Origin of the sequence: Paenibacillus harenae DSM 16969 (assembly GCF_000422465.1) — a bacterium.
Classification (GTDB): Bacteria; Bacillota; Bacilli; order Paenibacillales; family Paenibacillaceae; genus Pristimantibacillus; species Pristimantibacillus harenae.
This window is the reverse complement of sequence record NZ_KE383843.1, coordinates 887,970-945,640: the sequence shown is the minus strand read 5'-3', so window position 1 is coordinate 945,640 and position 57,671 is coordinate 887,970. Positions and strand designations below refer to the sequence as shown.

Sequence of the window (57,671 nt, the reverse complement as noted above, 5' to 3'; positions counted from 1 at the left end):
GCTGACGCTGGCCGATTCGCGCGAAATGCTCGAGGCGGCGGAGAAAGCAGGCGTCAAGCATATGGTCGGGTTCAACTACCGCTTCGCGCCGGCGGTACAGCTGGCGAAGAAGCTTGTAGAGGACGGACGTATCGGCAAGATTTTCCATTTCCGCACCGTGTTCCTGCAGGACTGGATCATCGATCCGAGCTTCCCGCTCGTATGGCGCTTGCAGAAGGAAATTGCGGGCTCCGGCTCTCATGGCGACCTGGGCGCGCATTTGATCGATATGGCCCGCTACCTTGTCGGCGAGTTCGACGAGGTTATCGGGATGAGCGAGACGTTCATTAAGGAGCGTCCGATCGCATCGGCGATGACGGGACTTAGCGCGAAAGGCAGCGACGATGCGCCGCGCGGCGAGGTTACCGTTGATGACGCGACGCTGTTTATGACGCGGTTTGCGAACGGCGCGCTGGGCAGCTTCGAGGCGACTCGCTTCGCAGCCGGACATCGCTGCACGAACAGCTTTGAAATTAACGGCAGCAAGGGCAGCATCAAGTTTGATTTTGAGCGGATGAATGAGCTTCAAGTTTATTTCACCGACGATGCAGAGGATGTTCAGGGCTTCCGCCGCGTGCTTGCGACGGATCCGCCGCATGCCTATATGGATGCTTGGTGGCCGGCGGGACATACGATCGGGTACGAGCATACGTTCACGCATGAGGTGCATGAGCTGATGCAGGCGTTCGCTGAGGATCGCCAGCCGGTTCCGAATTTCGTGGACGGCGTCAAGTGTCAGGAGGTGCTGGAGGCGGTGGAGCGTTCGATCGAAGAGCGGCGCTGGGTCGCTATCAGCGAATTAGCGTAACAGGTTTAAAATCGGGCAGTAGAGAGGACGGTAGCGGCAATGAAAAAAGCATTAATCGTGTGGGGCGGTTGGGACGGCCATGAGCCGAAGGAGGTCGCTGACATTTTCCGTCAGGTGCTGACCGGCGAGGGCTTCGAAGTTGAAGTATCCGATACGCTCGAAGCGTTCGCGGACGCGGAGAAGCTGAAGGGACTCGATTTGATCGTGCCGGTATGGACGATGGCTCGAATCGATCAGAAGCTGGTCGATAACGTATCGGCCGCGGTACAAAGCGGAGTAGGGCTCGCGGGCTGCCATGGCGGCATGTGCGACGCGTTCCGTGAGAATGTGGATTGGCAGTTTATGACCGGCGGCCAGTGGGTGGCGCATCCGGGCAACGACGGCGTTGAATACACCGTGAACATCGGCTATTCCTCGAGTCCGCTTACGGAAGGGATCGATGATTTCACCGTACGTTCCGAGCAGTATTACCTGCACGTCGATCCGGCGGTCGAAGTGCTTGCGACGACTCGATTTCCGGTGACACCGGGGCCGCATTCCCTTAACAAAGCGGTGGATATGCCGGTTGTATGGACGAAACGGTGGGGAGTAGGGCGGGTCTATTATAATTCGCTTGGCCATCATGCGGACATCATCGATATCCCGACCGTGAAGGAGCTTATGCGGCGCGGCTTCTTATGGTGTGCGGAAGGCAAATCACTTGCCGCGGCAGCCGGAGCCGGCGAAGCGGCATATAGCGGAATGGCGGATAATCAGCTGTAGCAAGCGGAATGAAGCGATCATCATATTAGGAAATGGGACGAGGGAAACGCGAACATGGAAAAAATAAAAGCAGGCATTATCGGCACGGGTAATATTAGCGGCATTTATTTCGAGAACGGCAATCGGTTTGACGCGCTTCAGGTTGTAGCTTGCGCGGACTTGGACGTAGACCGCGCAAAAGCAAGAGGCGAGGAATTCGGCGTACGGGGCTGCTCGGTGGACGAGTTGCTTGCCGATCCGGAAGTTCAGTTGATTATCAATTTGACGATCCCGCAGGCTCACGCCTCCGTTTGCCTAAGAGCGCTGGAAGCGGGTAAGCATGTATACGTGGAGAAGCCGTTCGCGGTCACCCGCGAGGAAGCGCAGGAGGTGCTTTCGCTGGCGGAGAAGAAAGGTCTTCTAGTCGGAAGTGCGCCCGATACGTTTCTGGGCGGCGGCATCCAGACCAGCATCAAGCTGCTTGAGGACGGCTGGATCGGCACGCCAATCGGCGCCACCGCTTTTATGGTCGGGGGCGGCCACGAATCCTGGCATCCGGCGCCGGAGTTTTATTACCAGAAGGGCGGCGGCCCGATGTTCGATATGGGGCCTTATTATTTGACGGCGCTTGTCGCCATGCTCGGGCCCATTACGCGCGTAACCGGTTCCGCCCGCATTTCTTATCCGGAGCGCACCATTACGAGTAAGCCGAAATATGGGCAAAAAGTTCAGGTGGAGGTGCCGACGCATATCGCAGGCGTCATGGATTTTGCCTCCGGCCCAATCGGCACGCTGTTAACCAGCTTCGACGTGAAGGGCGGTTCGACGCTGCCGCGCATCGAAGTATACGGCAGCGCAGGCACGCTGCTTGTGCCGGATCCGAACGGCTTCGGCGGCGCGATTCGAATTTGCCGGGCTGGGTCGAAGGAGTGGTCCGACATTCCGCTTGCATACGGATATACGGAGAACGCGCGGGGAGTCGGCGCCGCCGACATGGCCAAAGCGATTCAAACCGGACGCAAGCACCGCGCGAACGGCGAGCTCGCTTATCACGTGCTGGAAGCGATGCACGGCTTCCATGACGCCTCGGAGCAGGGCGTTCATTACGTCATGAAGAGCACCTGTGAACGTCCGGCGCCGCTGCCGCTTGGCCTGCAGCCTTACTGCTTGGATTAGATAGGATATGAGAACAGCCTGCCAAGGAGACGTTTGACGTTTCCCGGCAGGCTGTTTTTGTTTTAGCTAACTGGATTTTGTGCATCTAAACATCATGATAACAACTATCAGCTACGATGGTGATACCCTATGTTAATGACAGTCCTTTATATTGTTCGAAATGAAGATATTTTGATTAATTCATACACATAAAAGGCCCATAGAATGGGCCCATTAGGAGAGGTGTTAGTAGGAAATAATTCTAATTATCGGGAATCGTCGATAGAAGATTTCACTTTAATATTTGCCGAAACCCATACAACTACAAGCTATAATCACTAATAAAATAAAAAGCACCAGGATTGTACCCGTATTAGTAAAGGCGCCACCAACATAACCTGACATTCTCAAAGCACCTCCCTACGTTTATAGGATACATTTCAAGTTATGCATGACTGTTTCTTTATGACTGGGTGTTTGTTACAAAGATATTTTAACAATGACTTTAGCCCTAACAGTAACATTTAAAAGATAAAGTGATGAAAGCCTCAGCTTTGTTATCAAATTGGGCTTTTGCCGTTTCCTGACAAACATGGTTCTTCATAGACTAATATCGTACTCAATCTATTTAGAAAGGGAGCAAATAATGAAAATTCCTGTTTCCGGGTTTGTAATGGGATCTTCCGAAGATGACGATATCCATCATTCTCATAAGCTGTATATAACGTCTTGGAATGGCAACCCAGTACATATTCATGCCTTTTCCGGTCAAACATCCATTGATGACGGTCATTCTCATCAATATGCGAGTTGGACCGCTCCTGCTCCAACCGGGGTTCCTCATGTACATGGATATCAAACCGTTACCTCACTTAATCACGGCCATACCCACCTTATTCAAGGTACGACCGGTCCAGCCATCGCTCTTCCTAGTGGAGGACACTATCATTTATTTGAAGGATATACCACTATTAATGGAACTCAACCCCATTCACATGCCTATAGTGGGCGAACAGGCAATGAAGTTAGTAGTATGTAAAAAATTCACTAAATATAAAGGACATTCTACAATAATGAGTAGAATGTCCTTTTTTTCCATATAAGGAATCTTTGTTATTTCTTGGTCAAGCTCCTTTCAAACATATCGATAATAAAAAGGAACCTTTCAGCTTCGCGAAATACGTGATCTGCTAATAATGGATGAATGATACTTTTTATACGGCATGCCTCAATCAAATCCCTTGCTATCTGTTTGAAATCCCGAAGTGATTTTACCGATACTCGATTTTGGTCTAGGAATTGGTCAAGAAGAGGAGCGGTTTGAGATTGAGGACGCATAGATTCTAAATCCTTTGCTTGAAATAGCAATTGATCGAAGTCATGACTAAAATTACGTGCTTGTTCGACTAATTGCCTTTCAGACGGATCAAGCAAATGTCCAATGAACTTGGCATGGTCAGCCATAATTCTTAAGAAAAATACATTTTCATCAATGATAGCATCAGGCAGGGGTTCTAATTTACCAGTATTAAGTTCTTCTAGACGGTTTCTGAAATAAAACGCCTCTCTACTTACGTGATCAACCAACAAAGGGAAATTATTCGCTCCCGGCATCTGACAACTTAATATCAGACCTAATACTTTTCTTTTGAACGCCCATATATGGGAAACCGCGTTGTGAACTTCAGAATTAAATCTTTTGATTTGCTCTGGATCTGCTGAGATTGTGAAAGCATGAGACCTTCTTTCTATTCCTTCAAAAACGGCAAAAAACTGATTTGCTTCCGTAATTAATTGAGTATCCTCACAACGAAAACCTAATTTAAGAAAGAGTGAATGCTCTTTCATAATACGCGACCAAAAGCGGATTTCATCTAGTGATCGCACAACAAACTCATTTGACAACTTTGTCCCCCCCCCTTCTCGAATTCGAATTATTCAATAAAGCATATTAGGGTTAGCAATAACATATGTTAAAATTTTCACTTCGCAATGTCCCTTTAGAGGACCCGCCGAAAAAGAAAGAGAAAGCAAAGGGGAACGTGTCGTGACTTCGTAGCCGTAGATTTAATCATTGCAGATATTTTTCTCTCCGGAGAAATGAAAAAAAGCCCGCTAACCTTTCGGGAGGCCACTGAAAAGTATGACGGCAAACAATTGCAGGCACTCATAGAGAAAAGCAAAACGGCTGGCGTGCAAGTGAACACCGTCATCGGTGATACAGCTTACTCTGAAAAAGATAATATTTTATATACGCAAAACAACGAAATTGAGCTTGTCGCTAAACTAAATCCGCAAACAACCCAAGGCGGACGAAAGAAAGAGGACGAATTTCTGTTTAACAAAGATGCCGGCATGTATGTATGCCCTGCTGGACAGTATGGTGTTCAGCAAGGCGCATCAGGGCAGAAAAGAACGAGGCAAAAACCAGAGGGATACTTATTATTTTAATGTAGAAGTATGCAAGAGTTGTCCGCTCAAAGAAGGCTGTTATGATGGATCCGCAAGTAAGACCTACCCGGTGACGATTACATCAAATGAACACTCGGGACAAATGGCGTTCCAAGATTCGGAGTATTTCAAAGCTAAGTCGAGAGAGCGCTACAAAATCGAAGCCAAGAATAGCGAACTCAAACATAGACACGGGTATGATGTCGCCACATCCTCGGGTCTACTTGGCATGGAAATGCAAGGAGCAATGACCATATTTGCTGTGAATCTCAAGCGATATTGAAGCTAACAGTCTGACAATTCCAGAAAAAGAAGTCACTAAAGCAGAAGAAAAAGGCATCCATCTCCCTGATGCATGGGATTGGATGCCTTTTTTCATTTTGACTGACTTACCAGAGAAGAAAAACGCAAGTTCTTCAGCGGCCTCCTTCCAAAACGAGCAGCTTTTTAGGGAGGGGATGAATCGATTTTCCTTGAAAGTGCCCCGCATGCGGAACGCACCATGACCGCGATCAAAATGCAGCCAAAAACATTTTGAAAGAAGGATTACGCCTCCTAGCCTTGATGTGAGCGTCAAGGTTTCAACCGCGGAGCTAGCCTGGTCAAACTACCTGCCATTGGGAGGGGCTTACCCAGGAATCCGTCACCTCAAAACGCGTTAGTGTTTAGGTGGGGGTAGATCAATTTAACCAAGCATCCACTTTATCCGCGTTTTGCTCGACCCATTCTTTTGCCGCGTCTTCAGGCGTTTTGCCTTCCTGAATTTGAATCATAACGGTCGCCATATCGTCCGGCGTCCAGTTGAACTTGTCGAGAAAAGCGTAAGCTTCCGGCTGGTCGTCGTTCAGTCCTTTGCGGGCAATCGTATGAATTTGCTCGTCGCCGCCGTAGACGTTTTTTGGATCCTCGAGATATTTCAGCTCCATCTTGGCGAATTTCCAGTGCGGTGTCCAGCCGGTCACAATGACAGGCTCCTCATTCTCGTACGCCTTCTCCAGCTCTTGAGTCATTGCGGCGGAGGAGCTTTCGAGCAGCGTCCACTTATCACGCAGGGCGTATTCGTCCAAAACCTTCTCCGTGGACATCATGAGGCCGGCGCCAGGCTCGATGCCGATAATCGTATAATCTACCGATTCGCCTAACGCATCGTTTAAATCTTCAATACTGTTAATGTCCATATATTGCGGAACAACGAGGCCGATTTTGGTTCCTTCCAGGTTAGGTCCCAGATCGTCGTACTTCCCGTCGTATTTCTCTACGTAGGAAGCATGAGTCGTCGGCAGCCAAGCGGCTACCATAGCGTCGGCGCTGCCGTCGGATACGCCGGCCCACATCGGTCCGGCGTCAACCTGCATCAATTCCACTTCATAATTGAGCTTCTGTTCCAATACTTCCTTCACCACGTGCGTGCTGGCAATTTCGGAATCCCAAGCGACATAGGCCAAGGTTACTTTTTTGCTTTCCGCTCCGTTAGAGGAAGAACATCCCGCCAACAAGGCGACCACCATAATAGCTGCTGCAATCAGTTTCATTTTGTAAGATTTCAAAATATCACTCCTTCAATTTTTTGCGAAGCAAAAAATAGCTTCGGAAGCATACGCTTAAATTTTTTTACGAAGCAAAAAATAGCTTCGGAAGCTTACGCTTCTACTTATAATGCATGCCTTTAGGCTGCTTTGTTATTGCGAATGACCTGTTGGGTCAACCGGTCGAGAATAATAGCCAATATGACAATGGCTAGTCCTGCTTCAAAGCCGACGCCCGTATTGCCCTGCGTAACGGCGCGATATACGTAAGCGCCCACGCCTTGCGCCCCGATCATGGAAGCGATAACGACCATCGACAGCGACAGCATGATCGTCTGGTTGATGCCCGCCATAATGGTGGGCATTGCGATCGGAAGCTGCAGCTTGAATAGCTTCTGTGTCGGCGTTGAACCGAACGCGTCTGCCGCTTCGACCAGCTCGGCGGGAACCTGGCGGATACCGAGATTCGTTAAACGAATCGTTGGCGGTATCGCAAAAATAATGGAGGAGATGACGCCCGGAACAACACCGAGGGAGAAGAAGGTGACGGCCGGAAGCAGGTAGACGAATGCCGGCATCGTCTGCATGAAATCGAGCACCGGCGTTACGATTTTTTGCACGCCGCTGCTGCGGGCGCACAGGATGCCGACGGGTACGCCAATGAGTACGGATATGAATGCTGCGGTCAGCACAAGCGCCAATGTCTGCATCGTCTGGCTCCATAAACCAAGATTTTCAATGATGAGCAGACCGACGAAGGTGAACAGCGCCATCTTCCATTTGCCGATAAACCATGCGATTGCGGTAAACAATAAAACAAGAATAAGCGGCGGAAACCAATTCAAAAAAACATCAAGTCCATTAACCGTTTCGCCAACAACCAATCGGATGATTTGAAAGAAAGGATCAAAGTGGGCTTTCAGCCATGTTTCCAGCCAATCGATCCAGTCCGCGAGCGGAATTTTAGGCAGATTCATGCTGTTCACCTGTCCCTATCCCCGTACTTCCGGCTAATGCCGCGAGGACGGCGCCTTTGATCACGACGCCCTTCAGACGTCCGTTCGGATCGATGACGCTGATCGGCAGCCTGGAATTGCTCATTAATTCAAACAATTCGTGAAGCAGCGTATCCGGTTGAACGGAAGGAGCGTCCTTGATTATCGCTTCATCAAGTCTGACGCCATTCTTGATGGCGTTCGATGCATCCTCCGCGGTTACGATGCCAATCAGCCTCATGCCTTTGTCGACCACATAAAGACTGGAAATGCCGCGGTCCCTCATAAACTGCAAGGCTACGCGCGGACCCTTCTCCATCGTTATCGTCTCGGCCTTTACCATGACATGCGCTGCGGTAAGCACCTTGGACAAGTCCACGTCTTCGACGAAACGTTCGACGTATTTGTTGGCCGGCTGCATTAATATTTCCTCAGGCGTGCCAATCTGAACGATCGCGCCGTCCTTCATTAAGGCGATTTGATCGCCGATTCGCAGCGCCTCATTCAAATCATGCGTAATGAAGACGATTGTTTTTTTCATTTTGGATTGCAGCTCCAGCAGTTCGTCCTGCATATCCTTGCGGATCAGCGGGTCAAGCGCGCTGAACGCTTCATCCATAAGCAGAACATCCGGATCGTTGGCGAGCCCCCTCGCAAGTCCTACGCGCTGCTGCATGCCTCCGCTTAATTGATCGGGGTAGCTGTTCTCCCAACCCGTTAGCCCGACCAGCTCCAAGGAGCTCATCGCCATTTCCCTGCGTTTCTTCTTGTCGATCCCTTGCACCTCGAGTCCGTACTCAATGTTCTGAAGGACGGTGCGGTGCGGAAACAGCGCGAATTTCTGAAATACCATGCCTACGTTCTTCCTTCTGAACTTTCTAAGCTGCTCGGGCGACATGCGGAGCACGTCCGTCCCATTGAACAAGACTTGTCCTAATGTAGGCTCAATCAGGCGGTTAAGCAGACGCACGAGCGTCGACTTGCCGCTGCCGGACAAGCCCATAATGACAAAGATTTGTCCTTCTTCTATCGCGAAGTCAGCTTGGTTGACCCCAACCGTCAGCTTCGTGTCCGCGAAAATCTTTTCTTTTGACCATCCTTTATCCAGCAGCGGGATCGCCTTTTTCGGATCGGATCCGAAAATTTTGGTCAGCCTCTTGGCTTCTATAATCGCCATGTTATGCCCCCTTGTGGAATATTTCGACTTTATAAGTGTAGTTGGTTATCTTTGTAAACGTCAAAAGCCGTGAGCCTTTATATACTTTGTACAGTTGTAACTTTACGAACTTTACGTACCGTATACTCCTGATAACTCCCTTTTTCATACCAAAACCTGTCTTTACATATGGAGAAATATTTGTTTACAATACTTGTTGTAGGATTTAGGGGGAAACGACACTCCTCAGGAGGAACGAAATGGATGAACTTGAAGTATTAACAGAGGAACAGCGTACAAAGCTGAGTAACACGCGCAGGCGAGTTATCGAATCGATTGGCAAAAACATGGATTTGTACGGCATAACGCTTTCGATCGGCCATTTATACGGAAATATGTATTTTAATCAGGAGCCGGTGACGCTCGATGAGATGAGCGAGACGATGGGAATGAGCAAGACGTCGATGAGCACAGGCATGCGCACGCTTCATGATCTTAAGATGATAAATAAAGTATGGGGCAAGGGCTCAAGGAAGGATTTGTATGAGGTGGTGCCGGATTGGCATCAAAACTTTGCCGATTTCTTCTCTATTAAATGGAGAAAAGCGGTGGAGCAGAATATGGCCGCCTTAGGCCGGTCCTTGAAGGAAATTGAGGTTCTAAAGGAGCAGTATGCCGGAGATTCGGCTTTTCTGCAGGTGCTGGAGAGCGATGCGGCGAAAATTGACGAGGCTCTGAATTATTATAAGTGGCTGGATCGTTTAATTGATTCTTTCGAGACCGGAAATATTTATCGATTTATTCCGAAAGAAGAATAGCGGAAGGCGAAGCTGCAGGGGGAGATCATCATAACCTTGCGGCTTCTTTTTGTCCGAATCGCCTATTGCCGTGGAACCTTATTTCAGCGTCGGTCGGCTTCCGACCGTCTTTATGACAATCATACGGTGCATAATTTAGGCATACGGCTTGAGAGTTAAAAAGAAAACCTCCATGCCGCACAAGCTGCGGCGGAGGTCTGTTTGTTCATTCAGGCGTGCCAGATACGCGGCATCGGCATCGGCTCTTTTCCGAGCTCAGCCCAGACATACTTCAGCAGCAGCGTTGTTTTCAAATTCGCGCTGTCGGGGTCGTCCCACAAATTATGAAGCTCATGCGGGTCGTCGCGCAGATCGAAGAGCTCGCCGTAGGTTTGGTTGAAGTACACCGTAATTTTGTACCGGTCGTTAACGTACGTTTTCTGATGAATGGTCGTCGGTTCATGGCGGAATTCAACGATGGCATGATCGCGTGCCTGCGGCTTGGTTCCTTCCCATACCTCGCGCTGATTCACGCCCGTCATGCCGTGCGGAACCGGGATTCCGCGGTAGGACAGCAAGGTGGGGGCGAGATCGACGAGCGATTGGATCGCGCCGGATTGAACGCCAGCGGGCACATGGCCCGGGTACCTCACGATAAACGGAATCCGGATCAAGTCCTCGTAATGAAAGCCGCCCTTCGCCTGCAGGCCGTGTTGACCGAAGAAATGGCCATGGTCGGAGGTGAACACCACGATCGTGTTGTCCGCGAGTCCGAGCTCGTCAAGCTTATCGAGAATGCGTCCGATGTACTTGTCCATCATACTGATCATGCCATAGTAGACGGCGACGAGCTTCTTCCGGTCGTCATCCGTTAGCTTAAATTTGTTGCCGTATTCGTAGTACAGGTGGGAGCGATAGCCGTGAACGCCGTATCCGGATTCGAGCAGGCCGGAGAAATCGGGCTGCTCCTCCTGCGTCTTGCCAAAATGGGGCGGATTGCGGTCATGCTCGCCAGGCGTCAATTGCGGAATGGTCAACTGCTCGGGATCGTACATCGTATCCCAAGGCTCCGGCACTAAATATTCCGGATGAGGATCGAAGAAGCTCGACCACAGGAAGAAGCTGTCGCCGTCCTCGGCATATTGCTCTAGCAGCGCCCCCGACCGTTCCGCGATCCAGGTGTTGTAGTGATATTCCTCGGGAATCGGCCATTTGTAGGTTGCGCCGGGATCCATCGTGCCGGTCGGCGGCAGGAAATAATCCCGCCAGTTCTTGCAGCCCTTCTCTTCCATCCACAATGCGTAATGCTGGCCGACATGGCTCTCGTTCGTATGGTTGCGAGCGAGTTCTACATGCTCGAAGCCGTAGAAAGGTCCTTCGAAGAGGCGCCACAGGTCCAAATCCTGCAGCATCGGATATGCCTCCATGGATGGATATTCGTCCGTAGAGCGAAGAGGTTGAAAGTGGGCTTTGCCGATTAAGGCCGTCCGGCAGCCGTCAGCCGTGAAATCGTCGCCGACGCAGTGCCGGTCCTCGAGCAGCTTGGTTCCGAGCGTCCATGCGCCGTGCTGGCTCGGATACATGCCGGTAATGATCGATGAGCGGCTCGGCGTACAAGTAGGATTCGGGCAATAAGCTCTGGAGAAAGCAGTTCCTTCGCGAACCAGCCGGTCCAGATTTGGCGTGCGTAATTCGCTTTGGAATGCTCCGATTGTGTTCCAATGCTGCTGGTCGCTCGTAATGAGCAAAATGTTCGGTTTCTTCACTGGTTCATCGCCTCCTTCCTTTAAGGATAACGCCGCAGCTTGCGTTCTGGAATAGCGCGGCGTGGGGCTTTTTTGCCATTTTGTCAGGTATAGGTGCAGGGGAATTATTCTTAAACCGCAATAAGGCAGGCAGCCAAATCCTGATGTTTTCTTCCGCACGCGAATGATTTTCACAACCGGAATATGGTAAGCTTTATCTATAAAATGAGTGGATGAGGGGACGACCGGGCCGATGGGTGATCACATGGAGTTGAATCATGAACCTATGATCGTGATGAATGGGAAGGCGGTGCTGCCGGAGCAGACCGCGGAGGCTGCCGTTGCCTTGAAGGAGGGCCGGATCGATGCGGTGCTTCGCGATGCTTCCGGCATACGGGAATGGCTGCGTCTGCATCCGGACGCTGCGGTAATCGATGCGAAGCAGCGTTATGTATTGCCAGGCTTGATCGATATCCATTGCGACGCGATTGAGAAGGAAGTGCAGCCGCGCCCGAATACGCTGTTTCCGCTAAATATGGCGCTGCTGGAATTCGAGCGGAAGCTGCCGGTCCACGGTATTACGACAATGTATCATTCGTTATCGCTTGGCGTGGGGCTCAGCTTGCGGGGCGATCATTTGCTGACCGGGATGGTTGACCATATCCGCAGCTACCGAAGCAGACGGTCGATGATACGCAACCGGATTCATTTGCGGTTCGAGGTATCGCATTTGGCCGGCATGCCGATTGTGGAACAATATTTGAACGAGAACGCGATCGATTATTTATCGTTTATGGATCATTCGCCGGGGCAAGGCCAATATCGCGAGCCAGGCTCTTTCGAACGTTATGTGATGAAAAATCAAGGCGTTAATTCAGACGAGGTTCGTGCGATTGTGGATAATTTGATCCTGCGGAGGCAGCAGGTGGATAGGAAAGAGTTGGCGCGGCTCGGCAGGCTTGCGGCAGAACGCGGCATAGCTGTTGCTTCGCATGACGACGATTCGGCGGATAAAGTGGAGGAGTCGGCTTCGTACGGCGTGTCCGTGTGCGAATTCCCGATAAATCTGGAAACGGCGAAGCATGCGGTGAAAAGGGGATTGCGCGTATGCGTGGGAGCTCCGAATGTGGTGAGAGGCGTATCGCATGACAAAAATTTACGGGCGGTCGATGCGATTACAGCCGGCGCAGCGGATATTTTGTGCTCGGATTACCATCCATCATCCATGCTGGCTGCCATATTTAAGCTTGCTGATGAAGGAACGGCCGCTTTGCCGGCTGCTGTCCGCATGGCGACGCTCCATCCCGCCCAGGCACTGGGCGCGGACCGCGAGCTTGGCTCCATCGAGCAGGGCAAAGCGGCCGACCTCGTCATCGTCGATCATTTTGACAATCTGCCTTGGGTAACGAATACGATTGTCGGCGGCAGGCTTGTCTATACGGCTTCCGTGCGCTATTGAGACGGGTTGGCGTGCTCGGAATGGTGAAGATGCTTATACAGCGAATCGACCATCCGGTTTTGCTCCGGCTCGCTGGAATGCTGCCATATCATTTCGAATAGCACGCCGAGACCTGGCAAAGTTTGCTCGTCTGCGCCGACCGAATCTTCAATAACCTCTGTCAGCTCTTGTGCGGTATTATTTTGTACGCGCATGACGATGGCTTGACGCAAATCAACAGTGTTCAATCTAAATAACCTCCTGTCGCATTCGGAATTACTTGTTTACTATGTCCGGCATATGCCTTTTTCATCCAATGGAGGAGGCTGTGGTATACTGTGAGAAGAGCGCGGCAGTTATTTTGCAGGGAGGACCGGTAATAATGGCGAAAAAACAATATGCGGTAATCGGCATGGGGCGATTCGGCTCCAGCGTTGCCAAATCATTGACGGATATGGGGTTCGAGGTGCTTGCAATCGACTCAAACGAGCATCGTGTGCAGGAGGTCGTAAATACCGTCACGCATGCGGTAGCGGCGGATTGTACCGATGAAGAAGCGCTCAGGGCGCTCGGCATTCGTAATTTCGATGTTGTCGTAGTGGCAATCGGACAAGATATTCAGTCCAGCATCCTGACGACGCTGATCCTAAAGGATCTTGGCGTGAAGATGCTTATCGTCAAGGCGCAGAACGAGCTGCACGGCAAAGTGGTCGACAAAATCGGAGCCGATAAGGTGGTATTCCCGGAGCGGGATATGGGACACCGGGTCGCGCATCATCTTGCATCGCCGAATATTCTCGATTATATCGAAATATCGGATGATTACAGTATTATTGAAATCAAGGCGCCGGAGCAGATGATCGGCAAAAGCTTAATTCAGCTCGATATCCGCGCGAAATATAAATGCAATGTCATGGCGATCAAAACGGGTTCCGCGATGAATATCGCGCCCTATGCGGACGATCTGATCAGACGCGAGGATGTTCTCGTCATTGTCGGTAAAAACTCGGATTTATCAAATTTAGAAATCGCATATTCGGAAGGTTAACTGAATGTTGAATATACCTAATGATCCAATAATCTCATCCGTGCAAAACGAGAAGGTCAAGCAGTGGTCATCCTTGCTCGACAAAAAATACCGCGACCGAAGCGGCCGATTTATTATAGAAGGCAATCATCTGGTGTTGGAGGCTCTCAGGGGCCAGGCGGAGGTGTCCGCCATTGTGTATGACGGGGAGAGAGGCATCCCGGCAGAGCTCCTGGACGAGCGGGCCGGGGAGGGGGCGACCCAGGCGGAATGGATTCAGGCATCCCGTGCGGTTATGGCCAAGTGCACGGGGACGAACACGCCGCCGCCGGTGTTTGCCGTTGTAACCAAACTCTCGGCCGGCTTGGAGGTATTGATCGGCGAGCATTGTCTGGTCGTTGTGCTGGACGGCGTGCGCGATCCGGGCAATGCCGGAACGATTATCCGCAGCGCCGATGCGGTTGGAGCGGATGCGGTGGTGCTCGGCAAAGGGTGCGTCGATCTGTATAATCCGAAGACGGTCCGGTCGACGATGGGCTCGTTGTTTCATCTGCCGATTATAGAAGCGGATCTGAATGAGCTGTTCCCGCTAGCGAGAGAGAAGGGAATCAAGCTAATCGGGACCAGTCTCCAGGCCGAGCATACCTGCTACGGCTACGACTGGACACAGCCGACCTGGCTCCTCATGGGCAGCGAAGCAGACGGCTTATCGGCTGCGGTAAGAGAGCAGGTGGATGAATCCGTCATTATTCCGATGGCCGGACAAGCAGAGTCGCTTAATGTGGCTATGGCTTGTACCGTATTGCTGTATGAGAGCTTGAGGCAGCGGCGTTTTAACAAATAAATAATTCCTGTCCGCGACCTTAAATAAGTGTTCAGGAATAACAATTCGTGTACTCGATTCACACAAAAGGCTGGAAGCGATCGTACCGACTGATTGACCTAAGCCGAATCGATTCAAGGAGCATTTGCCGCGGCAGCTGCTCCTTTCTTCATGTGGCGTCCTCTATTAAGGACGCCGGCAGGCGTTTCTGCAGCGGGGAAAAATTTCTCCAACATATTGATTGCGGAACGGCTATTCTCTTTGGAGTACATAGGTTTTTCTATTACGCGTTTATTGCTTTTGCGGAACCGGGGCTTTAAACTTTTTTAGAAGGCTGTCCTTTAAAAAGTCGTTTATCTGGACGATGCTGTCTGTCGTGACCAGTCGTCTCGGGACGCCACTCATTCATGGGAGGCCAGTATGGAAAAAACGGAGAAGATCCATTCCAACAAAAGTGCGGGTTTACCCCGGGAATCGTCGCAAGCAGGGCATAATACGGCGCAACTGCAAGGCAGCCTCGCCGTTACCGGCGTTCCTCTGGGTGCCGCGCAGATCATGCAGCTGCAAAGGACCATGGGGAATCAGGCGGCAGCCCGGCTTGTAAAGCCGGGTACGCCGTCTGCCGAAGCCGTTCAGAGGAAAGAAAATAACGATACGGGGATGCCCGACGGGTTGAAGAGCGGCTTGGAAAATCTCTCGGGCATGGATCTGTCCGATGTCCGGGTCCATCACAATTCGGCAAAGCCGGCCGGGGTTGGCGCGCTGGCTTATGCGCAAGGCAACGACATTCACGTCGCTCCCGGGCAAGAGAAGCATTTGCCTCATGAAGGCTGGCATGTCGTTCAGCAGCGGCAAGGAAGGGTCCGGCCGACGATGCAGACGCAATCCGGCGCGTATGTGAACGACGATTCCGGATTAGAGAAGGAAGCGGATCGGATGGGGACGAAGGCGATGCAGCTCAGCTCCATGAAGGCGGATTCGTATGGTCATGACGATTCGCCGACTCCGGGCCCCGCGGGCGGCAGCCCTTCATCGTTAATTCAGCGGCAGATTTTTTACGAGCATCACGTTTCTCAATTTTCAATCGACGGCAAGAAGCCGTCCTTTATGGGCGCTTTGAAGCAATTGGCTCTGCAAGGCGGCCAAAGCAAAGATCACATCATCCCTTACGCTGCCATCGAGAACGATCTGGCTGTTTTTCTTAATGAAATTTTAGCGAAAAAATATACGGTTAATGATTTGACTCAATTAACGGAAGCGTTGTTCCTTGATAAAACGAAATTAATGTATCACGAAATGGTTAAACGGAGGACAAAGCTCATAGCCGATTTGAACAACGGGTTGCACCCTAGTTACGAGAAATCCGCCAGAGCCTTGTTATCGGCGTTAAATAGCAGCGAAGATAATGTACGGATCGGCGATTCCATCACCAATTCATCCATAGGAGAGAATATCGATGCGAATTTCTTGCCGGGAACGTTCAAGGTCGGCGCCGCAGGGCTGAATGTACAAGGGGCTGGCGGTCCTATGATGCTTGCGGCCAATACGGAATACCTTCGTCTGGAACCGAATTCCGAAGAGATCGTCTATAACTACCAGGATCGCACATCCCAGGGACTTTCATTCGTGCTGGGCGCCATAAGCAATACGCAGCTTTCCTCCGAAACCGCGCCTCAAAGCGTCGTCGGGGGCTCGCCGGTAAGCGGACTGCCCGTAATCGTGTTTGGCAAGAACCCGCTCTCCATTCCTTTTTACTATGCTTAATCGAAAATCAGATCATATAAAAGTACAACGGCAAGTTCGGTCAAGCATGGACCGGAGCTTAACCGATAAGGACGGTCCGTATATCGAACTGATGACGGGTGTCTACACCGATAACCAGCCCGATTTCACTTGATCGATTACGCGGAGAAGCATCTGTTTGACGAGGTAAAATCGATTATTTTGCCGTTTCGCTTCCGGACTTCTGGCAGGTGGAAGCTCTGTTCTCCCGGTAGGGAGAACGGAGCTTTTTTCTCATTTTCTTGGAAATAATCGGCGCAGGAGAAAATAGCGGTGAAAGTGAATTTTTCCCGTTGTGTAATCGCGGAATACGGATTATGGTCAAAGAAGAACGACTGCCGAAACCGGCAGCTTATATGTTTTACAGCGTCCGACTTGAGGACGTTATCCCTTCTCGCAGAGGTGAGCACAGTGAAATCGCTTCAAGGCAAGAAAAGGTATATTTTTGATGAAAATGTTCCTTTTGCAAGCTGTCATGCATCGACGGTAGTTCGCTTGCCTGACGGTTCGGCAGCAGCCGCATGGTTTGGAGGCACGTGCGAAGGAGCGCCGGATGTCGGTATATGGCTCTCCCGGATGCAAGGGGGCGAATGGTCGCCGCCTGTCAAGGTCGCCGGGGAGGAAGGCTTGCCGCATTGGAATCCGGTGCTGTTCGGGGCGGCGGAGGAACGGCTGCTGTTATTTTATAAGGTTGGCCAAACGTTCCCGGAGTGGCATACCCGGCTGACCGTATCAGAGGACGGAGGCCGGACTTGGTCGGAGCCGAGAGAGCTTGTGCCGGGTGACCGCGGCGGCAGAGGACCCGTACGCAGCAAGCCGATCGTCCTGCAGAATGGGGCATGGCTTGCCCCTGCATCGCTTGAGAAGGACGCTTGGGAGGCGTTCATTGACCGGTCGGCAGACGGCGGAAGTACTTGGGAGCAGGGAAATATCGTTCAATTAGACATTCTGCGCGAACCCGGCAAAGGGGTCATCCAGCCGACGTTATGGGAGTCGGATCCCGGCAAGGTACATATGCTGCTGCGCAGCACCGAGGGATTGATTTACAGGAGCGATTCGGAAGACGGAGGTCTTAGCTGGTGTCCCGCCTATGCCACCGTGCTGCCTAACAATAACAGCGGCATCGATCTTGTGCGAACCGCAGACGGCATGCTGGTGCTCGCCCATAATCCGGTTGGCGCGAATTGGGGGCCGCGCACGCCGCTCGTTCTCAGCGCTTCGAGCGACAACGGCAGCACTTGGAAGCAGGCATTTACGCTCGAAGAGGGTGAGGGGGAATTCTCGTATCCGGCAATTGTCGGGTCGGCGGATAAGCTGTTCATCACGTATACGTGGAACCGGAGAAGGATCGCTTACTGGGAGTTAACGATTCATTAACGGAAAGGAGAGGAGGAGCGGGAAATGATCCGAAACGGTATGGCAAGACCTACGCCGCAGCAGTTGGCGTGGCAGGATCTGGAGCTCGGCATGTTCTGTCATTTCGGGCTCAATACATTTTGCGATCGCGAGTGGGGCGAAGGCGAAGATTCGCCTTCGGCGTTTCGGCCGCTCGCGCTCGACGCCAGGCAGTGGGTGTCGACGGCGAAGGAGGCCGGATTTCGTTATTTCATGCTGACGGCGAAGCATCATGACGGCTTCTGCCTGTGGCCGACGAAGACAACCGACTATTCGGTGAAGGCCAGCCCGTGGCGCGGAGGAAACGGCGACGTCGTCCGGGAATGCGCGGACGCATGCCGCGGGCTCGGAATGCCGTTCGGCATATATATATCCCCTTGGGACCGGCACGATCCCAGGTATCACGACGAAGCGGCATATGACGACGTCTATTGCGAGCAGCTGAAGGAGCTGTTGACCGGCTACGGGCCGCTCGTCGAAATCTGGTTCGACGGAGCGGGCTCCGAGGGCAGGCAATATGACTGGCCCCGGATCATGGCGCTTGTGAAGGAGCATCAGCCGGATGCCATGGTATTCAATATGGGGGCGCCGACGGTCCGCTGGGTCGGCAACGAGGACGGTTTTGCGCCTTATCCGTGCTGGAATGAGGCTCAGGCGGCACGGGTCAGCATGTTCACGAACGATATGACGTCCTGGCTGCCGGATACGCCGGACTGGGTGCCGGCGGAATGTCCGGTGCCGATCCGGGGCCGGCACTGGTTCTGGCATCCGAACGACGAGACGCCGCTGCGCTCCTTGGAAGAGCTGATGGACATGTACGAGCGCTCCGTAGGGCATGGCGCGACGCTGCTTCTGAACGTAGCTCCGGATAACCGGGGGCTGCTCGTGGAAGAAGAGGTGCGGCGGGTGCTGGAGCTGGGGGAAGGAATCCGGCGCCTGTACGGGAGCCCGCTCGCAACCGGGAGCGGCGGAAGCTGCGTGGAGCTCAGGCTGCAGGAGGCCGTCGAGGTCAAGAGATTCGTCACCATGGAGCGGCTTGAGCATGGCGAACGGATTCGAGGTTATGTGATTGAAGCCAGGATTAACGATAGCTGGGCTCAAGTCGGCGGCGGAAGCGCGATCGGGCACAAGAAGATCGATACCCTTCCAGCGGGCTTGCGGGCTACGGAATTTCGGGTGACCGTTACGGAAAGCACGGATAAGCCGTTTATTCGGTCATTTGCCATATATGGATAACGGGCGGGAGAAGCGGATCCTGTCAGGCGGACGGGATATGAGAGCTCAATAATCAACGCGACAGGGGTTCAACAAAACAGCGGCAGACTAAGACATTTTTCTCGTCTTCGTTCGCCGCTGTTTCATTTATTGGGCCGGTCCAGCCCTTCGTTTCCCTACGAACGCGAAAATTGCAAACTTCAAGAAAAATGCGTACTTGCCTTCGCCCCGCCTTTACGAAAATTTAACGAAAAAAGGGAATTGACTGGAAAGATACAAATTGCGGGCTGAACCGGATTGTCGTATACAGGAAGAAAGGTTTGGCAGTAAGCCAACAACCGCGAATCTATCTTATCCAACCGATGAAGGAGGAACGGCGTAATGAGCAGCAGCGAAACGGTTCAGACCGGGGACGATACTCCGCTAAAGGAAACGGAAGAAGTGCAAGAGGGCGTTCATAATTACAGCAGCGAGAAGGAGTGGGTGAGACCTGCCGACCCGCTCATTCTCGAGCGGCTGGAGTGGTTTCAGGATCAGAAGCTCGGCATCATGATGCACTGGGGGCCTTATTCGCAGCTCGGCGTCGTCGAATCTTGGGCGCTTAGCGACGAAGACGGCGATTGGTCCCGCGGAGGAATCGATTGGGTGTCGGATTCAGAGGAACTGAAGCGGCAGTATTTCGGCCTGAACAAGACGTTCAATCCGGTCAGGCTGCAGCCGGAGAAGTGGGCGGAAATTGCCGAGGAAGGCGGCTTCAAGTATTTGATCTTTACGACGAAGCATCACGACGGCTTTTGCATGTGGGATACCCGTACGACCGACTACCGGATTACGGGACCGGATACGCCGTTCCATACGCACAAGTACGCCGATATTTGCAAAAACGTGTTCGACGCCTTCCGGGACAAGGGGCTCGCGATTGCGGCGTATTTCTCGAAGGCCGACTGGCATACGCCTACGTATTGGGCGCCGGGCATGGCGCGTGGTAATCATTCGTGGCGAGGCCCGTCTTATGACCCGAAGGCGCATCCGGAGCTATGGGAGCAATTCGTGCAGTTTACGCACGACCAGATGATGGAGCTGCTGACGGAGTACGGCCGCATCGATGTGCTGTGGCTGGACGCCGGCTGGGTAAGGGACGGCGGCAGAGTGCCGCAGGATATCCGCCTCGGCGAGCTGGTCGACCGCGCGCGCCGGGAGCAGCCGTGGCTGCTGTCGACGGACCGAACGGTGGGGGGGCCATACGAAAACTATGTTACGCCCGAGCAATCCATACCGGACAAGCCGCTACGCGTGCCTTGGGAAAGCTGCATTACGCTGGGCACGTCGTTCTCGTTCCGCTACGAGGATCGTTATAAGCCGCTGCGTCAAGTGGTGCGCATTCTGATGGAGGTCGTCTCCAAAGGCGGGAATCTTGCGCTGAACGTCGGGCCGCAGCCGGACGGCAGGCTGCCGGAAGGAGCGGTCGCGTCGATCAAGGAGCTGGGCGCATGGCTGAAAACGTACGGGGAGGCCGTGTACGGCACGCGCATCTGCGCGCCTTATTTTACCGGCGACTATGCGTTTACGACAAAAGAGAATCACATCTATGCGACACGTCTCTATGAGACCGATCAGACGCCTGTTGAAGAAACGCTGCTCATACCCTACCTGGAGCCGGTCATGAGCATAGAGCTGCTGGGTTCGGGGGACAAGCTGCCGTTCGAGCGTACGGCGGAAGGGCTGAAGGTACGTCTGCCTGAGACCGGAATAAGGGGCAAGACGCCTGCGGCGCATGTGTTCCGCTTGAGAGTATAAAAGCCAAAACCAAATAATTATGCGCGGTAAAGCTGACGTCTTGTATAGGCGTCAGTTTTTTAAAATACAGACGTAGGACGATGGTGTCGTTTCTGCTTGAATGCTAAGAATTTATAAGTTCACACTTATATCTGCTTGGCATTCTCCGGGAAACGAAGCTTCGCCGCCAGAGAATGACGAAAGCCGTTTACGCTTGGATAACGAGAAATGGGATGTGTTCCCGCTTGTCCCATTTTGCCTGATTAAGGTATAACAGAGAGATAAGCAATGGGAAGGGGATGCCGGTTTGAACAAAATGTGGTTTCGCCGATTGTTGTTATCGTATCTGCCTGTTTTTTTTATCGTCACCATGATCTTGTTCGTCGTATTCTTCCAGACGCTTAACGAGCATACCCGCAAAGAGGCGATCAAAGCGAATGAATTTCTGGCGCAGCAGGTCATTCATTTCATGGATACCTCGCTGCGGGACATCGATTACCGGGTCGTGCGCGAAATTTTGACGAATGCCGACGTGAACCGGTTTTTCAGCCGCGACAGCATGGATGTGTATGCCAACATTCAAGCGCTTAAGGTAATCGACGAGCTGAAGTTTAATTACCCGATCATTGATTCCATTTATTTCATCCGTTTCAGCGACGGCCTGGTATTCGGCGATTCGTCAAGAACGGCGGATGACTTCCCGGATGAGGCGTTTATTGAGAGCTATGCGGAGGATGAGACAGGCGCTAAATGGTCGGGGAAACGGCAGTTCAGCGCCTTTTCGTTAAGCGAGCCCCAGAACGTCATTACGCTTGTGAAAGAAGCGCCGTACAATATGAGCGTGAAGCAAGGCTATTTTGTCGTGAACGTCAGTCTGGCAAAGCTTCAGGAAATGGTTGGCCGCATGTATAACTCGGAGATTACCTTCGTCAATATATTCGACAGCGCCGGTGCCAACCTGCTGGGAGCCGATACGCAGCAGCAGCGACAAGGCGCCGACGGCGAGACGGCGGAAGGCCGTTCGGAGGCTGAGCTGTCCTCCTTTACCTCACCTTACACCGGGTGGGAAATCAGCAGCGGGCTTGTCGATAAAAAGGGATTGAAGCTCGCCTTAACCTTCTATAACGTGTGGGTCGTATTCGCGATGGCTGCCGCCCTATTCGGTGTACTATGGGTCATATATGTCACGAAACGCAACTATAAGCCGATTCAACAGATCGTATCGCTCATCGAAACCTACTCGGTGAAGAGCAAGGGCTCCGAGCGGCTGAAGGAAGGCGAATTCGGATTTATTCATAATACGCTGGAAAGCCTGATGAGCGAGACGAAGCAGTTTCAGCAGCAATACAGGGAAAAGCTTATTTTGCAAAAAAAATATCATTTTCATCAGGTGCTAGAAGGAGGCGTGCAGTTAAGCGAACAGGACTGGATTGCCGAGCTGCGCAATTACGACTTGGACGCGGAGGGCAAGATCGCGTTCGCGCATGTCATGGAAATCGATTCCTACGCGGCGTTTACGGAAAACTACAATCAGCGCGACCAGTCGCTGCTGAAATTTACGCTGTACAGCATCATCCACGAAACGGCCAAAAATAACGGCGCGGCCGTATGGGCGGAATGGACCACCGATTGCCGGGTTTCGTTTATTTTATGGCTGGAGGCGAATCCCGATGCCGCCGGGCGCAGCGAAGCGATCGTCGAGACCTGCCGCGCTTGGATCGAGAAGAACGTCAGATTCAACATAACGGTCGGGCAAGGCGAGCCGGCTGCCGCGCTGGAGGAGCTGCGGAGGTCGTACGAGATGGCGAATTACTGCTTGCAGTTCAAGGCGGTGCTCGGCGCGAATCAGCTCATTACGATGAAGAATACCGTCAGGCCGCAGCAGGAAATGCAGGAGTATTTCAAAACGATTGATTTGCTTTCCCAATCGCTGCGTCTGGCCGAGCCGGATTGGAAAAAGCATATGGGCGTATTTATCGAGCAAATTCACGAATCGCTGCTGCCGCGCAAAGAAATCGAGAGCCTCATGTATTTCTTCATCCACCATCTCGAGAGCGGAATTATGGAGCTTTCAAAGGAATACCGGAATGTGTGGCGCAACGTGCAGAACGAGCTGCAGCGTCTCGCGAAGCGGTGGGATACGGTAGACGAGCTGCAGGCGGAATGCATCCGCATATTTGAGTCGATGACCGAGCATATAACCAAGCTGCGCGATTCGCACAGCAGCAGAGCGCTTATTATGGAGATCCGGTCTTATATCGAAACCAATTACACCAATTCCGAGCTTTCGCTTGATTATTTAAGCGATAAATTTCAGCTGAACGCCAAATATTTGAGCAAAATGTTCAAGGAGGAGTTCGGCGAGAATTTCGTCGATTTTCTGATCGGGCTAAGGATCTCCTCCGCGAAGAAGATGCTCTCCGAAACGCAAAAGCCGATGCAAACGATCAGCAGCGAGGTCGGCTACTACAATTACAATTCGTTTAACCGGGCGTTCAAAAACGTCGTCGGCCTGTCGCCGAGAGATTTTCGCAAGCAGATTATAGACTTTGAATAAAACCAAGCAAGCCTTGAGTCACGCGGAAACGGCTGTTCCCCACAAATGAAATGGGGAGCAGCCGTTTTGTGGATGCCGCGATTCTCAAGGCTTTTTTATACGGAAATCTGAAAATGGTGAATTAAGAGAATCTTACGAATTGATGAATTTTTCGTAAACGGGCTAGAATCAGAATGAGAACAGGATTCAAAGCATAGCGTCAGGGCAATCGTAAATCGCTGCAAAGGAGAACTGCGAATGGAGCATGCACAGGTTGAGGCGTTAGGACGGAAATTACCCGACAACGAGCGTTATGTCGGCAAGCAGACAGTCCTGCAGAAAATCATGAGACACTGGGAGCTTTATTTCATGGTTCTGCTCCCGGTTGCCTACTTGATCATTTTCAAATATGTGCCGATGTTCGGCGTACAGATCGCCTTCAAAGATTTTAACGTCGTGCAGGGCATTTGGGGAAGCGATTGGGTCGGAATGAAGCATTTTAACGCTTTTTTCGATTCCCCGAATTTTTGGCTGATCATTAAAAATACGATCGGCGTCAGCTTCTACTCGCTGCTTGCCGGCTTCCCGATTCCGATCCTGCTGGCGCTCGCGCTGAATGAAGTGAGAACGGGCATGTTCAAGAAAACGGTGCAAATGGTAACCTACGCGCCCCATTTTATATCCACGGTCGTTATGGTGTCCATTATCATCCTTATGCTTACGCCGCATGTCGGCGTCGTCGATCGGCTGTTTACGATGGTTGGCGCGCAGATGACGAATTTCATGGGCGTTCCGGAATATTTCCAATCCATTTACGTCTGGTCCGGCGTGTGGCAAGAGATGGGGTATGCTTCGATCATTTATATCGCGGCGCTCGCAGGGGTCGATCCCGCGCTGTATGAAGCGGCCAGAGTCGACGGGGCGTCCAGGTGGAAGAAAATATGGCATATCGATCTTCCTTCCCTCCTTCCGGTCACGGTGATCATGCTGATCTTAAGTCTCGGCAACATCATGGGCGTCGGGTTCGAGAAAATTTTCTTAATGCAAAATCCGCTTAATCTAAGCTCTTCCGAGGTCATCTCGACTTACGTCTACAAGGTCGGTCTGGTCGGGGCGAACTTCAGCTTCTCGTCGGCGGTCGGCTTGTTCAATTCCGTCGTTAACCTGATTCTATTGGTCATTGTGAATTTTGTCGCTAAACGGATATCTGAGACGAGTCTCTGGTAAGGGGGAGGGTAACCTATGCAGGCAGCTGGAACAAAAATAAAAGAGCCGTTGGGCGATCGTCTGTTTTTGCTCGCGATTTACGTTTTTCTAACCTTATTAATGATGGCGGTGCTGTATCCGCTTGTCTATATCGTCAGTTCCTCGCTCAGCTCGCCAAGGGCGGTTGTCAGCGGTCAGGTATGGCTGTACCCGGTTGAATTCAGTCTTCGGGCTTACAAGTCGATTTTCCAAAGCACGCAGCTCATGTACGGCTACTACAACACGATCGTATATACGGTATTCGGCACGCTGATCAATTTACTGTTTACGATTCTGCTGGCATATCCGCTGTCGGTCAAAAAGTTTTACGGACGCAACGCGTTTATGATTTTGCTTATGATTACGATGTTTTTCAGCGGAGGCCTTATTCCGACCTATCTCCTTGTAAAGGATTTGGACATGCTCGATACGCGCTGGGCGATGTGGCTCCCGGGCGCTTTGTCGGTATTCCAGGTTGTCATTGCAAGGACCTTCTTTCAATCGTCCATTCCGCATGAATTGTCCGAAGCCGCGCAGATGGACGGCTGCCGCGACGCGCGATATTTGATCAGCGTCGTCCTGCCGCTGTCGAAGCCGATTCTCGCCGTTATGGGGCTGATGTACGCGGTCGGCCATTGGAACGCCTATTTCGACGCGCTCATCTATTTGAGATCGGAGAAGCTGTTTCCGCTGCAGTACGTACTGCGCAACTTACTTATCCTGAACTCCTCCGATCCGGAGATGCTTGCAAATACGGCCGGCAAGATCCGCGAGCAAGGGTTTGAGCAGGCGCTCAAATATGCGTTGATCGTTGTGGCTTCCGTGCCGGTGCTCGTCATCTATCCATTCGTGCAGAGGCATTTCGTGAAGGGCGTTATGATCGGATCCTTGAAGGGGTAGACGGGAAGTGCGCTATTGAAAGGGGGGATGCAGGCAATCATGCGGCGCTTGTCAGCGGCCGCGGTAAGGTTCATGATAATAAAATATATGTATCCAGGAGGGGTAACCTTGAAAAAAACGTTTTTTTCCATGCTTGCGCTTGTATTAAGCGTTACATTGGTGCTGTCGGCTTGCGGAAATAGCAATACGGACAATGCTGCGAACAACGCCGGTGAGACGAATGCAGGAGAATCCGGACCGGTAAACATGACGTTTTTTGCACCTCAGGGCAAGGCACCGCTAGAAGATAACAGCTACACGAAGCATATAGAGGAGAAGTTCAATGTCAAAATCAAGTGGGACCTGGCGCCTGCGGACGCCCTGGTGGACCGCCGCCAGCTGCTGCTCGCAAGCGGCGATTACCCTGAAGTATTCCTTGAGGGCAAATTCACGAATACCGACCTGTTGACATACGGCAAGCAGGGGGTATTCCTTCCCTTGAATGATCTGATCGAGAAATACGCGCCGAACATTAAGGCGATGATGGAGAAGAAGCCTTACTTCAAGGATGCCATGACGGCGACGGACGGCAACATTTATGCGCTTCCCCGCTTGAACGAGTGCTACCACTGCACCTTTGCGCAGAAGTTTTGGATGAACCAGGAATGGCTGGATAAGGTCGGTCTTGCGGTGCCGACGACGACGGATGAATTGTATGCCGTACTGAAGGCTTTTAAGGAGCAGGATCCGAACGGAAACGGCAAGGCGGACGAAATTCCGCTTACCGGCGCGCCGAACAAGAACGTCTGGAACGGCAACATTGACGCATTCTTGATGAACTCCTTCATCTATAACGACAACAGCAAATATTTAATTCTGAAGGACGGCAAGGTTGAATTCGCGGCCAATCAGGAGGGCTGGAAGCAAGGACTGATCTACATGAACAAGCTGTATAAGGAAGGGCTTATCGATCCGGCTTCGTTCACGCAGAACGATCAAGCGATCGGGCAGCTCGGCAACCGCGAGGGCGATGAGCTGGTAGGGTCGATCACGACGGCGCTCGTCAGCTATTTGGTCACCCCGTATGATGAGAAGCATACACGGCATAAACACTGGGTCATCGTGCCGCCGCTCAAAGGACCGGACGGCGTTCAGCTTGCCGGCGCCTCGCAGGGCATCGGCGAATTCCAATTCGCATTGACGAACAAAGCGAGCGAGGAGCAGCAAATTGCCGCGATCAAAATGATGGATTACGCATTTGGCGAAGAGGGCGCGCTGAAGAGCGAATATGGCGCGGAAGAAGGCTTCGGCTGGAAGAAAGCCGAGGAGGGCGAGAAAAACATCGACGGCGCGCAAGCGAAATACAGCTTTAAAGGACTGCCGAAGGTTGATCCCGATCTGATCCGTAATGACAGCTGGTCGCTGATGGGTCCCAAGGATTTGTCCAAGGAATTCCGCGACCTGTTCGCGGTAGGCCAGGATCCGCTGGCGGCTGACGGCTATGAAACGCGGCTGTCGCAAGCGACCAACGCGTATGCGCCGTATTCGCCGAAAGAAATTTATCCGACCGGCGTATTCATCCGTCCGGAGGATACGGATGCCGCATCGCAACTGACGACCGCGATCCAGGATTACGTGATGTCCAACATGGCTCAATTTATTATTGGCAGCAAGGATATCGAGAAGGAATGGGACGCCTATGTGAAAGGCTTCGACGGGCTGAACCTGGCGAAATACATTGAAATATACGGCAACGCCATTCAGAAACAATAGCATAGCGTAACGATAAGCAGGAAGCATCCTTCGGGATGCTTCCTGTTTTGTGGAACCAACTGTGCAAGTCATGTAAAATAATCCTTATACCTGCATGCAGTGGAAGGGGTTATTGCTTTGTACAGGATCATGATCGTTGAAGACGATGCGAAGATCGCGCAGTTACTGCAGTCGCATATCGAGAAATACGGCAACGAAGCCGTAATCACGACCGAATTCGGAAAGGTGCTGGATCAGTTTCAGCAAATTAGGCCGCATGTCGTGTTAATGGATATTAACCTGCCCAGCTTCGACGGCTTCTATTGGTGCCGGCAGATCCGGACGGTCTCCACTTGCCCGATTATCTTCATCTCGGCGAGAAGCGGGGAGATGGACCAGGTTCGCGCGATTGAGAACGGAGCGGACGATTATTTGACGAAGCCGTTTCATTACGAGGTCGTCATGGCCAAAATCCGCAGCCAGCTCAGGAGAGTCTACGGCGATTATGCCGCGTCCGCCGGGGAACGCTTGATCGAGCGGTCGGGGCTTACGCTTTACCCGGAACGGATGGAGCTGCGCCTGCAGGACAAATCGGTCGCCTTAACGAAGAAAGAGACGGTGCTGGTGGAAACGCTGCTCGAGCGGTGTCAGCGGCTGGTCGGCAGGGAAACGATTTTGGAGAAGCTGTGGGATGATTACACCTATGTGGACGATAACGCCTTAAGCGTTAATATTACCCGGGTCCGCAAGAAGCTCGCCGAGCTGGGCATCGAGGACGCCCTGGAGACGGTGCGCGGGACAGGCTACCGGCTGAACGAGACGTGGCGGCGCGAGGCGGGAAGATGAGGCTGTTCTGGCGGGATCAGCTGGCTCTGATCGGTTTTACGGCGCTGCAGCTCGCGGCGGTTGCGGTCGTTTTCTGGCTGGACGGCTATAAAGATTTCAGAGTCGCCGGCTATGCGCTGCTTCTGGGAGCAGCGGTTTTCCTTGCGTACTTGGCCTACCGTTACTTAACTTGCCGAAGCTTCTACCTGCTGCTGCAGCAGGGGCAGCCTCGACTGGAGGAGTCGGTGCAGGGCAAGGAGTCCGCCGCGCTGCCGAATGCCTTGGGAGAGCTGCTGCAAGCTCAATACCGCCATTATCAGAATCAGATTATCGAGGGCGAACGGCAGCAGCGGAACCATATTACCTTCATGAACCATTGGGTGCATCAGATGAAGACGCCTCTGTCGGTGCTGGAGCTCTTGCTGCAGGACGGCGGCGATCCCCGCGACGAAAGCATGCGGGAGGAGACGGAGCGCATCCGCAAAGGGCTGGAGATGGTGCTGTACATGGCCAGGCTGGAGACGTTCGAGCAGGACTTTCAAGTGGAGACGGTCCTGCTGCGCGAGGCTGTAAATGATGTGATTTTGGACAATAAACGATTATTTATCCGCAGCTTTGTCTACCCGGACATGCAGATCGGGGACGATTTGAAGGTGGAGACGGACGGCAAATGGCTTCGCTTTATCTTACAGCAATTGATCTCCAACGCGGTAAAGTATTCGGCGGGCAGCCGCTCAAAGGTTATCGTACGCGCATATACGAGCGACCGTGCCGTTATTCTGGAGGTCATCGATTCGGGCGCGGGCATACCGGCCTCCGACTTGTCCCGCATTTTCCAGCCCTTCTTCACCGGCGAGAACGGCAGAAGGTTCAAGGAATCGACGGGAATGGGGCTCTACATTGTAAAGTCCGTGCTGGACAAAATGAATCATGAGATCCAGGTCGAGTCTAAAGCGGGTTACGGTACGACCGCCCGCGTTATTTTCCCGTTTGCCGCAAGATAGGATCGATGAATGGCATTGCCGTTCGTCGGTCTTTTTTTAATTCTAAGAATGCATAAGTTTCACACTTATTTGCGCTTAGAATTCTCCGCGTAACGGTTGCGTCCTCTGACAAGGACGCCGATAGGGCGTTTCTGCTTGGCTTGTTTGCCACATAGCGAATCGAATGGCTGCCGTACGTTTAGTTAGTTTCGATTTTTGAAATTAATTAAAGAAAGTTGCGAGATTTCGCTCGTTAATTTCAATACTTGAAACAACGCAGCCGAATTTCGCGGCAACTTGTAAGGGAAGGCTATTTAGTTTCAATTATTTAAACAAATTCTAACTTTTTCGCTGCTCGTGCTAATTTAGTTTAAAAATCTGAACGTAACCGGCGAGCCGGGCGGTTTATGGTGATTGTGCGGAGTGTGTAGAATGTGCGGAATGTATGGAATATGCGGAATATTGGAATGTACATTTTGCGTTTTTTGTGCGACTTGCTTTGTTTGCGTAGGCGATTTGAGACGTTTAACGTATTTGTGAAGTTTTAGGTACTTGAGAAGTTTAAGGCATCGGCGAATCTTACAAAGTTGTTAGGTAAATGAAAGACAGACCGTTAGGAAATGGTGGCCTTACAGGCTACACTGGTTCTAACGACGAAAGATAAGGAGAGATTGGGATGGAGCTATTGCATGCGCGGAACCTGAATAAGATTTATCCGGGCAAGGTCGCTTATAAAGCATTGACCAATATTGATCTAACGATTAACCAAGGGGAATTTGTCGGCATCATGGGACCTTCCGGCAGCGGCAAAACGACGCTGCTCAATATGGTGTCCACGATCGACCGGCCGACGTCGGGCGAGCTGCGAATCGGCGGGCAGGATCCGTTCCAGCTGACGCGGGAGAAGCTGGCTCATTTTCGCCGGAGAGAGCTTGGCTTTGTGTTCCAAGCGTTCAATCTGCTCGACACGCTGACGGTGAGGGAAAATATCGTGCTGCCGCTCACGTTGGACGGAACGGATTTGAATGAAATGAAGAGACGGACCGCTTATATGGCGGAGAAGCTGGGGATTACCGATATTTTGGATAAACGCACGTATGAGATTTCCGGCGGCCAAGCGCAGCGAACGGCGATAGCCAGAGCGCTGATCCATACGCCGAAGCTGGTGCTGGCCGACGAGCCGACGGGCAATCTGGACTCGAAGGCCGCGCGCGACGTCATGGAGCTGATGAGCAAGCTGAACAAAGAGGAGAACACGACGATGATGCTGGTCACGCATGACGCGATGGCGGCCAGTTACTGCGACCGGGTCGTCTTTATTAAGGACGGACAATTCTACACAGAAATTCATTGCGGCGACAGCCGCCCCGCTTTTTATCAGAAAATCATTAACGCGCTGGCTTTGCTTGGAGGGAACGAGAATGAATTTCCGACAGTTCGCGTTTAATAACGTGCTTCGCAAGAAAAGAACGTATGCCGCTCATTTCATGAGCAGCGCGTTCGCGGTTATGATTTTTTTCATCTACGCAGTGCTTCTGTACCATCCTTCCCTGCAGGGGCAGCTTGCCGCCAGCAGCGATACGGCTTCCATCCTTGGCACGATGGGGCTGAAAATTTCGCAGTATTTCATTTTTATATTTTCGTTTTTGTTCCTGCTGTATTCGGCGAGCGCCTTCCTGAAGGTGCGCAAACGGGAATTCGGCATCCTTATGATGCTGGGCATGTCCGATAAGCAGCGCAACAGGCTCGTATTCGTGGAAAATATGATCATCGGGCTCGTCTCGATCCTGGCCGGGATCGGCACCGGGATTCTGTTCACGAAGCTGTTCCTGCTTATTAGCGAGCGATTGCTGATGCTGGAGGAGGGGCTGGACTTCTACGTTCCGTTCCAGGCGGTATGGACGACGGCAGGCGCTTTTTTTCTCTTGTTTCTCGTCATTTCGCTGCTCACCTCCCGGATCGGGAGGCGCCATCAGCCGCTCGATTTGATTAAATCGGACGAGAAGCCGAGGGAGGAGCCGAAGGCGTCGCTCTGGCTTTCGCTTCTTGCCGTGGTGCTGCTGCTGTCCGGTTACGGCATGGTGTTTTATTTTGTGCTGGGGAAGGCGTTTTCCATTATTCTCCTTTCGGCAGCAATTGGCTGCGTCGTGCTCGGCACCTATTTCCTGTTCACGCAGCTCAGTGTATATGCGATTCGGGCGTTTAAGAAGAGGGAACGTCTGTTTTTCCGTAAAATCAACCTGCTGACGCTGTCAGATCTGGCTTACCGGATGAGGGACAACGCGAATATGTTCTTCATGGTTGCGACCGTTACCGCCGTCGCCTTCTGCGGTATCGGCTCCTGTCTCGCAGTGGGGGATCCGAACCTGTCGGAGAAAAAAAATCCGTATGCTTTCACGTATACTTCGCAGCCCTCCAATCCGGACGAACAGAAGCATCTGCAAGAAATCGAAAGCCGGCTGGCCGAAGGGGGATTTACTTACGAACGCGCTTCGAATTCCTTTAAATACACGGACAACGGGATGGCGATCGTCAAGCTCTCGGAGTTCAACCGGCTGGCCGCCGCATTAGGGTATGAACAGGAAACCTTAAGCGGGCCAGGAGAGGCGATTATTGCCTCCGGCGTTTCCTCGCGGGCGAATAAGCTAATTGCGTTCGAACCGGTCGTTTCGATCGGGCCGGAGACCGCGAACGGCGGAGCGGAAGAGCTTAAGGTGAAGAAGAGATCGACCTTTTTTATTTTGCTCCAGTACAGCGACACGCTCGTCGTTACGGACGAATTGTTCGATTCGCTGGCGGTTCGCGAGACGGAAGGGTGGGAAGAGCCGACGAATTATTATTTCGTCGTAACCGAATGGGAGAAGACGATGAGCATCGCGCGCGAACTGGAATCTGCCATTTTGATGCCGGAGGACGGGGCGTATTATTTCAGCGCGCTCGTATTGGATTGGCATGCGGATAAGCAGCTAAACGGTATGCTGCTCATCATCAGCGTGCTGGTAGGAGTCGTATTCTTTACGTTCGCGGCAAGCTTTATCTACTTCCGGTTATATGCGGATTTGGAACGGGACGAGAAGCAGTACCAAATGATCAGCAAGCTCGGTCTAAGCGGCAGGGAGCTGAACAAGCTCGTGTCCCGGCAGCTCGTGCTTATGTTCTTCCTGCCGTTCGCGGTGGCTATGATTCACAGCGGAGTCGCCTTCATTAACATCAAGCTGCTCGTCCAATTCCCTATGCTGGGCAACGCCATCGGCATCTATATCAGCTTCTTCCTCATTCAGCTGACTTATTTCTTCATGATTCGTTGGCGGTATTTGCGGCATATGCAGCTCAAGCTTTCGTAGAAAGGCGGTTCCTTCATGCATGATTTCATCATTGCCATCCTGTTAGGCGTCGTCGAAGGCTTGACGGAATTTCTTCCGGTATCGTCTACGGGTCATTTGATCTTAGCCGGCCATCTGCTCGGCTTTGAGGGAGAGTCGGCGGCCACGTTTAAGATCGTCATTCAGCTCGGAGCCGTCATGGCGGTGTTCATCCTGTACCGGCGGAGATATGTGAGCCTGCTTAAGGATCTGCTGACCTTCAGCTTCTCCAATCCAAACAAACTGAATGCGATTCATATGCTTCTGGCGATGATTCCCGCCCTGATCGTATACCTGCTGCTCAAGGATGTGATCAAGCATCATTTATTCGGACCGGCCCCCGTGTTAATCGGCTTAATTATCGGCGGTATTCTTATGATCGTCGCCGCGCGGGCCAGGCGGAAGGTGACGGCCGAGAACACGGACGACATTACCTACAAACAGGCGCTCGGCATCGGGTTATTCCAATGCTTTGCGCTGTGGCCGGGCTTCTCGAGATCGGGTTCGACGATATCGGGCGGTCTGCTGCTCGGCACCAGCCAGAAGGCCGCGGCGGATTTCACCTTCCTGATCTCCGTACCGGTCATGCTCGGCGCAACGGTTCTGGATATGTACGACAGCCGTCAACATTTAACGTCTGATGACCTTGTTCTGTTCCTGATCGGCTTTATTGCGGCCTTTATTGTAGCGATGATCGCGGTCGTCACGTTTCTGAATCTGATCAAGCGGCTGAAGCTGGAGTGGTTCGCTTTTTACCGCTTTGCGCTCGCGGCGTTGTTTTATTTGCTGCTTATGTAATTGCAGAAAGCATAATCTGATCGGTGTCCCCCTTGACGGTTACATCGAGTGCAGATAAATTGTAGTACCTTCGACTTCCGGTGTTTAGGTTCAACGTTTGAAATTAACTCCCTCATTCAGAGGGTATAAAATCATTTCCTTTCAAAATGTTTCGTTTGCCTTATCTCAACCATCCAAGGGCTGCCGGGAAGCGGCTTTGTTCTGCCGGTCTTGTCATTCCAGCCATATTGTTATAGCATTACTTTACTAAACGGATTGATGCCGATTACAGGCAGGGAGGCGTCAAGAAACGATGTCGGAACCGGTGAAAACGTATAATACCGCAGTGGAAGCGACGCTGGAAGTGATCGGGGGCAAGTGGAAGCCGGTCATCTTGTTCCATCTCACGTTCGGCAAAAAACGAAACGGCGAATTGGCGCGGCTGATGCCCGCGATTACGCAAAAAGTGCTGACGCAGCAGCTTCGCGAGCTGGAGGAGGACGAAGTCATTAAACGGATTTCGTACAATCTGGTGCCGCCGAAAGTCGAGTATGAGCTGACGGAGTACGGCTGGAGCCTGAAGGAGATCCTCCATCTGTTATGCAGATGGGGAGATCGTCACATTGAGAGGGTATATGGCGATAAAGCCGTTGTTCTCTCCGAAACGGCGCCAGCGGATGAATGACGGGGCTGTCCCAAAAGGTTTTCAAAGACCTTGGGACAGCCCCGTTTTGTCATTATTACGGAATCACCCTGCGTTTTCGGAGATCCTCGAAGATATCAAGGAACATCGATTCCGTATCGACGAATTCGTGGAAGCCGAACCGGCGCGCCTTCGTGCCGTCGGCAAAAAAATCGTAATCCCAGGAGAAGACGAAGTCCCCGAACCGCCATGAGGAAACGTCCTTGTAGCTGTTGTTTGCCAGGCGATGCTTGTCGACCATGGCATTCCATAATCCCTCCTTGTCCGCCATGACCGTATCGAGCGACAGCTGCAGCGGAGGCGCTGTTTCAAGTTCGAAGTATGCGGCAATTTTTGGCCAAAGCTCGTTCCACCGGAACAGATCGCCGTTCGTAATATTGAAAGCCTGATTGGCGCAGCGCTCATCTGTCGCCGCCCAGACCGTTGCTTTCGCAAGAAGCCCGGCATCGGTCATCTCGAGCAAGCTATGGTAAGCGCCGGGTTTGCCAGGAAAACGGAGAGGCAGCCCAAGCTCCTTCGACATGGAGGCATAAACGGCGATGACGATCGCGAGATTCATAGGATTGCCGAGGGCGAATCCGCATACGACGGAAGGACGGAGCGCCGACCAAGTCCAGTCTTTGCCCTTCTGGCGCTTCTCAAGAAAGTTTTGCTGGTCGACGTTGAACTCCGGCGGCATATGATGGGCATCGGTCTCGCGGGCAGGTGTCTTGAACGGTCCAAGATGCGCGCCATACACTTTGTAGCCCTGCATGAGACTGATATGCCGAAGGCCGGGAGCGGCAGGTTCGATTGCTTCTACCGCGTTAACGAGCATGGCGAGGTTCGGAGCGACTAGCTCCGCCCATGTCGGCCGGTCTTGGTATGCGGCATAGAAAATATGCGTCACTTCCTTAAGGCCGCTTAGCTTGTCAAAGCTGTCCGCCGGATCAAGCAGGTCGACGGACAAATACCGGACCCGGCCGGAAGATTGTCCGCCGCGGCGCGATACGCCGATAATATCCCATTCGGGCAGCGTGACAAGATGGTCGATCAGGTTTCTTCCGATGACGCCGTTAGCTCCGACGACAAGAGCGGTTTTGCGAGATGCGTTGTCATTCATATGAATCTCTCCTTCTCCTATTCGATGTACGATCATTGTCCCATCGTCGCCGTCAAAGGGAAAGTACGCACTTTGAAGTCATATAGTAACTTGAAAGTAACAAAGGGCGAACACGCTATTGATGTGGCGATCGCTCATCCTATCCCACTCCCGAACGATAGCCGAATCAGCAATAGCCGTATCCTAACCCTCGAACTCCTCGGCGGTATTCAGATGCACGCGGTCCTCTTCGTTGTCCCGTATCGTTTTCTGGAGAACTAAGCAAGCCACGATAAGGAAAGCGCCGGCAATCGCGTAATACCCCTTCACATAGAGCGGCTCTTCGAGCGTGTAAATCCCGATATATTGCGCAAACACGGCGATGACGAATCCGGCCCAAGCCATAAAGGTAAAAGCGGAGGTATTGCGGCTTCTGTAGCCGGGATGGGACTCCTTGAGAAATTTGTCCTCGTCGTTGTCACGTGATACCTTCTGAAGAAGAAACGAAGTAATGATTAAGAGAATGCCGGTTACCGCGTAATACCCCTGTACCGACATCGGCTGCTTGAGGGTATAAATGCCTATGAATTCGAAGCCGCAGGCGATCAGGAACGCCGCCCAAGCCATAAAGGTGTAGGTTGGCGTATTGCGGCGGCGGTAAAAGTTAGCAGGCTTGCGAACGTGCATCATTTCTATTTTTTCCATTTGAGTGTCCTCCCGAACTGAGTTGTTGTTGATGTCCTAAAGTTAACAGCATATCGAAAAACCTAAAAGTACCAACTTCTTATAGTACCAAGTACCAGAATGAATTTATAATTGTTTACGTTATATATATGTTATATAGTATGACACGAAATACACTTTAAGTAAGTAAGATACTTCATATAAAATCGAGCTAATCGAAGATAAAATAAGGTGTAAACGCTATTTTAATGATTATTGAGTTTGTTAATATATCTAACACGAAATATAATAGATTCGTATGATAGGTAAATACATAGAAAGAGGGAGATGTAATGATGACAAGTATTGTTAGAAGTGTGTTAACTAAAAGAATCCTTAATCCGCTTTTAGCTGTATCATTGGTTTCGGCGATAATCGCGGTGCTGACCTCAAGGAGCCTTGTAGGCGCGGCGGAAGCCGTTCCGCTCCCGACCTTCGACATTCCGGCAATCTCCGGCTCACATCAGACATCATCCCTTCCTAACGTGATTGTAGTCGCCACAGGAGGAACGCTTGCGGGCGCCGCCAGAAACGGCGACAAGACGAATTTTCAAAGCTATGCGGCAGGCACGTATGCAATGGCGGATTTGGTAGCGCAGCTCCCTACGCATAAAACAGCCGACGTGTCCGCCTATCAGTTCGGTAACAAAGGGTCCGGCGGATATACGATCAAAGAGTTGTACGATCTTTCCCTTGCCGTCGATGCGGCGCTTAAAATCTATGACGGAGCTGTCGTAACGACGGGCACGGATACGATGGAGGAGATTGCTTATTTCCTAGATCTGACCGTGCGCAGCGAGAAGCCGGTTGTCGTGACCGGCGCGATGAGGCCATGGGATGTAATCGGTACGGACGGTCCGGCCAATCTGTACCAGGCGATTAAAGTAGCTGGCAGCAATAAGACCAAATGGTTCGGTACGGTCGTTATGCTTAATGACGTTATCTTTGCGGCGCGCGAAGTAACGAAGACCAACTCCCACAGGCTGGATACGTTTGACGCCCCGATGTTCGGCGCGCTTGGTTATGTTGATGATCCGGCCGTGCGTATCTATCGCGCGCCTGCAAGAGCGGCGAAAGCGGGTACTCCGGCGTGGAATTCTCCGTTCGATCTGAAGACAATATCGAAGGATAGCCTCCCGATCGTAGAAATTGCCTACAATTATCAAGAAGCGGGCGGCGGGGCGATACGCGGCTTTGTCGAAGACGGTGCGAAAGGGATCGTCACGGCGGGCACGGGCGCAGGCGGCATTTCCTCCAAAATGAGCGCTGCGCGCAAGGATGCCATCGACAACCATGGCGTCGTATTCGTTTCGACAACGAGAACGGGCTCCGGCTCCATCTATGACGGCGGAAGCGGCAATACCATTGGCGGAGATAACCTGAATGCGGCGCATGCCCGCATGATGCTTCTTCTGTCGCTTGCCTTCACGAATGACGTGAATACCATCCGTGACTGGTTTACGACCTTCGGCACGCAGGACGTCGAGATCTCTGTCGATGCGGAGACTGTATTTTCCGCCTCCGTTGATGAATCGGAGCTTCCGGTTGAAACGGAAGAAACCGTGCCGACCGAGACAGAACCGGAGACTAAAAAAGTTGTCGTGACGCCATAAGGAAGGGGAGGTAAGCGTTATGACTATACGATGGAATCATAAGGGGATGCGGAAGCTGCTTGTTCCGCTCCTTACATTAGCTCTCTTTGGCACGCTCTTGTCCGGGTATGCCGGTTCTGTCCGTGCCGAGGAGGCGCCGCCGCTGCCGACGTTCAATATACCGCCGCTGTCGGATGCCCATCAGGCTTCTCAACTGCCAAACGTGATTGTCGTCGCGACAGGCGGTACGATAGCGGGCGCCGCAAGGGATGGGGATAAAACGAACTTTCAAAACTATGCCGCAGGTACCTATACAATGGCGGATATGGTTGCGCAGCTGCCGACGCATAAGACGGCGGACGTATCGACGTTCCAATTCGGCAACAAGGGTTCAGGCGGGTATACGATGAAGGAGCTGTACGATCTGTCGCTTGCCGTGGATGCCGCCCTTGAAATTTACGACAGCGCCGTCGTAACGACGGGCACGGATACGATGGAGGAAATTGCTTATTTCCTCGACCTGACCGTACGCAGCGAGAAGCCGGTCGTTGTCACGGGCGCGATGAGGCCTTGGGATGTTATCGGGACGGACGCACCGGCTAACCTCTACCAGGCAATCAAGGTAGCGAGCAGCAACAAGACCAAATGGTTCGGCACCGTCCTTATGCTGAATGATGTCATTCACGCGGCCCGCGAGGCGACGAAGTCGAATGCCCATCGCGCAGATACGTTCGAGACGCCGATGTTCGGAGCGTTAGGGTACGTTGACGATCCGGCCGTGCGCATATACCGGTTGAACGCGCGGGCGCTTAAGGCTGGACAGGCAGATTGGGCGACGCCGTTCGATCTGAGAACGATATCGAAGGAAGAGCTTCCGATGGTCGAAATCGTATATAATTATCAGGAAGCAGGCGGAGGAGCAATCCGAGCGTTAGTCGAGGACGGCGCCAAAGGGATTGTGACGGCCGGGACCGGCGCCGGAGGCATCTCCTCCAAGATGAGCGCCGCCCGTACGGAAGCGATTAAGCAGGACGTCATCTTCGTGTCGACGACGCGGACGGGATCGGGATCGGTCTCCGGCGGAGGCAGCGGCATTATTGCCGGCGACAACCTGAATCCTCAGCACGCCCGCCTCATGCTGATGCTTTCGCTGGCTTTTACAGACGATTTCAATACCGTTCAAAGCTGGTTCGCGACCATCGGCACGCAGGATATTGCCGTAGAAGAGACGGAGAACGGAATACGGTTAAGCGATATTGAGAAGCACTGGGCGGAGGCTTCCATTCAAGAAGCGGTGGCTGCCGGAATCGTTAAAGGTTATGCCGACGGTACCTTTAAACCGGAAAATACCGTTACGCGCGCAGAATTTTCCGTCATGCTGATGAATGCGCTGAAATCGGAAGGCAGCGGCGGCGGTCTAATCTTCACGGATCGAGCCTTAGTAGGCGCCTGGGCGAAGGAAGCAATAGCCGGAGCGGTTAAGGCGGGGGTTATAAGCGGGTATCCGGACGGCACGTTCCGTCCAGGCGCGAGCATTTCGCGGATTGAGATGGTATCGTTGATAGCGAAAGCGCTGGATTTGACGCTGAGCGGCGGAGCGGCAACAAGCTTCGCGGATGACATGGAAATTCCGGCATGGGCGAAAGATGCGGTGAAAGCAGTCAGCGACAAGGGCATTATCCAAGGGCGTCCGGATAACAAATTCGCGCCTAAGGATACGGCAACCCGGGCGGAAGCCGTGACCGTCATCATGAACATGCTGACAGCAAGCAAATAGCTTTAACCATTTATTGCGAATGGGTTAGAAGAAAAACGGTGTCCTCTCTTCCGCTGATGCGGGCAAAAGGACACCGTTTGCTTTTCCTGAATTCTTAGAATTCTCCGTGAAACGGTTGGCATCCTTTGGCAAGGACGCCAACAGGCGTTTCTGCTCGCGGATTACCTTTTTCTGAGCTCGAAGAACTCGCAGTCTTGGCGGTTATGATAAGCGATATCGCTAACCCCTGATTGCGTGACGACGACGTTGTCGTCGAACCGGACGACGACCGAACTGGCATCTACGATCTGGTTGTCTCGAAAGACGCGGATTTTGCGCTGCTTCTCGATAATCTCTTGAAAATCGTTGTCGCTGCTGAGGCGGCGGTTAATAGCCATATGAGTACTCCTTCATCGAAGAAAAATCTTTAGTCAAGTCTATCGTATAAGCGGCAGCAGACGCAATAACAACTACAGTCAAGCAAGGAAACAATGAAATGCCCTTCCCGGAAACACTGCCCCTTCCCGGGAAGGCTTATCTTCTTTTTTGGCCGAGTATCGCATAAGAATGGGTATGGGATGCGGACAGGATGATGCGGGAGGGATGGATTTGGCAAAATGGGGCAGGAAGGGCTGGCGGTTTCGTCCATTTGGCGGCAGCCGGATGCAGCTTTGGTCAGGTCGTCCGTTTTCCAGAGTGCGAACGGTGAATTGGGGCAGCCGGAGAGGAACGGCTGGAACGGGAGCCGCTCCGAAAAAATGGGGAAGCCCCGGCTCCCCCTCGATGAAATGGATGTCGCGAGCAAGCGCGGGCGGCAGCAAGTGGGGAACCAAGCGGGCTCCGATGTCCTTCGGAAGTCGGAGCCGATCTCAAAGAGGAGGAGCCGGCTCCGGCGGCGCTTGGGGATCGAGTCCGGGCAAGCCGCGAATCAGGAAGCGGACCTTTGTCATTATTTTCTTAATCGTAGGAATGATCTTCGCGATACAATCCTTCGTTTACGTCGAGAGAAATTTGCGTCCGCCGCTGATGAATATTGCAAAGATTCGTGTGAAGCAGGTGGCGACGCAGGCAATCAATAAAGCGATTACCGAACAGGTGGCGCAGCATTCCAATTCCGAGAAACTGATCGACTGGAAAATGAACAGCAACGGAAAAATATCCGGCTTCATGCTGAATTACGCCGAGCATATGAGCATTACCTCGCAGACGATCAATACGGTTCAGACGACGCTGAATGACATGAAGGGGATTCCCGAGCATATTCCAATCGGCCATGCGCTTAACAGCGCGATCATTTCCTCGTTCGGCCCGAGGGTGCCGGTGAAGTTCGAGCCCGTCGGAGCGGTGAAGGTGGATCTCAGCACGCGTCAGAAGGATGCGGGGATCAACATGATTCTCGTGGAGGTATACATTCGGATCGTTGCGGAGGTTACGATTATTATTCCGTTCGACACCGAACCGGAGCTCGTTGAGACGGATATTCCGATTTCCTACCTGCTTGTTGTCGGCGACGTGCCGATGTATTATTACGACAGCTCCGGCAAGCCGGTAGGCGAAAGCGCCGCCGAAGCGCCGAATATATCGGTACCGCTTGGCCAGGGTACAGGCGACGGCGTATCGACGAGCCCGGAGAACGGCGGAGATTCAGGCTCATCTAACGGAGCTTCGGACAATTCAAAGTCGTCTTCGCCGAAGGAAAACCCGGAAGGCGGCTCTGCCGATGTTAATCAGCATAAAGACAACGCCGCAAATAATCCGGACGCCGGCAATTCGGGCGGCGAGTAGCCTGAGAATGTGAAAACGGCTTTACCGTCACCTCACAGGCGGGCGGTAAAGCCGTTCTTTGCGTTATTTTTTAGATTTCAGCCGTTTTCGTTCCGCCTGCTCCCATCTCTTCAACATCGGATACGGATCGAAGGACCACTCGATCAAGCCGCGGTCGCTATAGACGCCATAGTGAAGATGGGGAGGGAATTTCCCCTGTGTTCCCGGCTTGCCGTAGCCTGAGCTGCCGACCCAGCCTACGACCTGGCCGGGCTTCACGACATCGCCGATATTAACCGTTTTGTCATAGCCGGACAAATGCGCGTAATAGTGATAAAAGTTATTCAAATCGCGTATTCCGATCCGCCAGCCGCCATAGGGATTCCAGCCTTTAACTTCAACGACGCCGTAGCAAGTGCTGCGAACGGGAACGCCGTGAGGGGCGAATATATCGGTTCCTTCATGGGTGCGCCGCCCTCCCCAGCTTCGTCCGGTTCCCCATGTGCTGCGATAGGAGTAATTTGCGCCGAGCGGTACGGGAAAAGCATGCTCGAACAGATCAACCCTGCCGAAAGCGGCGTAAATTCGGGAAAATTGCTGAATGCGTTTCACGGCTCGGCTGTTCTGGTAGTATTCCCATAAACCGATGGAGAAATCGTCATCCGACGTCCCGAAGGTCGCAACCCGGCTTACAAGCGAATACAGCAGATCAAAGTCATTCGTGCGTTCTGCTTGGCCGTTGCCGTCGCCGTCGCGTCCGATGCCGTTGAACCAACGGATGGACGCCGGCGTGCTGTCTTCCATATCGGGATTTAACAGGCCCGCCCATTTTTCTTGATCGATAAAAACGCCGACGGTGCTGCCCAGCATCGGCCTGGCTTTTGGTTTCACTTTAGACATCGAGCGTTCGTACTGGTCGATCGCCGCAATCCAATGCCATGGAATTTCCGTCACGATGCTAAGCTTGTCATACAAGCTTTTTTGCTCGGTTAACGGATCCGGCTCAGCCGCGACAGCCGTTCCCGCAGCTGCTTCCGTCCGCCGGTTTGAAGCGGGACTTTCCTGCGCCAAGCTGACGGGAACGGCAAATAGCAGTGAGGCTGCGGTTATCGTTGCTGCAATAGGAATAGTCAGTTTCAATCGCATCACCCTTTCCAAAGCATGACGGTTCTATCGATAGGTTTTGCAAATCATTGGTTTTTATCCGAAACGGGCAATTGGAATCGAATTCCTAAGCAAGTGCTATTTCCATCCGAAACATGTTATAATAAGCCCAAGTGTTTAGAATATATAAATGAACGTGAAAGCAGGTAATGCCGCATGAAACAACAGGATACACTAAAAAAGCCGGATTGGCTTCGCATAAAATTGGCTACGGACGGCAACTTTGCCGAGATTAAGGAAATGATGCGTTCCAAGACGCTGCACACCGTCTGCGAGGAAGCTCGCTGCCCGAATATTTATGAGTGCTGGGCGAACCGTACCGCTACTTTTATGATTTTAGGAGATATATGCACGCGGGCTTGCCGTTTCTGTGCCGTTAAGACGGGTCTTCCGACCGAATTGGATCTCGGGGAGCCGGAGCGCGTGGCCGAGGCTGCGGAGCAGATGGGGCTGCAGCACTGCGTCGTAACCTCCGTAGCGCGTGATGATCTAAAGGACGGAGGAGCATCGATATTCGCGGCGACTGTCCGGGCGATTCGCAAGCGGATGCCGTTCTGCCGCGTCGAAGTGCTTATTCCTGATTTTATGGGCAATGAAGAAGCGCTGCAGATTGTCATGGATGCGAATCCGGATATTCTGAATCATAATATCGAGACGGTAGAACGTCTCTCCGACCGCGTTCGCGCCAAAGCGAAATACAGCCGTTCGCTCGAGCTTCTGAAACGCGCCAAAGCGATGAAGCCGAAGATTCCGACCAAATCGAGCATCATGCTCGGCGTTGGCGAAGAATACGATGAAATTTTACAGGCGATGGATGATTTGCGCGCGGCGGACGTTAATATTTTGACATTGGGTCAATATTTGCAGCCGACGCCTAACCATTTGCAGATCGTGCGTTATGTTCACCCGGAAGAATTTGCAAAACTAAAAGAAGAAGGGCTGAAGCGGGGCTTCCGGCATGTAGAATCCGGACCGCTTGTACGCAGCTCTTATCATGCGCATGAGCAGACCGATTCGGCACACGCGGCTATCGCCGCGGATACCGCTCAGTCGGGTTATGAGCGCGAGGTATCCTCCGGCTCTTGCTCAAGCGGCATGTAATCGACGCACTAGGATGAGGTGTAGAACATGGCTTTGATTCATATCGGCGGCAAAACATATGAAATATGGCATGAAAATCGCAACGGCTGGAATGCGGAAGCCTTTCGCGACCGGTACAGCGAGGTGCTTGAGCGTTATGATTTCATTGTAGGCGACTGGGGTTATAATCAGCTGCGGCTAAAGGGATTCTTCAAGGACAATCACCAGAAGGCCTCGAAAGAAAGCAGCTTCTCCTGCATGTCGGATTATATTAATGAATATTGCAATTTCGGCTGCGCCTACTTCGTGCTTGAGAAAACGCAGAGCTCGAAGAAGGAACCGGAAGACTATGATCTCGACAGCGATGATTTCCGCCCGAGATTAGAGGCGGCCGATCTTCTCGCGGCTGCAGAGGGCAATTATCCTGAGATGTCCGAGTCGGATGAGACCGCCGAGCATGAGGTTGCAACCGCGCGGGAACCGGTTCCCGTTCTGCCGCATCCTCGGCATCATCGCAATCATCGCAGCGACCAACGTCATGGCGGCGGTTCTAACCGGCAGAACAATGACAGCCGCGGCGTCGAATCTGCCATTGATGCGGAAGGCCGTACGAATAACGAACCGCGGTCCGGAAAACGCGAGTTTCAGTCTCGCAAGAACTACCGCGGCAACGATCACCGCGGAAAGAAGCCGTTCCGGCTGGCGGCCAACGAAACGGCGGCAGCGTCTGCCGATTCGAACCGGCCTAACAAAAAAGACGCCGAGCGTTCCTAAAGGAGCGCCGGCGTCTTTTTGTTGCTAACTAGCGAACGTCATAACCAAGAAAGGCTTCACGTACCCGATTCCAGAAGGTAAAGGGGCGGTAACGGGCAAAGCTGACCTTACGGCTGGACACGCTGCACCGGATCGATTGGATATCGGTCCGCATGATGCTCACATGGTCGATTGTTAACTGAAGCCGCTGCTCCTTCTTCGAAATGATGTCGCAGTGATGATGTTGGGGGAGCAACACCGATGATCCCAGCGTACGGTAGACGCGGTTGTTAATGGAAGCAATCTCGGCGATTTGCAGCGACTCGATCGAAGGATGAACGATGGCGCCGCCAAGGCTTTTATTATACGCGGTGCTTCCCGAAGGGGTAGAAATAACGATTCCGTCGCCGCGGAACATTTCGAACATCTCGTCGTTAATGTTAATTTGAGCGACGAGGGTGCCGTCAACACCCTTCAGCGTAAATTCGTTCAAGGATAAGTAATGCCTGGATTCCGTAGGTGTCTCAAGCTCGATTTCCGCCAATGGGTATCTTACGATTCTCGGCGATTCCTGCGCCATCATGCCGATAAGCTCTTCCAGCTCATTGGCCTGCCAATCGGCATAGAAACCGAGATGTCCCGTGTGAATACCGATAAAAGCGACATCGGTAATTTGATCGACATACGTATGGAAAGCTTGCAGCAGCGTACCGTCTCCGCCAATCGAAATGACGAATTCCGGCGTTTCGTCATTACGTGTAAATCCGTGCTCTGCAGCTAATGTGTGAAATTTCTCCACTAATGATTTGGATAACGAATCGCCACGATCGATAACCGCATACTTCAAGGATAAATCTCCTTCCGAACTCTTAGTATCTAAGATATTAAAGGAAATTGTCTTTGAATTCAATGCACAGCCCCTATCAAGTGCTACTAAAGTTGCTGTTTATGGTCCCAGCCAGCCCCAAAGCAGATAGACCAGTGCGGCCGCAATAAATCCGTGCAGCATTCTGGCAAGGAAAAATGGACGGTACCGCAGATCGGTCCTGCTAAGGAGACTGGCAATTTGCGCATGAACGGACAATCCGCCCCAGGAGAGCACCCAAGCGGCAATTGCGGCTTGGTGCATGAGACCCGTACCTGCGGTCCCTGCCGCGCGCGAACCTAACGTTACCTCGAACAAACCGAATACGCCCGCATCGGCCAGAGGCCCCGGAAGACCGAACAGCCCGAAAATATATCGTACCGCCTCGGCGAGCACTGCTACGATGCCGGCATGCGTAAGCATTTCCATGACGACGGAGAAGAAGACGACAAGACCTCCAACCACGATCATCAGCTTAAGCGCCGATTGCACGGAGTCCTGCAGCAGCTTACCGAGATCCCGTCCGTCCAGCAATCTGGCCTCGTGCATCGCTTTAAGCGCTTCGGCAATGCGGGAAGGCCGCCGCTTTCTATGTCCGTCTTGCGTATAGCCGTTCCGTGCTGCCGATGAAACAGGAGCATGCCGGTCGTGGAATCTCATGAGGAATCCAATCAACAGTCCGCCGCCGTAATGAGCAGCGGCCAGCAGCGGCGCCAGGGCAACGTTGTGGAAGAATCCGACGGATACGGCTCCGATCAGGAAGATCGGATCAGACGTCGTGGTGAAAGCGACCAGCCGTTCGCCCTCCGCTCTGCTGACCAGACGCTGTTCCCAGAGCTGGGCTGTGAGCCGCGCCCCGACCGGATAACCGGAGATATAGCCCATGGTCACGACGAACCCGCCGATACCTGGAAGGCGGAACAACGGTCTCATAAGCGGGTCGAGCAGCTTGCCGAAGAAGTGGACGATACCGAACCCGAGCAGCAATTCCGATATGACGAAGAAAGGGAACAAGGCGGGAAATAGAACCTGCCACCAGATCGAAAGGCCCCGCAGCGATGAATTCAACGTTTCCGTCGGATAGACGGTCATTAACAGCACGATTACAAATGAGCCGATTGCGGTTACGGCTAACGGATGGACGAATGCGCGCAGCAGGACGACCGCCTCCTTTATTTGTTATGGGCCCGTTTGCGGCTTGAGCAAAAAGTCGTACAACCCCTCCTACACTTATATGACGGAACTTGGACATCCATCACTTGGCCGCGCCTAAAAATATATGAACAATTCGAAGAAAACGCTTGCAAAACCACTGGATTCCTTTATTTTTTATGGTACAATAGAATTACCTTTGAACAGTTGGAGTGATGAGCATGAGTATTATTGCCGGCATTCTGGTCTGCGCTTTTGTCTATGTCATTCGAGAATCCCTATCGGCACCTGGTGAAGAAGACTACGAAGGTTAAGAATTACACGTACAAAGTGATGAGCCCGCACAGATAACCGCGGGCTTTTTTTTGTCCATGAATAAAAAAGTTTATGTTATAATACTAAATACCTACATAATGGAGATGAAATTGACGATGAATAGGAATATAAGCCTCTATGAGGCGATCGGCGGACCTGAGACTTTGAGACTAATTGTTGAATCTTTTTATCCGAAGGTACAAGCTCACCCGCTGCTGGGGCCGTTATTTCCGGAAGATATTGATCCCGTTATAGAGAAGCAATACTTATTTTTGACCCAATTCTTTGGCGGACCGACCCTGTACTCCGATCAGTACGGGCATCCCATGATGCGGGCAAGGCATTTGCCGTTTCCGATTACGCCAGAACGTGCGGCAGCTTGGCTCGATTGCATGAGCAGAGCGCTGGAAGAGGTCGGCATAGAGGAAAGGCTGAAGGCGGTTGTCTTGGACCGGTTATCCGGACCCGCGCATCACTTTGTGAACACAACAGAAGAGGAGACGTGATCGTGTTATGGAACCGCTCTATCAGTCAAAAATGCAATGCATATGTTGTGAAGCCGTTTATACGACCTCTCGGGTAAGACCCAGCTTCAAAAGAGCGACAAAGACGGATACCGATTTTTGCGGCTATTACAAAGCAGATGTGAATCCGGATTACTATGTCGTTCGGGTTTGTCCGAACTGCGGCTATGCATCGACTGAAAACGGTATGGAGCGTTTAAACGATCATCAGAAGAAGCAGTACCTCGATACAATCGGTTCCCGCTGGCAGAAACAAGACTACGGCGGCCGGAGGAGCGGGCAGGATGCGCTGGCTTGTTATAAGCTTGCCCTGCTCTCCGCCCAGACGATCGGGGAGAAAGACCGTGTGGTTGCAGGCATTTTGCATCATATCGCATGGCTGTATCGGTATGAATCGAATCAAAACGAGGAAAAAAGGTTTTTGCGGTTCGCGCTTCAAGCCTACATACGCGTCTATGAGGCGGAGGGGGTCGAGCTTAACAATGCGAAGCTCATGTACCTGATGGGTGAGTTAAATCGGAGGATCGGAGAGCTGAATGAAGCGGTCCGCTGGTTCTCCCGCATCGTAAATGACAAAAAAATAATGGATGCGGCCATGATTCGCGCAAGCCGCGAGCAGTGGCAATTCATTCGCGAGGAAATGGAAGCCGGACGGTCTGGCTCGTCCGGCAGCGCAAATTTAGGCGAACGGGATGACCCGACGATTTCAACCTCGGCTTAGCGGTTTTTTTTGCGCAGCACGCGGTCTGTCATCAGGTAATCCCGGTCTGCGTCCACGATCGTTACCTTATTCCGGCAGCAAGGGAATACAAGAAGACGTTTCATGCCGTCTTGTATGTCCTGAAGCTCCGCGGGCCGGACAGGAAGCAGAACGTTGTCCGCGCCGCAGAAGGGACAGCTTGATACATACAGATCACCCATCAGGATGTCATAGGGCCAAGCTTTCTCGAACGGAATCATGATTTTTCTTCGCTCTCCGGCGAAGCGGAATGATCATCTTTGGCGAGCTCAGCCAGCTTCTGCAGCAGGATGTGGCGAGGCATATGCATCAAATGCTCGATCGGCACGCCAAGCTGCTTGGATAGCTTAACGGCCGTATCGGCCGATATTTGCAACGGTTTCGACATGGTGAATTTCCTCCAATCCGGATATAATTAAGTTATACACCGCCAAGAAGGTTTGCGCAAATAAAACGCGGCCTTTTCTTGGCTTTTTTAAATTCTATGAATTTATGGCGTTTCTAGTTGTTGAGAAGGGATGGGATCGAATGAACAAAAGTTATCCGCAGAGCTGGAACCTGGAAGTTTTTTATGAAGGGGGCGCCGCTTCCGCCGCATTCTCACAGGAGCTGAGGGGAATGGAGGAAGATATCGCAAAGCTCGATGAAGCACTTGCGGGCGGGAGCCCCGATTCTTCCGGATTGGAAGCGCAGACGGAGCTGCTGCAGAGCGTGCTGCTGCGTCTGCGCCAAACGGAATCATTCGTCGAATGCTTGTTGGCGCAGAATATGAAGGATTCCGCGGCAGGGGCGCAAAGCAACCGGGTGAAAACGTTAGCTGCGAAGTTTAACGGTATGTTGACCCGTTATGACAACACGCTTCGCGGGCTGAATGACGAGGAATGGGCTGCTCTGCTGAAGCAAGGATCGCTTGCGGACGTTGCTTTCAATCTGGCTGAGCGGCGCGAGTTAGCCAAGCGGAAGATGGCTCCCGAATTGGAGGCGTTGGCCGGTGATTTGGCGGTAGACGGCTATCATGGCTGGGGCGATTATTACAATACGATCGTGTCGCGGACGAATTTTACGGATGTCGGCAAGGACGGAGAGAAGAAAATGTTATCGGCAGGGCAGATGCATAACCGGTTGTCGGACGGCGACCGGCAGGTGCGTCAGGCGGCATTCGCGGAGTGGGAGCGGGTATGGTCGGAGCAAGCTGAGCTGTGCGCAGAGACGCTGAACCGTATTGCAGGCTTCCGCTTGAAGCTGTATGAGAAGCGGGGCTGGCAATCGGTGCTGCAGGAGCCTCTGCAGATTAACCGCATGAGCGAAGCGACGCTGCAGGCGATGTGGTCGGCAATTGAAGAAAGCAAGCATGTGCTCGTCCGCTACATAGAGCGCAAAGCGAAGCTGATTGGCGTCGAGAAGCTCGACTGGCATGACGTCGAGGCGCCGATTGGATCCGCGACGCGGACGATTCCGTATGACGATGGAGCTGCCTTCATCGTTGAGCAATTCCGGACGTTTAGCCCAGAGCTGGCGGATTTCTCCGAGATGGCTTTCAAGGACGCATGGATTGAGGCGGAGGATCGCGCGGGCAAGCGTCCGGGCGGCTTCTGCACCTCTTTTCCGAAAGACGGTCAGACGCGTATCTTCATGACCTATTCAGGCACGGCTTCGAACATTTCCACGCTTGCGCATGAGCTTGGGCACGCCTACCATCAGCATGTGCTGAATGATTTGCCCGCCTTATCGCAGGAGTACGCGATGAATGTGGCAGAGACGGCTTCAACCTTCGCGGAGCTGATCGTTTCGGACTGCGCGTTGAAGGTTGCGGCGAGCTCGGAGGAGAAGCTGGGCTTGCTGGAGGATAAAATTCAGCGTTCCGTCGCTTTTTTCATGAACATTCATGCGCGGTTCCTGTTCGAGACCCGGTTTTATGAGCGGCGGAAGGAGGGTCTCGTATCGGTTCAGGAGCTGAACGGGCTGATGGAGGCCGCGCAGCGGGAAGCTTATTGCGATACGCTCGGCGAGGTTCACCCTCATTTCTGGGCTTCTAAAATGCATTTTTATTTGACGGATGTGCCGTTCTACAACTTCCCGTATACATTCGGCTATTTATTCAGCGCGGGTATTTATGCGAGGGCGCTTAAGGAAGGCGCGGACTTTAACGACCGCTACGTCGCGCTGCTTCGCGACACCGGGCGGATGACGGTGGAGCAGCTTGCCAGGGAGCATCTCGGCGTCAACGTGGAAGAGATCGATTTCTGGCGCGATGCAGTCGCGCTTACGGCGGTGGATGTTGAGCAGTTCATTCAGATGACTAACGAATAATAGAAGAATTGCCGTTCCGATTGCAGATATACTGCGTTTGGGACGGCTTTTTTTCAATGACGTCTCATTCATGGACCGATAGGAGCTTCTATTTGTTGTACAATAAATATTAATGTGATATATTATATACCGAATTATTATAAAATATCGATTGATTGTGAGTCATATAGTTTAGGAGGCGAATACGATTCAGCTATCGTCACGGCAATTGGAGCTTCTTGAGCTTGTGAAGAAGCATGCGCCGATTACCGGCGAGCAATTGGCAGAATACCTCAGCGTCAGCCGTCCGACGCTGCGATCGGATTTATCGCTTCTCGTCATGCTTGGACTGCTTGACGCGAAGCCGAAGGTCGGCTATTTTCTCGGAAACGCTTATCGTTCCGGCAGTGAGCCGATGAAGCAGTTTCAAACGATGAAGGTTAGAGAGGTGCAGGGAGTGCCTGTGAATGTGCCCGATACTTTATCGGTGCACGACGCCGTTATTACGCTGTTCACCGAAAATGCGGATACTCTTCTCGTCGTTAACGATCAGAAGCGTTTTGTAGGAATCGTAACACCGAAGGATTTGCTCAAAATCACGCTTGGAAATGCCGCCGCCGCATCCATTCCCGTTAGTATGGTGATGACCCGTTATCCGAATATCGTGACGCTGCTGCAGGACGAATCCGTTATGGACGCGATCCGTAAAATGTCGCTTCATCAGGTGGATTGCCTCCCCGTCATCGCTCCCCGCGAGGAGCAGGCGGCGGAGCCGGAAGTAACCGGCTGGCTGTCGAAGTCGAACATTATACGCCTGATAGCGGACATCGCAACGAACGGGGAATTGGAGGAGCCGGATTTATGACGCAGCAAACGATTTATGTGTGTTCCGATGCGGTCGGAGAAACGGCGGAGGCGGTAGCGAAGGCAACCCTGCGGCAGTTCTCCTCCGAGCATGTCAGAATCAAACGTTTCGGACACTTGAAGTCCGAAGATGAAATTACGCGTATCGTTGCGGAAGCGGCCTTGACGGGCGGATTTATCAGCTATACGCTCGTGCAGCCCGAGCTGAGAGAGCTCATGAAGGCAGAAGCGATGAAGGCCGGCGTACGGGCGGTCGACGTAATGGGTCCGATGATGCAGGCTTACATAGATACGTTCGGCAGCTTTCCGAAACGCGAGCCGGGGCTTCTCCATTCGATCGACGATGCGTACCATCGCCGGATGGACGCGATTGAATTTGCGGTTAAATACGATGACGGCAAGGATGCTCGGGGCATTGTGCAGGCGCAGGTCGTGTTGATCGGCGTATCGCGTACGTCGAAGACGCCGCTGAGCATTTTTTTATCCCACAAAGGGATTAGAACCGCGAATCTGCCGCTCATGCCCGAGGTGAATCCTCCGGTGGAATTGAAGCCGGCGCCGGGACGGTTAATCGTCGGGTTAACGATGCAAGCGGAGCATCTGCTGGAAATCCGTTCCGAACGCTTGAAGACGTTAGGCCTGCCTTCATCAGCGCAATACGCCTCGGCGGATCGTATACAAGAAGAGCTGGATTACGCGGAATCGGTCATGAAATCGCTGGGATGTCCCATTATTGACGTGACGAATCGAGCGATTGAGGAGACAGCCGGCATTATCATTGAATGGCTTAACAAATAAATGGCTATACCGTTAGAGACAAGGGGGAATCTACATGGATAGAACGTTTGTAATGGTTAAGCCCGATGGAGTCGCGCGAGGATTAGTCGGCCGAATCGTGGCGCGTTTCGAAGAGAAGGGCTTTAAATTGGTGGATGCCAAGGTCGTGCGATTAACAAGGGAGCATGCCGAGCATCACTACGATCATTTGCGCGCCAAGGTTTTTTTCGACGAGCTTGTTGATTTTATCGTATCGGGCCCGGTGTTTGCGATGATTTGGGAAGGCAAGGACGCCGTTAAGAACGCGAGAGCGCTTATCGGCGCCACCAATCCGTCGGATGCGCTCGCAGGGACGATTCGCGGCGATTTTGCATTAGACGTCGCAAGCAATATCATACACGGCTCGGATTCCGAGGAAAGCGCCGAGCGGGAAATCAAACTGTTTTTTCAGTGAAAAGACGACCGGATCGGCAAAAAGGATCCTGATTGAGGGTTGACGGATGGAACAGCTGTATGGTAAATTTTATAAAAAGTAACTTACAAACACGGAAGCACCGTATTAGGCAGCATATTATTGCGCCCATTACGGTGCTTTTTTTGTGTTTTCCAAGCTGAAGGAGGGGCGTTGCGGTTGAAGAAATATTTGCTTGCGGTAGCGGTGGAGGAACCGGAATATTTGAAGCGCTTGGCTGATTACGTGCGCGACAGCCCGCTTGCCGAGCAGTGGCAGGTGACCGGTTTTACGAATGCGGAAGCCTGCCGGCAGTATGTGAAGCAAGGCCACCACATTGATTTGTTGGCCGTGCAGCCGGAGCTGCTCCTTGCGTTGAGGGAGCCGGAGAAAGGCCGGCTGCCTGCGATTCCTACAGTCGCGCTCGTGCTGAAGCTCGGGGAAAGCGGAGAGGCGCATGAGCTGCATCAGTACCAGCCTCTTCCTCTGCTGCTTCAACGGTTGGAAGAGGCGCATGCCCGGCTTACAAGCCATTCGTCCCGCGCCGCTACTGCTTATGACAGGACGGCTGGAGTACGGACGGTGACGGTCTATTCCGCCTCGGGCGGGACCGGCAAGACAGCCCTGGCGCTGCATCTGGTACATGCGGCCAGCTCTCACGGGTACCGTACCTTTTATTTGAACCTTGAACGCTGGAACTCGTCGGATGTGTGGCTTGGAATCCCGAACAGCAGCGAGGCGCAGGAAAGGGAGGAGGGATTGTCCGAGCTGTTGTACGGCCTGAAGGCGCAGCCTGAGCAGTCGGTCGAATGGCTGCTTGAGCATCGAATTCGCCATCCGCTTCTGAAGGGAGATTATTTGGCCGCTTGTACGAATATGGAGGACCGGATGACGCTAAGCGGAGAGGAAGCTGCCTCGATCACGGAGGTGATTGCCCGCAGCGGCCAATACGATCTAATCGTCATTGATATGGATGATGGGCTGGAAGAACTGCACGCCGCTGTCTTCGAGCAATCGGACCAGGTGTTATGGCTGACGGGAGACAACCGCACCGTGCTGCGCAAGCAGCGGATGGCGCTGCGTTACGGCGAGCAGAAATGGGGAGAGCGTTTCAGCAAGCTGCTACACAAATTCGTTCATGTCAAAAATCATGCCGCTCCGGCTGCGTACGATTCCGCAATCGAAATGAACGGCATAGCATGCGCACCCGTTGCCTTGCCGGAGGTTGCTGAATGGCGCGGCGCGGCGGCGACGCTGTTATCCTCGCCGTCGTTCCGGGCGGCGGCCGATAAGCTGTTCAAGTATCTGTTTCACGAAGGAGGGGAGAAGAATTGCTGACGGACGCTGCCGTGCTTGAGCTGCGGGACAAGGTCCGCGCCAAAATCGATTTCAGCGGGGCATTGCCGGACGACAGCTTGATGCGAATGACGGAGGAAACCGTGTTCGAATGGTGCGAGAGGAACCCGCTCACGGCAGCGGAGAAGGTGAAGCTGGTTCGCAGGCTGTTTCATTCGTTCAGAGGCCTTGATATTTTGCAGCCGCTGCTGGAGGATGCATCGGTTAGTGAGATCATGATCAACCATCATGCCGAGATTTTTGTTGAGCGGGAGGGCAGAATGACGCTTCTGCCGGTTTCGTTCGAAAGCAGGGAACGGCTGGAGGACTTAATTCAAACCGTAGTGGCCAGCGTTAACCGGGTCGTGAATGAGTCTTCGCCGATCGTCGATGCGAGGCTGAAGGACGGATCCCGGGTGCATGTCGTTCTGCCGCCGGTTGCTCTGCGGGGTCCCTCCATGACGATACGAAAGTTTCCCGAACGGCCGCTGACGATGGAGCGGCTTGTCGCCGGCGGCTCGCTTTCGCTTGAAGCGGCACAGTTTCTGGAGGAATTGATTCGAGCTCAATACAACATTTTCATTAGCGGAGGTACTGGTACGGGCAAGACGACATTCCTGAATGCCTTATCGCAATTTATTCCTTCCGACGAGCGGATCGTCACGATTGAAGACTCGGCGGAGCTGCAAATTCGTTCCATTCCTAACCTGGTGTCGATGGAAACGAGAAATGCAAATACCGAAGGCAAGGGTGAGATTACGGTACGGGATCTGATTCGGGCATCGCTTCGTATGAGGCCGAACCGGATCATCGTGGGCGAGGTTCGCGGCGGCGAGGCGATGGATATGCTCCAGGCGCTTAATACCGGGCATAGCGGCAGCATGTCGACCGGGCATAGCAATGGAGCGAAGGATATGATAGCCCGTCTTGAGACGATGGTCCTTAGCGCAGCGGAGCTCCCCGTACAAGTAATACGGCAGCAAATTGCTTCCGCGATCGATATTGTCATCCATCTGTCGAGATTCCGCGACCGCTCGCGCAAGGTGATGGAAATATGCGAGGTTATCGGAATGGAGGCGGGCGAGGTGCTGCTTAATCCGCTTTTCGTCTTTGAGGAAGAGGGGGAAAGGGACGGGAAGGTGCTGGGCGGGCTTAAACGGACGGATAATCCGCTCACGCATACGGACAAGCTGGCCATGGCGGGAAAAACCATAAATGCGCTTTAAGCAGAGTGAGGTGATGGAAATGGGCGCACAACGATCTTTAAGGAGGCCAAGCGGGGCTCGCTTGCATACCGCACTTGAATGGTGCGGCTGGGAGAGAGGTTCTGTCATCGAAAATAGGAGGGCGGGGCGTTTATTAACGAATTACGGGCAATACCCGCTAAGCCGGAGTGAGTTTGCCGCAGCGGCTGCGGCAGCTGCTCTGGCGATTTTTGCCGCCGTATATCTGTTTTATCATTCGGCGATTATTGCCGGCTTTGCGTCAACTCTCGGAATATTGGCACCGCGGTTCAGACGCGAGACGCTGCTTGTTCGTCGTCAGGAACGGCTGAAGCTTCAGTTCAAGGAAGCGTTGTTTTCCTTAACTTCTTCGCTAGCGGCCGGGCGCTCGCTCGAAAATGCTTTTTTGTCCGCGCTTGATGATTTGAAGCTGCTCTATCCCGACCCGCGGACCGAGCTTCTTCTGGAATTTCAAATTGTCAGCTTCCGGATGGACAATGCCGAACCGATCGAATATGCGCTGCGGAACTTCGCTGACCGGGCCTGCATCGAAGAAATAACCCAGTTCGTCGACGCGCTTGCCGCATGTAAGCGCTCGGGGGGAGATTTGCTTGAGGTTATGAAGCGAACCTCCTCTATCATTAGCGAGAAGCTGGAAATAGAGCAGGAGATTGCCGTGATGATTGCGCAGAAGCGGTTCGAGGGGAAAATTATGATGGCCGTGCCTTTCGTCTTTCTCGCTTTCCTTGGTTTTGCCGCCCCCGATTATATGGCGCCGTTATATGCGGGTGCAGGGTACTTGCTGCTTACGGGGGCGTTTCTCCTGCTGCTGCTCTGCTTCTGGTTGATGAGCAGGATTATGAACATCCGAATGTAGGGGAGGGAATCGAATGATTGCAGCCGCTGCCGCCGTCATCCTGACGGCCGTATGGATCTCGATCGTCGGGATGAAAGTTTTGTTATCAGCAGGGGGGCAGCTGAGAAACAAGAGAAAGCAAGGCGCGGGTTCGGAGAACCTGCTTCTGCGGCTCGTGCTGACCGATCCGTTTACGCGATTGCTGGAACGTCGCCGTCTGTTTGAAATGGCTCAGCTGCCCTTAAGCAGCTACCACATGAAGCTGGTCATCCTGAAGGGACACGGCTGGACGATCGAGAGGACGAAGGAAGAGGCGGGAGCCTCTTTCGGCAAAGGTTATGCGGCGCTAACCGTCTGCGCTTGGCTGAGCCTGCTTGGGCAGGAACCGCTTCTATTGTTGATAGGTATTTTATTCGGCGTTTTGCTGGCTTTAAGACCTGCCGTGGAGGCGGGACGAAGCGTGGAACGCCGCAAGCAGCATCTGATTACCGAGCTTCCGGAAATGCTGAGCAAGCTGATGCTGCTGGTCGGCGCCGGGGAAACGGTCCAGACGGCTCTGGCGCGCTGTCTGGAGGGGAAGGATGCGGAACGTCATCCGCTCTACAAAGAATGGAGGGACGCCGTGTCGTCGCTGCGCAACGGGCAGTCCTTCAGCACGGCGATGGAATGCTTCAACCGGCGCTGCGCGGTACAGGAGGTTTCGGTCTTTACAACGGTGCTGCTGCTTAATTACCGCAGAGGCGGCGAGCATTTCGTATTGGCGCTGCGGGAGCTTTCCTACACGCTATGGGAGAAACGCAAGGCGATTGCAAGGTCGCGCGGCGAGGAGGCTTCTTCGAAGCTTGTGTTTCCGCTCGTCGGCATTTTACTCGTGCTGATGGTGCTGGTAGCCGCGCCTGCCGTTTTACTAATGGCTTGATTGAAAATAGAGAGGAAGATGGAACGATGGAAAAGCTGGAGCAAGCGGCAAAGTCATTTTGGAACGAGGAAGAAGGTTTGGGAACGCTTGAAATTATTCTAATCATAGCGGTGGTTATCATTATTGCGCTGTTGTTTAAGGACTGGATCGTGGAGCTGATCGAACGTCTTATGGGCAAAGCGGATGACGAGGCGGATAAAATTTTCAGCTGACGGAGGCGATTCGGTGAGCTGGAATAAGGTTCGTGTCAAGCTGCTGCGGCTGGTTAAGAAAGAACAGGGCAGCTTTACGCTGGAGTCAACGCTCGTATTTCCAATCCTGATCACGCTCATTTTGCTTTTTATTATTTTCGGCATGTATATGTATCAGAAGGTTGTGCTGTATTATGCCGCTTCGTCTACAGCCGAGCGCGCCGCCTTCGGATGGGATAACAGCAATCGCGATCCGCAAAGCGGAATGCTTAAGACGGCGACCCATGATTCGTTGTACTGGAGGATCGGAGAGGACGGAATGTTAAGCAGCTTATTTGGCCTGGGAGAAGATTCGGGGGATACCGTTGTTGCGCTTCCGGTCGAGCCGCGCGGCGAGGGAGAGAAGACGGCATTAGCCCGGCGCAAAATGGAGCATGCCGTTCAATGGCTCGAACAAGCGGGGGTTTCGTATAAGGGCCAAATCGGATATGCGAACAACGTCTTGAAGCGGACGATCGAAGTAAAGCTGAAGCGGCCGTTATCGGCGGAAACGATGGAACAGAGCTGGTTGAAACGCGAGCCCAAAACGGTATCGTCCGCAACGATCGTCGACCCGGTCGAATTTATTCGCAGCGTTGATCTCGTTCGCTATTATGCGGCGAAGTTTGCGAATAGGGGAGGCGGAGCCGGTCAAGCAAAAGTCCAAGCGGGCGAAGCTCTTGCGCCATATAAGGGAGCCGCGGGAACGCAGCCGCGCTGATACCGGCCGAAGACAGGAATCGGAGAGGGGGAAAGGCCGTGAGCAACAGGAAAGAGAGCAAGCTTTCGTTGATGCGCCGCTGCAGAAGATTTTGGCTGCGCGATGACGGGGCGGTAACCGTGTTTGCGGTCATCGTATTATCCGCGCTGTTGTTATTTTTTTCGGTGCTTATCGATTATGCGCGGATTGCAGCCTTTCATAAGCTGTCGGAGGACGCGGTCCGTTCCGGGGTTCGTTCCGTTCTGTCTGCTTACGACTCCGTCTTATACGAGAGATATGGCTTGTTCGGCCGCGGAGGGACAGAGGGCCAAGGAATATTCGAGGAAGTGTTGAAGGCGAATGCGGACGGGGAAGCAGGATTGTCGGGAGAGGGCATCAAGCTTGCACGCATGAAGCTCGAAGCCGCTTCGCTCCATCCGGCTTCATTTCTGGGCCATCATGACGTATTCAAGAGACAGGTGCTCGAGGAAATGAAGTATAAGGCGCCGGTTGATTTTACGTTGGAGCTTGCATCGAAATTCGCGCCGGTGGCGGGTCCAATGAAGGAAGCCTCCGCCGCGATCAGCC

55 protein-coding genes and 3 pseudogenes (2 of these 58 cut by a window edge) are annotated in these 57,671 nt (G+C 52.7%); 42 read left to right on the top strand and 16 right to left on the bottom strand.

Annotated elements, in window-relative coordinates:
* The 3 genes in view from H581_RS0123840 to H581_RS0123830 are tightly spaced (at most 54 nt apart) and all read left to right on the top strand, a layout consistent with a single transcriptional unit that may run on beyond the window.
* A protein-coding gene (locus tag H581_RS0123840; protein WP_028612207.1) for a Gfo/Idh/MocA family protein crosses the window boundary here: on the top strand, nucleotides 1-847 show its 3' portion. Its footprint begins 317 nt before the window's first position; only the last 847 of its 1,164 coding nucleotides appear in the window; the start codon falls outside the window, past its left edge; its stop codon occupies nucleotides 845-847.
* A gap of 39 nt (nucleotides 848-886) precedes the next feature.
* Complete coding sequence (locus tag H581_RS0123835) at nucleotides 887-1,609, top strand: ThuA domain-containing protein (protein WP_028612206.1); 723 nt, start codon at nucleotides 887-889, stop codon at nucleotides 1,607-1,609.
* 54 nt (nucleotides 1,610-1,663) lie between these two features.
* Nucleotides 1,664-2,764, top strand: a complete 1,101-nt coding sequence (locus H581_RS0123830) for a Gfo/Idh/MocA family protein (RefSeq protein ID WP_028612205.1) — start codon at nucleotides 1,664-1,666, stop codon at nucleotides 2,762-2,764.
* Nucleotides 2,765-3,040: 276 nt separating this feature from the next.
* Here the strand turns inward: H581_RS0123830 and yjcZ are convergent, their stop codons facing one another.
* Entirely contained in the window at nucleotides 3,041-3,148 is a 108-nt protein-coding gene (gene yjcZ / locus H581_RS39080) for a sporulation protein YjcZ (RefSeq protein WP_084134742.1), read from the bottom strand.
* Between the two features lie 241 nt (nucleotides 3,149-3,389).
* Between yjcZ and H581_RS37400 the strand changes: the two genes are divergently transcribed.
* On the top strand, nucleotides 3,390-3,782 hold the full coding sequence (locus H581_RS37400) for a YmaF family protein (RefSeq protein WP_211231496.1): 393 nt from the start codon (nucleotides 3,390-3,392) through the stop codon (nucleotides 3,780-3,782).
* Nucleotides 3,783-3,856: 74 nt separating this feature from the next.
* Here the strand turns inward: H581_RS37400 and H581_RS0123815 are convergent, their stop codons facing one another.
* A complete protein-coding gene (locus H581_RS0123815) occupies nucleotides 3,857-4,648 on the bottom strand; it encodes a DUF2935 domain-containing protein (protein ID WP_028612203.1) in 792 nt (263 codons plus the stop codon).
* A gap of 231 nt (nucleotides 4,649-4,879) precedes the next feature.
* On the opposite strand from H581_RS0123815, the pseudogene H581_RS37395 reads away from it, so the two are divergent.
* Nucleotides 4,880-5,477, top strand: a pseudogene (locus H581_RS37395) (transposase); the annotation flags it as partial.
* A 194-nt stretch (nucleotides 5,478-5,671) separates the two neighbouring features.
* Nucleotides 5,672-5,764 (top strand): annotated as a pseudogene (locus H581_RS37390) (zinc ribbon domain-containing protein); the annotation flags it as partial.
* A gap of 110 nt (nucleotides 5,765-5,874) precedes the next feature.
* Here H581_RS37390 and H581_RS0123800 read toward each other — a convergent pair.
* From H581_RS0123800 to H581_RS35200, 3 genes are all read right to left on the bottom strand, one after another.
* On the bottom strand, nucleotides 5,875-6,741 hold the full coding sequence (locus tag H581_RS0123800) for a glycine betaine ABC transporter substrate-binding protein (RefSeq protein WP_342663443.1): 867 nt from the start codon (nucleotides 6,739-6,741) through the stop codon (nucleotides 5,875-5,877).
* A 119-nt stretch (nucleotides 6,742-6,860) separates the two neighbouring features.
* A complete protein-coding gene (locus H581_RS0123795) occupies nucleotides 6,861-7,697 on the bottom strand; it encodes an ABC transporter permease (RefSeq protein ID WP_028612199.1) in 837 nt (278 codons plus the stop codon).
* Nucleotides 7,684-8,892 (bottom strand): quaternary amine ABC transporter ATP-binding protein, encoded by a 1,209-nt coding sequence (locus H581_RS35200; protein ID WP_051251270.1) that lies wholly within the window; start codon nucleotides 8,890-8,892, stop codon nucleotides 7,684-7,686. Before H581_RS35200 ends, H581_RS0123795 begins: the two co-directional genes overlap by 14 nt.
* A 239-nt stretch (nucleotides 8,893-9,131) precedes the next feature.
* On the opposite strand from H581_RS35200, the gene H581_RS0123785 reads away from it, so the two are divergent.
* Complete coding sequence (locus H581_RS0123785; protein ID WP_028612198.1) at nucleotides 9,132-9,689, top strand: GbsR/MarR family transcriptional regulator; 558 nt, start codon at nucleotides 9,132-9,134, stop codon at nucleotides 9,687-9,689.
* 209 nt (nucleotides 9,690-9,898) lie between these two features.
* Here the strand turns inward: H581_RS0123785 and H581_RS0123780 are convergent, their stop codons facing one another.
* Nucleotides 9,899-11,434, bottom strand: a complete 1,536-nt coding sequence (locus tag H581_RS0123780) for a sulfatase family protein (protein WP_028612197.1) — start codon at nucleotides 11,432-11,434, stop codon at nucleotides 9,899-9,901.
* Between the two features lie 232 nt (nucleotides 11,435-11,666).
* Between H581_RS0123780 and H581_RS0123775 the strand changes: the two genes are divergently transcribed.
* A complete protein-coding gene (locus H581_RS0123775; RefSeq protein ID WP_245600123.1) occupies nucleotides 11,667-12,872 on the top strand; it encodes an alpha-D-ribose 1-methylphosphonate 5-triphosphate diphosphatase in 1,206 nt (401 codons plus the stop codon).
* Here H581_RS0123775 and sspI read toward each other — a convergent pair.
* Nucleotides 12,866-13,099: a small acid-soluble spore protein SspI gene (gene sspI, locus H581_RS0123770; RefSeq protein ID WP_028612195.1), complete on the bottom strand. Its 234-nt coding sequence runs from the start codon at nucleotides 13,097-13,099 to the stop codon at nucleotides 12,866-12,868. The two genes, H581_RS0123775 and sspI, sit on opposite strands and share 7 nt — an antisense overlap.
* A gap of 134 nt (nucleotides 13,100-13,233) precedes the next feature.
* On the opposite strand from sspI, the gene H581_RS0123765 reads away from it, so the two are divergent.
* The 16 genes from H581_RS0123765 to H581_RS0123690 all read left to right on the top strand — a co-directional run bounded on the left by H581_RS0123765 (nucleotide 13,234) and on the right by H581_RS0123690 (nucleotide 33,913).
* On the top strand, nucleotides 13,234-13,899 hold the full coding sequence (locus H581_RS0123765) for a potassium channel family protein (protein WP_028612194.1): 666 nt from the start codon (nucleotides 13,234-13,236) through the stop codon (nucleotides 13,897-13,899).
* Nucleotides 13,900-13,903: 4 nt separating this feature from the next.
* The gene (locus H581_RS0123760) at nucleotides 13,904-14,722 is read left to right on the top strand and encodes a TrmH family RNA methyltransferase (RefSeq protein WP_028612193.1); all 819 of its coding nucleotides are present in this window, start codon (nucleotides 13,904-13,906) and stop codon (nucleotides 14,720-14,722) included.
* A 399-nt stretch (nucleotides 14,723-15,121) separates the two neighbouring features.
* The gene (locus H581_RS37385; RefSeq protein WP_084134741.1) at nucleotides 15,122-16,465 is read left to right on the top strand and encodes an eCIS core domain-containing protein; all 1,344 of its coding nucleotides are present in this window, start codon (nucleotides 15,122-15,124) and stop codon (nucleotides 16,463-16,465) included.
* Nucleotides 16,466-16,894: 429 nt separating this feature from the next.
* Nucleotides 16,895-17,860 carry a sialidase family protein gene (locus tag H581_RS0123750; RefSeq protein WP_028612192.1) on the top strand — a complete coding sequence of 322 codons (966 nt, stop codon included), beginning with the start codon at nucleotides 16,895-16,897 and terminating at the stop codon, nucleotides 17,858-17,860.
* A gap of 24 nt (nucleotides 17,861-17,884) precedes the next feature.
* On the top strand, nucleotides 17,885-19,114 hold the full coding sequence (locus H581_RS0123745; RefSeq protein ID WP_028612191.1) for an alpha-L-fucosidase: 1,230 nt from the start codon (nucleotides 17,885-17,887) through the stop codon (nucleotides 19,112-19,114).
* A 360-nt stretch (nucleotides 19,115-19,474) separates the two neighbouring features.
* The gene (locus tag H581_RS0123740) at nucleotides 19,475-20,890 is read left to right on the top strand and encodes an alpha-L-fucosidase (protein WP_028612190.1); all 1,416 of its coding nucleotides are present in this window, start codon (nucleotides 19,475-19,477) and stop codon (nucleotides 20,888-20,890) included.
* A gap of 295 nt (nucleotides 20,891-21,185) precedes the next feature.
* Complete coding sequence (locus H581_RS0123735) at nucleotides 21,186-23,426, top strand: helix-turn-helix domain-containing protein (RefSeq protein ID WP_245600139.1); 2,241 nt, start codon at nucleotides 21,186-21,188, stop codon at nucleotides 23,424-23,426.
* 324 nt (nucleotides 23,427-23,750) lie between these two features.
* The gene (locus H581_RS0123730) at nucleotides 23,751-24,632 is read left to right on the top strand and encodes an ABC transporter permease (protein WP_245600138.1); all 882 of its coding nucleotides are present in this window, start codon (nucleotides 23,751-23,753) and stop codon (nucleotides 24,630-24,632) included.
* Nucleotides 24,633-24,647: 15 nt separating this feature from the next.
* Nucleotides 24,648-25,550, top strand: coding sequence for a carbohydrate ABC transporter permease (locus H581_RS0123725; RefSeq protein ID WP_028612187.1), 903 nt, complete (start codon nucleotides 24,648-24,650; stop codon nucleotides 25,548-25,550).
* A gap of 108 nt (nucleotides 25,551-25,658) precedes the next feature.
* Nucleotides 25,659-27,302 carry an extracellular solute-binding protein gene (locus H581_RS0123720; protein WP_028612186.1) on the top strand — a complete coding sequence of 548 codons (1,644 nt, stop codon included), beginning with the start codon at nucleotides 25,659-25,661 and terminating at the stop codon, nucleotides 27,300-27,302.
* A 117-nt stretch (nucleotides 27,303-27,419) separates the two neighbouring features.
* On the top strand, nucleotides 27,420-28,127 hold the full coding sequence (locus H581_RS0123715) for a response regulator transcription factor (protein WP_028612185.1): 708 nt from the start codon (nucleotides 27,420-27,422) through the stop codon (nucleotides 28,125-28,127).
* The gene (locus tag H581_RS0123710; RefSeq protein ID WP_028612184.1) at nucleotides 28,124-29,110 is read left to right on the top strand and encodes a sensor histidine kinase; all 987 of its coding nucleotides are present in this window, start codon (nucleotides 28,124-28,126) and stop codon (nucleotides 29,108-29,110) included. The genes H581_RS0123715 and H581_RS0123710 overlap by 4 nt, the downstream gene beginning before the upstream one ends.
* Nucleotides 29,111-29,765: 655 nt before the next feature.
* Entirely contained in the window at nucleotides 29,766-30,536 is a 771-nt protein-coding gene (locus H581_RS0123705; RefSeq protein ID WP_028612183.1) for an ABC transporter ATP-binding protein, read from the top strand.
* A complete protein-coding gene (locus tag H581_RS0123700) occupies nucleotides 30,511-32,433 on the top strand; it encodes an ABC transporter permease (protein WP_028612182.1) in 1,923 nt (640 codons plus the stop codon). The genes H581_RS0123705 and H581_RS0123700 overlap by 26 nt, the downstream gene beginning before the upstream one ends.
* A gap of 15 nt (nucleotides 32,434-32,448) precedes the next feature.
* On the top strand, nucleotides 32,449-33,249 hold the full coding sequence (locus H581_RS0123695; RefSeq protein ID WP_028612181.1) for an undecaprenyl-diphosphate phosphatase: 801 nt from the start codon (nucleotides 32,449-32,451) through the stop codon (nucleotides 33,247-33,249).
* Nucleotides 33,250-33,541: 292 nt separating this feature from the next.
* A complete protein-coding gene (locus H581_RS0123690; protein ID WP_028612180.1) occupies nucleotides 33,542-33,913 on the top strand; it encodes a winged helix-turn-helix transcriptional regulator in 372 nt (123 codons plus the stop codon).
* Between the two features lie 55 nt (nucleotides 33,914-33,968).
* Here H581_RS0123690 and H581_RS0123685 read toward each other — a convergent pair whose 3' ends face one another.
* The 3 genes and pseudogenes from H581_RS0123685 to H581_RS39515 all read right to left on the bottom strand — a co-directional run.
* The gene (locus H581_RS0123685) at nucleotides 33,969-35,033 is read right to left on the bottom strand and encodes an SDR family oxidoreductase (RefSeq protein WP_028612179.1); all 1,065 of its coding nucleotides are present in this window, start codon (nucleotides 35,031-35,033) and stop codon (nucleotides 33,969-33,971) included.
* Nucleotides 35,034-35,216: 183 nt separating this feature from the next.
* Nucleotides 35,217-35,417 carry a YiaA/YiaB family inner membrane protein gene (locus tag H581_RS39075; protein ID WP_036719956.1) on the bottom strand — a complete coding sequence of 67 codons (201 nt, stop codon included), beginning with the start codon at nucleotides 35,415-35,417 and terminating at the stop codon, nucleotides 35,217-35,219.
* Between the two features lie 60 nt (nucleotides 35,418-35,477).
* Nucleotides 35,478-35,699 (bottom strand): annotated as a pseudogene (locus tag H581_RS39515) (YiaA/YiaB family inner membrane protein); the annotation flags it as partial.
* 416 nt (nucleotides 35,700-36,115) lie between these two features.
* Here H581_RS39515 and H581_RS35180 point away from each other — a divergent pair.
* On the top strand, nucleotides 36,116-37,348 hold the full coding sequence (locus H581_RS35180) for an asparaginase (protein WP_245600122.1): 1,233 nt from the start codon (nucleotides 36,116-36,118) through the stop codon (nucleotides 37,346-37,348).
* Between the two features lie 19 nt (nucleotides 37,349-37,367).
* Nucleotides 37,368-39,104, top strand: coding sequence for an asparaginase domain-containing protein (locus H581_RS0123670; protein ID WP_028612178.1), 1,737 nt, complete (start codon nucleotides 37,368-37,370; stop codon nucleotides 39,102-39,104).
* A gap of 161 nt (nucleotides 39,105-39,265) precedes the next feature.
* Here H581_RS0123670 and H581_RS0123665 read toward each other — a convergent pair whose 3' ends face one another.
* On the bottom strand, nucleotides 39,266-39,481 hold the full coding sequence (locus H581_RS0123665) for a hypothetical protein (protein ID WP_028612177.1): 216 nt from the start codon (nucleotides 39,479-39,481) through the stop codon (nucleotides 39,266-39,268).
* 211 nt (nucleotides 39,482-39,692) lie between these two features.
* Between H581_RS0123665 and yunB the strand changes: the two genes are divergently transcribed.
* Nucleotides 39,693-40,868: a sporulation protein YunB gene (gene yunB, locus H581_RS35175; protein WP_342663442.1), complete on the top strand. Its 1,176-nt coding sequence runs from the start codon at nucleotides 39,693-39,695 to the stop codon at nucleotides 40,866-40,868.
* A gap of 63 nt (nucleotides 40,869-40,931) precedes the next feature.
* On the opposite strand, the gene H581_RS0123655 is transcribed toward yunB, so the two are convergent.
* Nucleotides 40,932-41,993, bottom strand: a complete 1,062-nt coding sequence (locus H581_RS0123655; protein ID WP_028612176.1) for a M23 family metallopeptidase — start codon at nucleotides 41,991-41,993, stop codon at nucleotides 40,932-40,934.
* 174 nt (nucleotides 41,994-42,167) lie between these two features.
* Between H581_RS0123655 and lipA the strand changes: the two genes are divergently transcribed.
* Nucleotides 42,168-43,112, top strand: coding sequence for a lipoyl synthase (gene lipA, locus H581_RS35170; protein ID WP_051251266.1), 945 nt, complete (start codon nucleotides 42,168-42,170; stop codon nucleotides 43,110-43,112).
* A 27-nt stretch (nucleotides 43,113-43,139) separates the two neighbouring features.
* A complete protein-coding gene (locus H581_RS37380) occupies nucleotides 43,140-43,865 on the top strand; it encodes a YutD family protein (RefSeq protein ID WP_245600121.1) in 726 nt (241 codons plus the stop codon).
* A 28-nt stretch (nucleotides 43,866-43,893) separates the two neighbouring features.
* Here H581_RS37380 and H581_RS0123640 read toward each other — a convergent pair whose 3' ends face one another.
* Nucleotides 43,894-44,691, bottom strand: a complete 798-nt coding sequence (locus tag H581_RS0123640; protein WP_028612175.1) for an NAD kinase — start codon at nucleotides 44,689-44,691, stop codon at nucleotides 43,894-43,896.
* Between the two features lie 99 nt (nucleotides 44,692-44,790).
* Nucleotides 44,791-45,801, bottom strand: coding sequence for a sporulation integral membrane protein YlbJ (gene ylbJ / locus H581_RS0123635; RefSeq protein ID WP_245600135.1), 1,011 nt, complete (start codon nucleotides 45,799-45,801; stop codon nucleotides 44,791-44,793).
* A gap of 491 nt (nucleotides 45,802-46,292) precedes the next feature.
* Here ylbJ and H581_RS0123630 point away from each other — a divergent pair, with 491 nt between their 5' ends.
* Both H581_RS0123630 and H581_RS0123625 read left to right on the top strand, forming a co-directional pair.
* A complete protein-coding gene (locus tag H581_RS0123630) occupies nucleotides 46,293-46,682 on the top strand; it encodes a globin domain-containing protein (protein WP_036719652.1) in 390 nt (129 codons plus the stop codon).
* Nucleotides 46,683-46,689: 7 nt separating this feature from the next.
* Nucleotides 46,690-47,421 carry a DUF2225 domain-containing protein gene (locus H581_RS0123625; RefSeq protein ID WP_028612172.1) on the top strand — a complete coding sequence of 244 codons (732 nt, stop codon included), beginning with the start codon at nucleotides 46,690-46,692 and terminating at the stop codon, nucleotides 47,419-47,421.
* On the opposite strand, the gene H581_RS0123620 is transcribed toward H581_RS0123625, so the two are convergent.
* Both H581_RS0123620 and H581_RS37375 read right to left on the bottom strand, forming a co-directional pair.
* Entirely contained in the window at nucleotides 47,418-47,660 is a 243-nt protein-coding gene (locus H581_RS0123620) for a hypothetical protein (RefSeq protein ID WP_028612171.1), read from the bottom strand. The genes H581_RS0123625 and H581_RS0123620 overlap by 4 nt on opposite strands.
* Complete coding sequence (locus tag H581_RS37375; RefSeq protein ID WP_084134740.1) at nucleotides 47,657-47,827, bottom strand: YycC family protein; 171 nt, start codon at nucleotides 47,825-47,827, stop codon at nucleotides 47,657-47,659. The genes H581_RS0123620 and H581_RS37375 overlap by 4 nt, the downstream gene beginning before the upstream one ends.
* 140 nt (nucleotides 47,828-47,967) lie before the next feature.
* Between H581_RS37375 and H581_RS0123610 the strand changes: the two genes are divergently transcribed.
* From H581_RS0123610 to H581_RS0123560, 11 genes are all read left to right on the top strand, one after another.
* On the top strand, nucleotides 47,968-49,749 hold the full coding sequence (locus H581_RS0123610) for a M3 family oligoendopeptidase (protein WP_028612170.1): 1,782 nt from the start codon (nucleotides 47,968-47,970) through the stop codon (nucleotides 49,747-49,749).
* A gap of 208 nt (nucleotides 49,750-49,957) precedes the next feature.
* Nucleotides 49,958-50,593: a CBS domain-containing protein gene (locus H581_RS0123605; protein ID WP_028612169.1), complete on the top strand. Its 636-nt coding sequence runs from the start codon at nucleotides 49,958-49,960 to the stop codon at nucleotides 50,591-50,593.
* Nucleotides 50,590-51,390 (top strand): pyruvate, water dikinase regulatory protein, encoded by an 801-nt coding sequence (locus H581_RS0123600; RefSeq protein ID WP_028612168.1) that lies wholly within the window; start codon nucleotides 50,590-50,592, stop codon nucleotides 51,388-51,390. The genes H581_RS0123605 and H581_RS0123600 overlap by 4 nt, the downstream gene beginning before the upstream one ends.
* 34 nt (nucleotides 51,391-51,424) lie before the next feature.
* Complete coding sequence (gene ndk, locus H581_RS0123595) at nucleotides 51,425-51,823, top strand: nucleoside-diphosphate kinase (protein ID WP_028612167.1); 399 nt, start codon at nucleotides 51,425-51,427, stop codon at nucleotides 51,821-51,823.
* 177 nt (nucleotides 51,824-52,000) lie between these two features.
* Complete coding sequence (locus tag H581_RS0123590; protein ID WP_028612166.1) at nucleotides 52,001-53,158, top strand: P-loop NTPase family protein; 1,158 nt, start codon at nucleotides 52,001-52,003, stop codon at nucleotides 53,156-53,158.
* Entirely contained in the window at nucleotides 53,155-54,381 is a 1,227-nt protein-coding gene (locus tag H581_RS0123585; protein WP_036719938.1) for a TadA family conjugal transfer-associated ATPase, read from the top strand. Before H581_RS0123590 ends, H581_RS0123585 begins: the two co-directional genes overlap by 4 nt.
* Before the next feature lie 19 nt (nucleotides 54,382-54,400).
* Nucleotides 54,401-55,255, top strand: a complete 855-nt coding sequence (locus H581_RS0123580; protein ID WP_028612164.1) for a type II secretion system F family protein — start codon at nucleotides 54,401-54,403, stop codon at nucleotides 55,253-55,255.
* A gap of 13 nt (nucleotides 55,256-55,268) precedes the next feature.
* Nucleotides 55,269-56,153, top strand: a complete 885-nt coding sequence (locus H581_RS0123575) for a type II secretion system F family protein (protein WP_051251264.1) — start codon at nucleotides 55,269-55,271, stop codon at nucleotides 56,151-56,153.
* Nucleotides 56,154-56,179: 26 nt separating this feature from the next.
* On the top strand, nucleotides 56,180-56,365 hold the full coding sequence (locus H581_RS0123570; RefSeq protein WP_028612162.1) for a Flp1 family type IVb pilin: 186 nt from the start codon (nucleotides 56,180-56,182) through the stop codon (nucleotides 56,363-56,365).
* A gap of 13 nt (nucleotides 56,366-56,378) precedes the next feature.
* Entirely contained in the window at nucleotides 56,379-57,104 is a 726-nt protein-coding gene (locus tag H581_RS35160; protein WP_051251262.1) for a TadE/TadG family type IV pilus assembly protein, read from the top strand.
* Between the two features lie 38 nt (nucleotides 57,105-57,142).
* Nucleotides 57,143-57,671, top strand: the beginning of a protein-coding gene (locus H581_RS0123560; RefSeq protein ID WP_028612161.1) for a TadE/TadG family type IV pilus assembly protein. It continues 1,736 nt past the right edge of the window; only the first 529 of its 2,265 coding nucleotides appear in the window; its start codon is at nucleotides 57,143-57,145; its stop codon lies beyond the right edge, outside the window.

Bases quoted from the DNA above. Each gene is read 5' to 3' on its own strand.
- H581_RS0123745 (WP_028612191.1), top strand. From the start codon at position 17,885: ATGATCCGAAACGGTATGGCAAGACCTACGCCGCAGCAGTTGGCGTGG.
- H581_RS0123575 (WP_051251264.1), top strand. From the start codon at position 55,269: ATGATTGCAGCCGCTGCCGCCGTCATCCTGACGGCCGTATGGATCTCG.
- H581_RS0123730 (WP_245600138.1), top strand. From the start codon at position 23,751: ATGAGACACTGGGAGCTTTATTTCATGGTTCTGCTCCCGGTTGCCTAC.
- H581_RS39075 (WP_036719956.1), bottom strand. From the start codon at position 35,417: ATGGCTTGGGCCGGATTCGTCATCGCCGTGTTTGCGCAATATATCGGG.
- ylbJ (WP_245600135.1), bottom strand. From the start codon at position 45,801: ATGACCGTCTATCCGACGGAAACGTTGAATTCATCGCTGCGGGGCCTT.
- H581_RS0123700 (WP_028612182.1), top strand. From the start codon at position 30,511: ATGAATTTCCGACAGTTCGCGTTTAATAACGTGCTTCGCAAGAAAAGA.
- lipA (WP_051251266.1), top strand. From the start codon at position 42,168: ATGAAACAACAGGATACACTAAAAAAGCCGGATTGGCTTCGCATAAAA.
- H581_RS37380 (WP_245600121.1), top strand. From the start codon at position 43,140: ATGGCTTTGATTCATATCGGCGGCAAAACATATGAAATATGGCATGAA.
- H581_RS0123625 (WP_028612172.1), top strand. From the start codon at position 46,690: ATGGAACCGCTCTATCAGTCAAAAATGCAATGCATATGTTGTGAAGCC.
- H581_RS0123630 (WP_036719652.1), top strand. From the start codon at position 46,293: ATGAATAGGAATATAAGCCTCTATGAGGCGATCGGCGGACCTGAGACT.
- H581_RS0123670 (WP_028612178.1), top strand. From the start codon at position 37,368: ATGACTATACGATGGAATCATAAGGGGATGCGGAAGCTGCTTGTTCCG.
- H581_RS0123785 (WP_028612198.1), top strand. From the start codon at position 9,132: ATGGATGAACTTGAAGTATTAACAGAGGAACAGCGTACAAAGCTGAGT.
- H581_RS0123620 (WP_028612171.1), bottom strand. From the start codon at position 47,660: ATGATTCCGTTCGAGAAAGCTTGGCCCTATGACATCCTGATGGGTGAT.
- H581_RS37385 (WP_084134741.1), top strand. From the start codon at position 15,122: ATGGAAAAAACGGAGAAGATCCATTCCAACAAAAGTGCGGGTTTACCC.
- H581_RS0123570 (WP_028612162.1), top strand. From the start codon at position 56,180: ATGGAAAAGCTGGAGCAAGCGGCAAAGTCATTTTGGAACGAGGAAGAA.
- H581_RS0123760 (WP_028612193.1), top strand. From the start codon at position 13,904: ATGTTGAATATACCTAATGATCCAATAATCTCATCCGTGCAAAACGAG.
- H581_RS0123740 (WP_028612190.1), top strand. From the start codon at position 19,475: ATGAGCAGCAGCGAAACGGTTCAGACCGGGGACGATACTCCGCTAAAG.
- ndk (WP_028612167.1), top strand. From the start codon at position 51,425: ATGGATAGAACGTTTGTAATGGTTAAGCCCGATGGAGTCGCGCGAGGA.
- H581_RS0123725 (WP_028612187.1), top strand. From the start codon at position 24,648: ATGCAGGCAGCTGGAACAAAAATAAAAGAGCCGTTGGGCGATCGTCTG.
- H581_RS0123580 (WP_028612164.1), top strand. From the start codon at position 54,401: ATGGGCGCACAACGATCTTTAAGGAGGCCAAGCGGGGCTCGCTTGCAT.
- yjcZ (WP_084134742.1), bottom strand. From the start codon at position 3,148: ATGTCAGGTTATGTTGGTGGCGCCTTTACTAATACGGGTACAATCCTG.
- H581_RS37375 (WP_084134740.1), bottom strand. From the start codon at position 47,827: ATGTCGAAACCGTTGCAAATATCGGCCGATACGGCCGTTAAGCTATCC.
- H581_RS0123690 (WP_028612180.1), top strand. From the start codon at position 33,542: ATGTCGGAACCGGTGAAAACGTATAATACCGCAGTGGAAGCGACGCTG.
- H581_RS0123710 (WP_028612184.1), top strand. From the start codon at position 28,124: ATGAGGCTGTTCTGGCGGGATCAGCTGGCTCTGATCGGTTTTACGGCG.
- H581_RS0123600 (WP_028612168.1), top strand. From the start codon at position 50,590: ATGACGCAGCAAACGATTTATGTGTGTTCCGATGCGGTCGGAGAAACG.
- H581_RS0123835 (WP_028612206.1), top strand. From the start codon at position 887: ATGAAAAAAGCATTAATCGTGTGGGGCGGTTGGGACGGCCATGAGCCG.
- H581_RS0123655 (WP_028612176.1), bottom strand. From the start codon at position 41,993: ATGCGATTGAAACTGACTATTCCTATTGCAGCAACGATAACCGCAGCC.
- H581_RS35200 (WP_051251270.1), bottom strand. From the start codon at position 8,892: ATGGCGATTATAGAAGCCAAGAGGCTGACCAAAATTTTCGGATCCGAT.
- H581_RS0123665 (WP_028612177.1), bottom strand. From the start codon at position 39,481: ATGGCTATTAACCGCCGCCTCAGCAGCGACAACGATTTTCAAGAGATT.
- H581_RS0123695 (WP_028612181.1), top strand. From the start codon at position 32,449: ATGCATGATTTCATCATTGCCATCCTGTTAGGCGTCGTCGAAGGCTTG.
- H581_RS0123610 (WP_028612170.1), top strand. From the start codon at position 47,968: ATGAACAAAAGTTATCCGCAGAGCTGGAACCTGGAAGTTTTTTATGAA.
- H581_RS0123685 (WP_028612179.1), bottom strand. From the start codon at position 35,033: ATGAATGACAACGCATCTCGCAAAACCGCTCTTGTCGTCGGAGCTAAC.
- H581_RS0123775 (WP_245600123.1), top strand. From the start codon at position 11,667: ATGGGTGATCACATGGAGTTGAATCATGAACCTATGATCGTGATGAAT.
- H581_RS37400 (WP_211231496.1), top strand. From the start codon at position 3,390: ATGAAAATTCCTGTTTCCGGGTTTGTAATGGGATCTTCCGAAGATGAC.
- H581_RS0123830 (WP_028612205.1), top strand. From the start codon at position 1,664: ATGGAAAAAATAAAAGCAGGCATTATCGGCACGGGTAATATTAGCGGC.
- H581_RS0123735 (WP_245600139.1), top strand. From the start codon at position 21,186: ATGTGGTTTCGCCGATTGTTGTTATCGTATCTGCCTGTTTTTTTTATC.
- H581_RS0123795 (WP_028612199.1), bottom strand. From the start codon at position 7,697: ATGAATCTGCCTAAAATTCCGCTCGCGGACTGGATCGATTGGCTGGAA.
- H581_RS0123765 (WP_028612194.1), top strand. From the start codon at position 13,234: ATGGCGAAAAAACAATATGCGGTAATCGGCATGGGGCGATTCGGCTCC.
- H581_RS0123705 (WP_028612183.1), top strand. From the start codon at position 29,766: ATGGAGCTATTGCATGCGCGGAACCTGAATAAGATTTATCCGGGCAAG.